The sequence below is a fragment of the Bacteroides propionicigenes genome (genome assembly GCF_018390535.1).
Lineage (GTDB): Bacteria > Bacteroidota > Bacteroidia > Bacteroidales > Bacteroidaceae > Bacteroides > Bacteroides propionicigenes.
In genome coordinates this window covers 57,672-115,342 of the sequence record NZ_JAHBBW010000006.1, presented here as the reverse complement: position 1 = coordinate 115,342, position 57,671 = coordinate 57,672, and the positions used below count along the sequence as shown (strand labels likewise).

The 57,671-nt window shown below is 45.0% G+C and carries 52 protein-coding genes and 2 tRNA genes (2 of these 54 cut by a window edge); 34 read left to right on the top strand and 20 right to left on the bottom strand.

Translation table 11 applies throughout. From position 1 onward, the window contains the following. The 17 genes from KG118_RS10195 to KG118_RS10115 all read left to right on the top strand — a co-directional run. Positions 1-159, top strand: the 3' portion of a protein-coding gene (locus KG118_RS10195; RefSeq protein ID WP_117711559.1) for a rhamnogalacturonan lyase family protein. It extends 1,785 nt beyond the left edge of the window; the window shows 159 of its 1,944 coding nt (coding positions 1,786-1,944); the start codon falls outside the window, past its left edge; it ends in the stop codon at positions 157-159. 25 nt (positions 160-184) lie between these two features. Beyond that, positions 185-3,334 (top strand): SusC/RagA family TonB-linked outer membrane protein, encoded by a 3,150-nt coding sequence (locus tag KG118_RS10190; RefSeq protein ID WP_233514885.1) that lies wholly within the window; start codon positions 185-187, stop codon positions 3,332-3,334. A gap of 13 nt (positions 3,335-3,347) precedes the next feature. Beyond that, positions 3,348-4,889 carry a RagB/SusD family nutrient uptake outer membrane protein gene (locus KG118_RS10185; protein WP_117711561.1) on the top strand — a complete coding sequence of 514 codons (1,542 nt, stop codon included), beginning with the start codon at positions 3,348-3,350 and terminating at the stop codon, positions 4,887-4,889. Positions 4,890-4,925: 36 nt separating this feature from the next. Further along, entirely contained in the window at positions 4,926-5,708 is a 783-nt protein-coding gene (locus KG118_RS10180; RefSeq protein WP_117711562.1) for a hypothetical protein, read from the top strand. 22 nt (positions 5,709-5,730) lie between these two features. After that, complete coding sequence (locus KG118_RS10175; protein ID WP_369834635.1) at positions 5,731-7,704, top strand: rhamnogalacturonan lyase; 1,974 nt, start codon at positions 5,731-5,733, stop codon at positions 7,702-7,704. A gap of 203 nt (positions 7,705-7,907) precedes the next feature. Then, complete coding sequence (locus KG118_RS10170; RefSeq protein WP_117711563.1) at positions 7,908-12,227, top strand: hybrid sensor histidine kinase/response regulator transcription factor; 4,320 nt, start codon at positions 7,908-7,910, stop codon at positions 12,225-12,227. A 133-nt stretch (positions 12,228-12,360) separates the two neighbouring features. Next, complete coding sequence (locus KG118_RS10165) at positions 12,361-12,834, top strand: arginine repressor (protein WP_117711564.1); 474 nt, start codon at positions 12,361-12,363, stop codon at positions 12,832-12,834. Positions 12,835-12,868: 34 nt separating this feature from the next. After that, complete coding sequence (locus KG118_RS10160; RefSeq protein ID WP_117711565.1) at positions 12,869-13,426, top strand: GNAT family N-acetyltransferase; 558 nt, start codon at positions 12,869-12,871, stop codon at positions 13,424-13,426. A 92-nt stretch (positions 13,427-13,518) separates the two neighbouring features. After that, positions 13,519-14,733 (top strand): argininosuccinate synthase, encoded by a 1,215-nt coding sequence (locus KG118_RS10155; RefSeq protein ID WP_117711566.1) that lies wholly within the window; start codon positions 13,519-13,521, stop codon positions 14,731-14,733. Between the two features lies 1 nt (position 14,734). After that, complete coding sequence (locus tag KG118_RS10150) at positions 14,735-14,932, top strand: PspC domain-containing protein (protein ID WP_009121883.1); 198 nt, start codon at positions 14,735-14,737, stop codon at positions 14,930-14,932. Continuing rightward, positions 14,929-15,897 carry an N-acetyl-gamma-glutamyl-phosphate reductase gene (gene argC, locus KG118_RS10145; RefSeq protein ID WP_117711567.1) on the top strand — a complete coding sequence of 323 codons (969 nt, stop codon included), beginning with the start codon at positions 14,929-14,931 and terminating at the stop codon, positions 15,895-15,897. Before KG118_RS10150 ends, argC begins: the two co-directional genes overlap by 4 nt. 20 nt (positions 15,898-15,917) lie before the next feature. After that, positions 15,918-16,298 carry a four helix bundle protein gene (locus KG118_RS10140; protein WP_117711568.1) on the top strand — a complete coding sequence of 127 codons (381 nt, stop codon included), beginning with the start codon at positions 15,918-15,920 and terminating at the stop codon, positions 16,296-16,298. 54 nt (positions 16,299-16,352) lie between these two features. After that, the gene (locus KG118_RS10135) at positions 16,353-17,474 is read left to right on the top strand and encodes an aspartate aminotransferase family protein (RefSeq protein ID WP_117711569.1); all 1,122 of its coding nucleotides are present in this window, start codon (positions 16,353-16,355) and stop codon (positions 17,472-17,474) included. A gap of 150 nt (positions 17,475-17,624) precedes the next feature. Continuing rightward, positions 17,625-18,398, top strand: a complete 774-nt coding sequence (proC, locus tag KG118_RS10130; RefSeq protein WP_117711570.1) for a pyrroline-5-carboxylate reductase — start codon at positions 17,625-17,627, stop codon at positions 18,396-18,398. Between the two features lie 28 nt (positions 18,399-18,426). Continuing rightward, positions 18,427-18,981 (top strand): helix-turn-helix domain-containing protein, encoded by a 555-nt coding sequence (locus KG118_RS10125; RefSeq protein WP_022218464.1) that lies wholly within the window; start codon positions 18,427-18,429, stop codon positions 18,979-18,981. A 15-nt stretch (positions 18,982-18,996) separates the two neighbouring features. After that, entirely contained in the window at positions 18,997-20,652 is a 1,656-nt protein-coding gene (locus KG118_RS10120; protein WP_117711571.1) for an AMP-binding protein, read from the top strand. Positions 20,653-20,690: 38 nt separating this feature from the next. Next, positions 20,691-21,932 (top strand): acyloxyacyl hydrolase, encoded by a 1,242-nt coding sequence (locus KG118_RS10115; protein ID WP_117711572.1) that lies wholly within the window; start codon positions 20,691-20,693, stop codon positions 21,930-21,932. Between the two features lie 658 nt (positions 21,933-22,590). Here the strand turns inward: KG118_RS10115 and KG118_RS10110 are convergent. The 7 genes from KG118_RS10110 to prmC all read right to left on the bottom strand — a co-directional run bounded on the left by KG118_RS10110 (position 22,591) and on the right by prmC (position 26,850). Continuing rightward, positions 22,591-22,674: transfer RNA gene (locus KG118_RS10110), tRNA-Leu, on the bottom strand. A 14-nt stretch (positions 22,675-22,688) separates the two neighbouring features. After that, positions 22,689-22,761 (bottom strand) — tRNA-Gly (locus KG118_RS10105). Between the two features lie 175 nt (positions 22,762-22,936). Beyond that, the gene (gene argH, locus KG118_RS10100) at positions 22,937-24,277 is read right to left on the bottom strand and encodes an argininosuccinate lyase (protein ID WP_117711573.1); all 1,341 of its coding nucleotides are present in this window, start codon (positions 24,275-24,277) and stop codon (positions 22,937-22,939) included. Positions 24,278-24,313: 36 nt separating this feature from the next. Next, positions 24,314-24,724 (bottom strand): SRPBCC family protein, encoded by a 411-nt coding sequence (locus tag KG118_RS10095; RefSeq protein ID WP_118323631.1) that lies wholly within the window; start codon positions 24,722-24,724, stop codon positions 24,314-24,316. Positions 24,725-24,818: 94 nt separating this feature from the next. Then, positions 24,819-25,457: an orotate phosphoribosyltransferase gene (pyrE, locus tag KG118_RS10090; RefSeq protein WP_213388432.1), complete on the bottom strand. Its 639-nt coding sequence runs from the start codon at positions 25,455-25,457 to the stop codon at positions 24,819-24,821. Positions 25,458-25,537: 80 nt separating this feature from the next. Beyond that, positions 25,538-26,017: a regulatory protein RecX gene (locus KG118_RS10085; RefSeq protein WP_117711576.1), complete on the bottom strand. Its 480-nt coding sequence runs from the start codon at positions 26,015-26,017 to the stop codon at positions 25,538-25,540. Next, complete coding sequence (gene prmC, locus KG118_RS10080; protein WP_117711698.1) at positions 26,014-26,850, bottom strand: peptide chain release factor N(5)-glutamine methyltransferase; 837 nt, start codon at positions 26,848-26,850, stop codon at positions 26,014-26,016. Before prmC ends, KG118_RS10085 begins: the two co-directional genes overlap by 4 nt. 55 nt (positions 26,851-26,905) lie before the next feature. Here prmC and ribD point away from each other — a divergent pair, with 55 nt between their 5' ends. The 11 genes from ribD (at position 26,906) to KG118_RS10025 (ending at position 38,783) form a co-directional block, all read left to right on the top strand. Further along, entirely contained in the window at positions 26,906-27,949 is a 1,044-nt protein-coding gene (ribD, locus tag KG118_RS10075; RefSeq protein WP_117711577.1) for a bifunctional diaminohydroxyphosphoribosylaminopyrimidine deaminase/5-amino-6-(5-phosphoribosylamino)uracil reductase RibD, read from the top strand. A gap of 137 nt (positions 27,950-28,086) precedes the next feature. Beyond that, on the top strand, positions 28,087-29,436 hold the full coding sequence (locus KG118_RS10070; protein ID WP_117711578.1) for a DUF6242 domain-containing protein: 1,350 nt from the start codon (positions 28,087-28,089) through the stop codon (positions 29,434-29,436). Between the two features lie 66 nt (positions 29,437-29,502). Beyond that, positions 29,503-30,237 carry an isoprenyl transferase gene (locus KG118_RS10065; protein ID WP_117711579.1) on the top strand — a complete coding sequence of 245 codons (735 nt, stop codon included), beginning with the start codon at positions 29,503-29,505 and terminating at the stop codon, positions 30,235-30,237. 51 nt (positions 30,238-30,288) lie between these two features. Then, positions 30,289-32,928 (top strand): outer membrane protein assembly factor BamA, encoded by a 2,640-nt coding sequence (gene bamA, locus KG118_RS10060; RefSeq protein WP_117711580.1) that lies wholly within the window; start codon positions 30,289-30,291, stop codon positions 32,926-32,928. Positions 32,929-32,953: 25 nt separating this feature from the next. Next, positions 32,954-33,469: an OmpH family outer membrane protein gene (locus KG118_RS10055; protein WP_117711581.1), complete on the top strand. Its 516-nt coding sequence runs from the start codon at positions 32,954-32,956 to the stop codon at positions 33,467-33,469. A gap of 56 nt (positions 33,470-33,525) precedes the next feature. Further along, positions 33,526-34,032 carry an OmpH family outer membrane protein gene (locus tag KG118_RS10050; RefSeq protein WP_005652863.1) on the top strand — a complete coding sequence of 169 codons (507 nt, stop codon included), beginning with the start codon at positions 33,526-33,528 and terminating at the stop codon, positions 34,030-34,032. 119 nt (positions 34,033-34,151) lie between these two features. Then, on the top strand, positions 34,152-34,991 hold the full coding sequence (gene murI / locus KG118_RS10045) for a glutamate racemase (RefSeq protein ID WP_117711582.1): 840 nt from the start codon (positions 34,152-34,154) through the stop codon (positions 34,989-34,991). 80 nt (positions 34,992-35,071) lie between these two features. Continuing rightward, positions 35,072-35,311 (top strand): DUF2007-related protein, encoded by a 240-nt coding sequence (locus KG118_RS10040; RefSeq protein ID WP_117711583.1) that lies wholly within the window; start codon positions 35,072-35,074, stop codon positions 35,309-35,311. Positions 35,312-35,340: 29 nt separating this feature from the next. Next, positions 35,341-36,498, top strand: a complete 1,158-nt coding sequence (proB, locus tag KG118_RS10035) for a glutamate 5-kinase (protein WP_117711584.1) — start codon at positions 35,341-35,343, stop codon at positions 36,496-36,498. A gap of 62 nt (positions 36,499-36,560) precedes the next feature. Next, positions 36,561-37,808: a glutamate-5-semialdehyde dehydrogenase gene (locus KG118_RS10030; protein ID WP_117711585.1), complete on the top strand. Its 1,248-nt coding sequence runs from the start codon at positions 36,561-36,563 to the stop codon at positions 37,806-37,808. Positions 37,809-37,829: 21 nt separating this feature from the next. Continuing rightward, positions 37,830-38,783, top strand: a complete 954-nt coding sequence (locus tag KG118_RS10025; RefSeq protein ID WP_117711586.1) for a Rossmann-fold NAD(P)-binding domain-containing protein — start codon at positions 37,830-37,832, stop codon at positions 38,781-38,783. An 83-nt stretch (positions 38,784-38,866) separates the two neighbouring features. Here the strand turns inward: KG118_RS10025 and KG118_RS10020 are convergent, their stop codons facing one another. The 7 genes from KG118_RS10020 to glpA form a co-directional block, all read right to left on the bottom strand. Next, complete coding sequence (locus KG118_RS10020; protein WP_117711587.1) at positions 38,867-39,253, bottom strand: rhodanese-like domain-containing protein; 387 nt, start codon at positions 39,251-39,253, stop codon at positions 38,867-38,869. Positions 39,254-39,452: 199 nt separating this feature from the next. Then, positions 39,453-40,796: a porin family protein gene (locus KG118_RS10015; RefSeq protein ID WP_117711588.1), complete on the bottom strand. Its 1,344-nt coding sequence runs from the start codon at positions 40,794-40,796 to the stop codon at positions 39,453-39,455. A 33-nt stretch (positions 40,797-40,829) separates the two neighbouring features. After that, positions 40,830-42,242 (bottom strand): glycerophosphodiester phosphodiesterase family protein, encoded by a 1,413-nt coding sequence (locus KG118_RS10010; protein ID WP_117711589.1) that lies wholly within the window; start codon positions 42,240-42,242, stop codon positions 40,830-40,832. Between the two features lie 57 nt (positions 42,243-42,299). Beyond that, positions 42,300-43,697, bottom strand: coding sequence for a phosphoglycerate transporter protein PgtP (gene pgtP, locus KG118_RS10005; RefSeq protein ID WP_117711590.1), 1,398 nt, complete (start codon positions 43,695-43,697; stop codon positions 42,300-42,302). 24 nt (positions 43,698-43,721) lie between these two features. Beyond that, a complete protein-coding gene (gene glpC, locus KG118_RS10000; RefSeq protein ID WP_117711699.1) occupies positions 43,722-44,975 on the bottom strand; it encodes an anaerobic glycerol-3-phosphate dehydrogenase subunit GlpC in 1,254 nt (417 codons plus the stop codon). A 4-nt stretch (positions 44,976-44,979) separates the two neighbouring features. Further along, positions 44,980-46,224 (bottom strand): glycerol-3-phosphate dehydrogenase subunit GlpB, encoded by a 1,245-nt coding sequence (glpB, locus tag KG118_RS09995; RefSeq protein WP_117711591.1) that lies wholly within the window; start codon positions 46,222-46,224, stop codon positions 44,980-44,982. A gap of 11 nt (positions 46,225-46,235) precedes the next feature. Beyond that, the gene (gene glpA / locus KG118_RS09990) at positions 46,236-47,840 is read right to left on the bottom strand and encodes an anaerobic glycerol-3-phosphate dehydrogenase subunit A (protein ID WP_117711592.1); all 1,605 of its coding nucleotides are present in this window, start codon (positions 47,838-47,840) and stop codon (positions 46,236-46,238) included. 326 nt (positions 47,841-48,166) lie between these two features. On the opposite strand from glpA, the gene KG118_RS09985 reads away from it, so the two are divergent. After that, positions 48,167-48,952, top strand: coding sequence for a DeoR/GlpR family DNA-binding transcription regulator (locus KG118_RS09985; protein ID WP_117711593.1), 786 nt, complete (start codon positions 48,167-48,169; stop codon positions 48,950-48,952). A 71-nt stretch (positions 48,953-49,023) separates the two neighbouring features. Here the strand turns inward: KG118_RS09985 and KG118_RS09980 are convergent, their stop codons facing one another. The 6 genes from KG118_RS09980 to rpmH all read right to left on the bottom strand — a co-directional run bounded on the left by KG118_RS09980 (position 49,024) and on the right by rpmH (position 54,051). After that, positions 49,024-49,710 (bottom strand): NigD1/NigD2 family lipoprotein, encoded by a 687-nt coding sequence (locus KG118_RS09980; protein WP_117711700.1) that lies wholly within the window; start codon positions 49,708-49,710, stop codon positions 49,024-49,026. A 52-nt stretch (positions 49,711-49,762) separates the two neighbouring features. Next, the gene (locus tag KG118_RS09975) at positions 49,763-50,902 is read right to left on the bottom strand and encodes a 1-acyl-sn-glycerol-3-phosphate acyltransferase (protein WP_117711594.1); all 1,140 of its coding nucleotides are present in this window, start codon (positions 50,900-50,902) and stop codon (positions 49,763-49,765) included. A 92-nt stretch (positions 50,903-50,994) separates the two neighbouring features. Further along, a complete protein-coding gene (locus KG118_RS09970; protein ID WP_117711595.1) occupies positions 50,995-51,969 on the bottom strand; it encodes a D-alanine--D-alanine ligase in 975 nt (324 codons plus the stop codon). Next, positions 51,966-53,036, bottom strand: coding sequence for an RluA family pseudouridine synthase (locus KG118_RS09965; RefSeq protein ID WP_117711596.1), 1,071 nt, complete (start codon positions 53,034-53,036; stop codon positions 51,966-51,968). Before KG118_RS09965 ends, KG118_RS09970 begins: the two co-directional genes overlap by 4 nt. A gap of 57 nt (positions 53,037-53,093) precedes the next feature. Continuing rightward, positions 53,094-53,747 carry a PASTA domain-containing protein gene (locus KG118_RS09960; protein WP_117711597.1) on the bottom strand — a complete coding sequence of 218 codons (654 nt, stop codon included), beginning with the start codon at positions 53,745-53,747 and terminating at the stop codon, positions 53,094-53,096. 142 nt (positions 53,748-53,889) lie between these two features. Beyond that, positions 53,890-54,051, bottom strand: coding sequence for a 50S ribosomal protein L34 (rpmH, locus tag KG118_RS09955; RefSeq protein ID WP_004292199.1), 162 nt, complete (start codon positions 54,049-54,051; stop codon positions 53,890-53,892). A gap of 192 nt (positions 54,052-54,243) precedes the next feature. On the opposite strand from rpmH, the gene efp reads away from it, so the two are divergent. The 5 genes from efp to KG118_RS09930 form a co-directional block, all read left to right on the top strand. Further along, positions 54,244-54,810, top strand: a complete 567-nt coding sequence (gene efp, locus KG118_RS09950; RefSeq protein ID WP_117711598.1) for an elongation factor P — start codon at positions 54,244-54,246, stop codon at positions 54,808-54,810. A 266-nt stretch (positions 54,811-55,076) separates the two neighbouring features. Next, entirely contained in the window at positions 55,077-56,066 is a 990-nt protein-coding gene (locus KG118_RS09945) for a glycosyltransferase (RefSeq protein ID WP_117711599.1), read from the top strand. Positions 56,067-56,097: 31 nt separating this feature from the next. Further along, positions 56,098-56,784 (top strand): RadC family protein, encoded by a 687-nt coding sequence (gene radC, locus KG118_RS09940; RefSeq protein ID WP_117711701.1) that lies wholly within the window; start codon positions 56,098-56,100, stop codon positions 56,782-56,784. Between the two features lie 75 nt (positions 56,785-56,859). Then, complete coding sequence (locus tag KG118_RS09935) at positions 56,860-57,171, top strand: metal-sulfur cluster assembly factor (protein ID WP_117711600.1); 312 nt, start codon at positions 56,860-56,862, stop codon at positions 57,169-57,171. A 14-nt stretch (positions 57,172-57,185) separates the two neighbouring features. Continuing rightward, on the top strand, positions 57,186-57,671 hold the 5' portion of the coding sequence (locus KG118_RS09930; protein ID WP_117711601.1) for a UDP-2,3-diacylglucosamine diphosphatase. The gene runs 279 nt beyond the window's last position; only the first 486 of its 765 coding nucleotides appear in the window; it begins with the start codon at positions 57,186-57,188; its stop codon lies off the right edge, out of view.

Sequence of the window (57,671 nt, the reverse complement as noted above, 5' to 3'; positions counted from 1 at the left end):
ATATTCAGCACTTGGTATCCTACGGAATATAGTTTCCCTTATCTGATGAGCGACCATATCTATTGCATGAGCCTGCTCAACCAAAATATCGGTTATAACCAGCCTACACAACTCAGTTACTATTTAGGTTCTGATTTAGCAATTACTCAAAATAATTAATAGCAATCTCATATATCTGAAAAACATGTTAAACAGATTTATACTTCCAGGCAGACAAATGTATTCCACCTTTTGGAGTATCGTGTTCCTCTTACTCTGTGCGGCCACGGCAACAGCACAAAATACCCGCAACATCTCCGGTGTAGTACTCGATGAAAACAATGAGCCTGCCATCGGTGCCAACATTGTGGTAAAAGACGCGACATCCGTCATGGCCATTACAGGGCTCGACGGTACTTTCAAACTAACCGTTCCCGCACAAGCGCAAACCATGACGGTATCTTATCTGGGATACAAACCGCAAACCATAAAGTTACAAGGTAGAAATACTTTTAAGATTCAACTGGAAGTGGATAACGTTGCGTTGGACGAAGTAGTAGTCATAGGTTACGGTACGGCCAAAAAAGGAAACCTGACCGGTTCTATCGCCAGTGTAAAATCGGATGATATAGAAGACCAGGCCTCAAGCAACATCGCCAGCTCTCTGCAAGGTATGCTGGCCGGTGTAGATGTCAGCGCCAACAGCGGTGCGCCCGGTGAGGAACTTTCTATCATCATCCGCGGTAATGCCTCTATTCATGCCGACGATACCCCACTTTACGTTGTCGACGGAATTCCGGTTGATGACTTGGGCGGATTGAGCAACAACGATATAGCCTCTATCGAGATTTTAAAAGATGCCTCTTCATCGGCCATTTACGGTAGCCGGGGAGCCAATGGCGTGGTACTCATCACTACCAAAAACGGTGGTGATAAGAATAAACTGTCCGTATCGGTAGCCGCATCGTTCGGTATGCAACAAATCAATAAAAAGATAGATGTGATGCGTGCCGAAGAATGGATTTCTTTCCGCACTAAGCTGAACAATATACGTTATGTAAATAAGTATGCCGCCAAAGGAGCTAAATGGACAGACGACTATGAAACCCGACTCTCCAAAATGGGTAGCGTCAATTATGAATATCTCAACGACCCTCGCTGGAGCGAAGAGAACTACGGTGGACTGGCAATGCTGGACTGGCAAGACGCGTTCTTTCAATTAGCTCCCGTACAAAACTACTCGGTAGCCGTAGCCAACAGTTCGGCCAAAGCCAAATTCCGTGCCTCGGTGGGGTACTTTGACCAAAAAGGAGTAGCCATCGGTACCGGCTACAGACGTGTAAGTCTGCGTACCAACTTCGAATCGAAAGTCGGTAAGCGAATTACCATCGGCGGTAATGTCACTCCTATCGTTTCATGGAATTATGGAGGAAATGTAAACGGCCGTTCGGGCGGAGCGGAAACAGCCTTGAGCATGTGTCCCGTAGCGGAAGCGGATGCCGGTTACCATACCAGCTCCGAGCCCTATCCGGCGTACGGTTGGGCTTCATCCAACATCAGTCCTGTAGCCCGTATGGAGCAAGTTACCAATGACAGTGAAACTTTACGTCTGCAAATGGCGGCCTATATCCGTGCCGAAATTATAGAAGACCTGAATTTCGAGGTTTTGGGTTCTTACAACTTCCGCAGCCAATACAGTCACTACTTCCGTCCCAGCTCAGTTATAAGCGGGTGGAGCAGCAATGATGAGGGGCAAGAAGCCGAGGGTACTCGTAATATCCGGCGTTATCACAGCTACATGGTACAAAGTACCCTTAACTATACCAAAGAGATAGGCGATCATGGATTCAACATAATGGCCGGCGCTTCGGCCGAGATGGGAACCTCTACCACTACCCGTCTGGCAGCTACCGATTTTGCAGATAACACCCAGCTGGGATTCTCCATGAGTTCGGAAGAGGTGACTTCCGCCAGTGCCGGTTTCGGCACTCCGGGACGTATGCTTTCCTTTTTCGGACGCGCGCAATACGAATACGATAACCGATATGTGGTAACCGCCAGCTTACGCCGCGACGGTTCCGCCAAATTCGGACGTAATAACCGCTGGGGACTGTTCCCTTCAGTAGGCACCACGTATCGCATTTCCAATGAAAGTTTTTGGCCGAAGAACTTTTTCATTAACTCCATGAAAATACGCGCCAGTTGGGGACTGAACGGTAACAACAGCATCCGGAGCAATGCCGCAGTAGGTTTGATGAGCGACGCGGGCTACTCACTGGACGGAAACACAGTGAGCGGTTATGCTCCCACCACGATAGACAATGTAGACCTGGGCTGGGAGAAAACCCGCAGTTGGAATTTAGGTCTGGACCTCGGTTTCTTAAAGAACCGCATTACCGTAGCTCTGGATATCTATCGTAAACTGACCGACGGCATGCTCTATGAAGTAACCGTACCCGCCTCCATGGGGTTAGAAGATAACAGGGCTTGGGATAATGTAGGAAGCATAGAAAACAAAGGTGTGGAGCTTGAAATATCTTCCAGAAATCTGACCGGTCCTTTAAAATGGACTACCTCTTTCAATATCGCTTACAATAAAAATGAGATTCTCAGCATGGGAGACAACAATACGGCTATCTACGGTGGCTGGAACAATTCAAACACCCACGTATTCATGGTAGGCGAACCCATGCGAAGTTACTATATGTACGATGCGATAGGAGTATACCAAACAGAGAAAGACTTACGACGCTATGCCACTATGGAAGGACAAAAAGTGGGAGACATAAGATATCGTGACGTAAATGGCGATGGCATCATCAACGACAGTGACCGGACATTGGTGGGTAAAGCCCGCCCGGACTTCACATGGGGACTGACAAATAAATTCAACTATAAAAGATTTGACCTGACGGTTACGCTAACCGGACAATGGGGCGGTCATCTGTACAGTTTGTTAGGACGTACCATAGACCGTAACAGCGCCGGACCGGGACGTGGAAATCTACTTGCCAAATGGTTACACTCGTGGTTTTCGGAAGAAGATCCCGGTGACGGTATTACACCGAGCTTTCTCTCAACCACCACCAGTGACTTATATGATACGCGCTGGCTTTACAAAAGCGATTTCGTCAAGATAAAGAATGTTATGTTAGGATACAACATCCCTATCAACAAGAAGTTCGCCAGTAAACTGCGTACCTATTTCTCCATACAAAACCTGTATACATGGGATAAATATGACGGGGGATTCTCCCCCGAAGCCAGCACCTACGGCAGTAAGAAAACCGGTTACGATTTCGGTTCTTATCCGATGGCACGAGTTTATACATTAGGAGTGAATATGGAATTTTAATTCAATGTAGAATATGAAACGACTCAATTATATTATAAGTGGGCTGTTAAGCATCAGTATCAGCCTTTCATCCTGTGATGAATTCTTGAATGTGGAACCTTCGGACGCACGTACCATTCAATATTTCTATACCAACCCTAAAGAAGCGCAACAAGCATTAATGGGCGTATATAATGGTTTACTGCCCATATCCAGTTATTATTTAATGCTGTCTGACGTACGTTCCGATGATGTATGGACCGGCATGCCGGATGATAACGAACAAAATTATATGGCCTTTAATGCTTTCAGGAAACAAATCTCGCAAATTTCCACACTGGAAGCCGCATGGACCGATTATTATGAAATAATAGCCCGCGCAAACGTCTTGCTTGAAAAAATAGAAAGCTTGGCGTTCAATGAAAAGATAGAGGGTTTCAGCGTAAAGGAATCTTTCATCGCTGAAGCGCGTTTCTTACGGGCATTCGCTTACTTTGACCTGATACGTTTCTTCGGACGCGTACCGGCAGTAACTTCCTCACAGACTGTTGATGAAGCAATGAAAACGCCACAATCCGAAGCCAAAGATATTTATGAAAATATCATCATTCCCGATTTGGAATACGCCATAAATCATATGGGCGATATAGCCTATGGTTACAATGGTAATGAATCAGCATCCGGACGTGCTACCAAACCGGCGGCTCAAGCGCTATTAGGACGTGTATATTGGACTATGGCAGGATTCCCGTTATGGGACAACAGTAAAAAAGCACCTGCCATGGAATTGTTGGAAACAGTAATAGATAATGCCAATGCCGGCAATAAATACTGGGCAAAAGACAGCAAAGAATGGAAAAAAATATGGGTTAGTGACAACGACAACAAATATCATATTTTTGAGATACAATATGCCATGCAATCCGGCTATGGAAATCCAATGATATTCAGTTCCCTGCCGAAAGTCTCATCCAGCCTGTCTCATGTCACTATGTCGGGAAATAAAATCAATTCCTCGAAAAGCTTGAGAAACTTATACCGAGAGAACTCCGGTGAAATCCGTTTTCTGCCCACAATCCGGAAAGGGGAATCTTACTTTGAGAAGCTGTTCGAAAATATTACGAAGCGAGACACATTGGGATTCAGCAAGATTGACGACCAGATTGTAGACAGAAATTCATTCCCTATCAATTACCCGTTGATTCGTTTAGAAGATGTTATGTTGATGTATGCAGACTTAACCGGACCTACTGACAAAGGAGTGGAAATGGTAAACAAAATACGCACACGTGCCGGACTAAAGGAACTCTCCGCTTCCCAGAAAACCGCAGAAGCTTTTAATAATTGCGTACTGGATGAGCGGCGTCGTGAATTGGCAGGTGAAGGCATACGTTGGCACGATATTGTACGTTCAGGAAATTTCACAGAATATATTAAGGCTGCATACATCTTGGAAGGAAACGAAGGGATAAGCGCTGCCGGAAACATACAAGAAGGTATGTACGTTTATCCTATACCCGACAAACAGTTATTGGTAAACGACGGCTTGTACACACAAAACGAAGCATACAAATAATCAATAAAGCATATTCATATTAAAAAATCAAACATCATGAAAAAAGTAGTATTATCACTGGCTTTAGCCTTTACAGCTATTTTGGGGAATGCCCAAGTCGTAAAAAATGATTTATTGAACGGGTATACAGAAGGGAATGCCCTGGAAAAAGGAGTATATACCGAACGAGGGAAGAAAGCTCCTCTACAAAAAGATACTTGGTGTGCCGCGGCTACTACATCCCCTGTCGAAGGAGCTACAAGCCCGCTTATCGGCACTCCGCTCAAGTATGAAGGATATAAGGAAAAGGGAGTGTCTATTGTGTTTGGCGGAATTCCTGAGGATGCAGGCGGTGAGCGCACCACAGTTTATTCAATGGAGAAAGGAAGAACTTATTCATCAGGAATCTATTATCTTGCCTATCTTGTAAATCTTCCACAGGCACTTCCCAATAAAAAGCAATTTGAGTTGCCAACACTCAGCTCCAGCTATAATTTTACCGGAGGCTTCGGACAAGTATTCGCATCCAATTCGGGACGCAAGTTGAAATTCACTTTGGGACAAGGCAAAGAGAATAAAAAATCTGTAGAGATGCTTTATGACTTCGGCAAGACTCACCTTGTCATATTTAAAATGGACTATGCTAACAACCAACTGTCACTGTTTATCGACCCGAAACTGACTAAAGAAGAACCGGCTCCCTCAGTCACCATAGAAGGAAATCCGGAGAAATTCAAAGCTTCCATAAAAGCAATTCAGTTGAAAAACCGGAATGGATTGACAGGTAATGTAGGAAACTTCCGCTTTACAGATAGCTGGACAGGTATCGTCAGTGAATAAGTATGCTAACATATTAAAATAGATGATGAAAACAATCTATAGAAAAAGCTGTCTATGCAGCATATTGCTTTTCACTGCTGTATCATGCTCTGAAGCAGCTCCTTTTCTCCTCTCCCCTGTAGCTGGAGAGGAAAAAGATACTTCCGAGAAAACGGAAACCACTGTCGTCAGTGACAGACGTGCCATGACCGCAAGTTATAACACCAAATTCCAAAGTGACAAAGTAAAGGAGATAGAGCGTAAAGGCGTATTAGTAAGCTGGCGTTTTTTGGATACGGATCCGGACGACATAGCTTTCGACATCTATCGCAGTACAGACGGAGGAAACTTTGAGAAACTGAATAATAACCCTATCGCCAACAGTAGCAATTATAAAGATTTGACTGCCGACGTTACTGTCAATAATGAATATAAAGTCTGTAAGACCGGGAGTACAGAAACATTATGTTCCTATATTTTCACATCGGCTATGGCACAAAACTTTTATCGCACTATCAAGCTGAATTCTAATGTGCCCGATCCCTCACTTGTATATCAAGCCAATGATGCCGCCGTGGGAGATTTGGATGGAGACGGAGAATATGAAATCGTATTAAAACGCTCGGTAGTCAACCATGACAATACGGCAAAAACAGTTGATCCCGGAAGTTGTTTGTTGGAAGCCTATAAATTGAACGGAGCTTTTCTTTGGCGGATAGACCTCGGGATCAACATCCGTCAAGGACCGCACTATACTCCATTCATCGTTTACGACTTAAATGGTGACGGACGGGCGGAGGTGGCTGTACGTACCTCAGAAGGAACAACTTTCGGCGATGGAACCACAATCGGCGACACCAACGGTGACAAGCGTATTGATTACCGAAACAAAACAAATGGCCGCATACTGGAAGGGCCGGAATTCCTGTCCGTTATAGACGGAAGTACCGGAACCGAACTTGCACGTACCAATTACATTCCCCGCGGTGAAGAAGACACCTGGATGTCCTATTGGGGAGATAACTGGGGAAACCGTATAGACCGTTTCCTCATGGCAGTGGGGCACTTCGGTTCAATGGATGGGCAGGCAAGTATCGTGATAAGTCGAGGATATTATCAAAACTGGCAGATGACCGCCTACGATTTATCCGGTAATGAGCTGAAAAAACGTTGGCATTTCAATACTTATCCCGATAATCAGCAATACAAAGGAGAAGGTAACCATAATTTAGCAGTAGGAGATGTAGATAATGACGGCAAAGACGAAATTATTTTCGGATCTTGCTGTATAGACCACAACGGAACCGGTTTGTACACAACCGGCCTTGGGCACGGTGACGCTCTTCATTTAGGTAAGTTTGACCCTACACGTGAAGGATTACAAGTCGTAGCCTGCAAGGAAGAGTGCAAACGAAACGGAAATATCGGTTTGGAATTCCGCGATGCCGGTACCGGCCAACTCATTTGGAGCCTGCAAGGTTCCGGTGGAGATGTAGGGCGCTGCATGGTAGCCGACATTGATCCGGATTCTCCCGGATGCGAGGTATGGGCATCTTATCCCAAAAACCAGATATTCTCCTGTAAAGGAGAGTTGCTCAACCGTTCACAACCTTCGGGCAAAGGTGGCGGACAAAGCTATAACATGGGAATCTGGTGGAGTGGCTCATTAAATCGTCAAGTCTTAGATGGAGTACTGATAAACGGCCGTGCCGGCGAACTGGAGACACGTCTCTTCACCGGAAGCAACTTTGGCGTGAAATCAATCAACAGTTCCAAAGCTAATCCCTGTTTTTATGGTGACATTTGGGGAGACTGGCGGGAAGAAATCATTTATGCAAGTAGTGACAACACTGAATTACGTATTTTTACCACAGACTTTGAAACAGAGCATCGTTTTCGCCCATTGATGAATGATCACATATATAAAATAAGTGCAACTTTGCAAAACATCGGCTATAACCAGCCTACTCATACCGGATTTTATTTAGGTTCGGACTTACAGAAGAAAACAAAATAGGACAATTATATTATAAATTGGTTAGAAGTTTCTCAACAGGCAGTAGTTTCAAAGGACAAAAGAATCTGGATAACAAATGTCCGAGAAAAAGAGAGAATCACTTTCGGTTCTCTCTTTTCTTTTCAAATACCTGACAAAGGCCTTTTATTATTCAATCAATCTCAGTATATTTGTTCAATATTGGAAAAATCCCATATTCTATCATGAGACACAAACTCTTTTTATTCTTAATTCTATTATTACCTTATACAACCCATGTATACAGTGGAATAAAGTTATACTCCGAACACATGAAAACCAGTGACGGGCTCCCCAGTAACACAATCCGCTATTTACATCAGGATTGTAAAGGCTTCTTATGGATAGGTACTTTAAACGGGTTAAGTCGGTATGACGGAAATTCATTCATCACTTTCCAGCCTCAAGACGAAATTAAACCGGCATTGAGCGATAACCGTATCTATAATATCACCGAAGATAAACACGGCTTTTTATGGATTGGCACCGCATCACGTATATATAGCTGTTACGATCTTCAAAAAGCCAGCTTTGTACATTACACGGAAAAAGATAAAAGAGGAGAGAATTATTCCAAACTCTACCTCGCTTCTAATGGAGATATATGGCTGTGGCATCCCACCAATGGATGTTTGAGAGTTACGCATCACTCCGACAGAAGTTTAGTTTCTACTGTATACAAAACGGAAGAAGGCAATATGCCTGACAATCAAATCAATTTTATAGAAGAAGATACTTCTGGGAGAATATGGATCGGTACCAGACGCGGTCTAGCCGTTATCATAAATGGAGAAACAGAAATTATAGATAGAGCACTTAATTGGGCTTCCGTTTTCTCACATAAGAATACGGTCTACCTTCTTACACAAGACGGTACTATTTACAAGCATAAAGAGCCTGATAACAGGCTGATTAAAATTGCGTCATTACCTGATAAACAAGAAAAGAGAACATCCTTCGACAATTTCTTTTTATTGGGTAAACAGATTATCCTTACCTCAACAGGAGTTTACAATTACGATTTTGAAGCGCAGCAAGTCACGGCTGACCAAGAACTACATTTGAAAAATGGCAAAATAATCCGTGACAATCATAAAAACTATTGGATATATAACCATACCGGATTTGTATGGTATATACAATCGGAAAGCGGTAATATTAAAGAATTCCAACTCATTCCAAAAGAGCAAATAAATCATATCGACTTTGAACGTTACCATATTGTACACGATTCAAGAGGCATTATTTGGATTTCGACATATGGAAATGGACTTTTCACATACAACACAAATGATGATACACTGCAACATTTTACAGCAGATACAGCGAGTACTAGCTGCATCGATACGGATTTTTTATTATATGTGACAGAAGACCGTAACGGTGTAATCTGGGTTGGTTCCGAATTTCTAGGTATAACCCGTATAACTGTACAGAATGAAAGTCCCGAGCGTATTTACCCTGAAAACAACCAATTGCTAGACCGCTCCAATAGTATCCGTATGATCGCTCAGATGCCTGATGGAAATATAGGAATAGGGACACGCAAGGGAGGGGTCTATATGTATAATCCCTCATTGGAGAAAATGGTGCAGAAAACAGACTTCAGTTCCAATATATATGCCATCGCATCGGACTCCAAAGAGCAAATATGGTTAGGAACACGAGGAGATGGAATTAAAATAGATTCCCAATGGTATCGCCACAGTGACTCCGAACCTTATAGTCTGTCCAATAATAATGTATTTACTTTTCATAAGGACAGAGACAATCGTATGTGGATAGGGACATTTGGCGGCGGATTAGACCTTGCCTTACCGGATTCTAACAATCGATATAAATTTAAGCATTTCTTTCAATACATACACGGAGTAAGTGAAATCCGAACATTGCTTGAAGATGAAAATGGAATGTTCTGGATGGGTACCAGCAATGGTATTTGCCTGTTTCATCCAGATTCCCTGATTAGCAATCCTAACAACTACCATTTATTCAGCCACACCAACGGCAAATTCTGCAGTAACAGTATCATCTATCTTTTTCAAGATAGTAAAAAACGAATTTGGGCAGGTACATCAGGGATGGGAATAGTATTATGTTCTCCCGAAAACAATTATGCCAACCTGAGATATGAATGTTTCGATACCGAAGACGGACTCGTAAACAATACCGTTCAATCAATACTTGAGGACGACAAAGGGCATCTATGGATTGCTACAGAATACGGATTATCGCAATTCAATGTTGAAAGCCATTCCTTTAACAATTACCTGTTCGCCTCGCAGACGTTAGGTAATGCATATAGTGAAAACTGTGCATATAAAAAAGAAGACGGAAAACTAATATTCGGTACCAACTATGGCCTTGTCATTATTGATCCACTAAAAATGCAAGGTAGTATTCCATCCGCACCGGTAGCTTTCACTGATCTGTACATAAATGGAATACAGGTACTTCCCAATGGAAAAGACTCCCCACTCATACAATCATTATCTTACTCCGAAGAAATCCGGCTCAAACATTTCCAAAACTCGTTCCAAATCTATTTCTCAACATTCGACTATTCAAGCAACGGACATCACCAATATATGTACCAGCTTGAAAATTATGATAAGGAATGGAGTACTCCCTCTTCCCTTAATTTCGCCTCTTACAAATACCTCAAACCGGGCAATTACATACTCCACGTAAAAGTACGGAATGAAACCGGTACTTGGGATGAACGGGAAACAACATTAAGAATAATTATTCGCCCACCCTTTTGGAAAACGGATTGGGCTTTCTCCTGTTATGCATTACTCGCATTGACTTTGCTTTATCTCAGTTACAGAGTCATGCGCAACATCAATACTCTGCGCAACCGTATCAATGTAGAAAAACAACTGACAGAGTACAAATTAGTATTTTTCACCAATATATCCCACGAATTCCGTACCCCCCTCACTTTAATACAGGGAGCGATGGAAAAAATGCAACATATCAGTCATTTACCCCAGGAAGCGGTACGTCCGTTACAAACAATGAACAAAAATACCAACCGAATGCTGAGACTAATCAATCAGTTACTGGAATTCAGAAAAATGCAAAATAATAAGTTAGGGCTTTCATTGGAAGAAACCGATGTGATGGCTTTTCTCTATGAAATCTTTCTCAGTTTTAGAGATGTGGCAGAACAAAAAAAGATTGACTTTCAGTTTAAGCCTTCAATCCCCTCTTACAAAATGTTCATAGATAAAGGTAATATAGATAAGGTAACCTATAATTTATTGTCCAATGCATTTAAGTACACACCCTCGGGCGGTCGTATTATATTATTCGCCACAATAGATAATACACAAAAAAAACTGCAAATCCAAGTATCGGATACGGGGGTAGGTATACCAAAAGAAAAACGAGGAGAACTATTCAAACGTTTCATGCAAAGTAACTTCTCACGCAACAGCATAGGAGTAGGACTTCACTTGTCTCAGGAATTAGTTCTTGTGCACAAAGGAAAAATTGAATATTCAGAAAATGAAGGCGGTGGCTCGATTTTTACAATATATCTGCCCACTGATAAAGCCGTTTATGAAGAAAAAGATTTTTTAATAACAGGAAATACCCTTTTAAAAGAGGAAGAAGACAGTCTTGTTTTTCATCCTCTCGACATATCTCCATCCGAACAGGATGAGATTCAACAGAATGCTTTAATCACAGAGGATAAACGCAAAATTTTAGTTATAGAAGACGATAATGATATCCGCAGTTTCCTGCAAGAAGAACTTTCTCCTTTTTTTGAGGTAGAAACAGAAGCAGACGGTAAATCCGGATTTAAGAAAGCATGTACCTATGATGCCGACCTGATAGTCTGTGATGTACTCATGCCGGGTATGACCGGATTTGAATTAACAAAAAAACTAAAATCGGATTTCACTACCAGCCATATACCTATTATTTTGCTGACAGCCTTAAGTTCATCCGAAAAGCATTTGGAAGGAATTGAAGCCGGAGCAGATGCTTATATAGCGAAACCTTTCAGCATAAAATTACTGTTGGCACGTATCTTCAAATTGATAGAACAGCGAGATAAACTACGTAGAAAATACTCCAATGAACCCGGTATCATATATCCGGAAACTTGCACAACAGACCGCGACAAAGAGTTTGTCGACCGTTTGAATCTTGTACTCGAGCAGAATCTCTCCCGTCCGGAACTCAGCATTGACGAGTTTGCCGCACTGATGCGATTAGGACGTACTGTTTTTTATAAAAAACTACGTGGGTTGACCGGTTGTTCTCCTAATGAATATTTACGGATGGTACGCATGAAAAAAGCCGCTGAATTATTACTTTCACCAGATAATCCCACTGTGGCGGAAGTAGCTTATCAAGTGGGCATCAGTGATCCTTTTTACTTCAGTAAATGTTTTAAAGCGCAATTTGGAGTAGCCCCCTCTCACTACCAAAAAGGTACAGCCAAAGATTCTTCAGTAGTGGAAGAAGGACCTTCTAATGAGAAACCCTGATAAATGGAAAGCGACACTTTATGCATTCCTGCATACCTATTTGTATAAAAAGCATAAAAAAACATTCTTTCCGTATATTCTTTCCAAAATATTCCCTATTTTTGCGCCGTTCTAAGAATAATTATACAGAAACATGAAAAAGAAAGCCAATCGGTTAGATGCCATCAAGATGATTATCTCAAGCAAAGACATCAGTTCTCAGGAAGAATTGTTGCAGGCTTTGGGAAAAGAGGGCTTTGAACTGACGCAAGCCACCTTGTCACGCGACTTAAAACAACTGAAAGTAGCCAAAGCCGCCAATATGAACGGGAAATATGTATATGTACTGCCTAACAACATCATGTACAAACGCAGCAACGACCAAAGCGCCAGCGAGATGCTGATGACCAGCGGGTTCGTTTCACTCCATTTCTCCAAGAATATTGCCGTCATCCGCACGCGTCCGGGCTATGCCAGCAGTATGGCCTACGACATCGACAACCGCGAATGCCCCGCCGTACTGGGCACTATTGCGGGAGACGATACGATTATGCTGGTTCTGCACGAGGCTGCATCCCATGAGGAAGTACGTGTTTTTCTGTCACAAATCATTCCTAACATGAAGTAAGGTAGTATAACTATAATATAACGAAATAAAAGAAATGGATTCGAAACAAATTGATGTGATGGTAGCTGATGCCTCACATGAAGTTTACGTGGATAAGATTTTGGATACCATCCGAGAAGCTGCCAAGGTACGCGGAACGGGCATCGCAGAACGCACACATGAATACGTAGCGACTAAAATGAAAGAAGGAAAAGCTATCATAGCTTTGTGCGGAGATGAATTTGCCGGTTTCACTTACATCGAGAGTTGGGGAAACAAGCAATATGTGGCTACATCGGGACTTATCGTACATCCCGACTACCGCGGCTTGGGGCTGGCAAAACGCATTAAGACGGCTTCTTTCCGCCTGGCACGCCTGCGATGGCCCAAAGCCAAGATTTTCAGTCTGACCAGCGGAGCGGCCGTCATGAAGATGAATACCGAACTGGGTTATGTACCGGTTACGTTCAATGAACTGACAGACGACGAGTCTTTTTGGAAAGGTTGCGAAGGCTGCATCAACCACGATATATTAGTAGCCAAAAACCGGAAGTTCTGCATTTGCACGGCGATGCTCTACGACCCGAAATTACACGAAGAAGATAAAATATAAATAAATGAAGAATTAAGAATGAAGAATTACTATGCAGCATAAAGCGCAACCAAATTCTTCATTCTTAATTCTTCACTCTTAATTTAAAACTTATGGAAGCAAAGAAGAAAAAAGTAGTGGTCGCATTCAGCGGCGGTCTGGACACTTCATTCACAGTTATGTATCTGGCCAAAGAGAGAGGATACGAAGTATATGCGGCTTGCGCCAACACCGGTGGTTTCAGCCCCGAGCAATTGAAGACTAACGAAGAGAATGCCTACAAACTGGGTGCTGTAAAATATATCACTTTGGACGTAACGCAGGAATATTACGAAAAGAGTTTGAAATACATGGTATTCGGCAACGTATTGCGTAACGGCACTTATCCCATATCCGTAAGTTCCGAACGTATCTTCCAGGCATTGGCCATTGCACGCTATGCCAACGAAATAGGTGCAGATGCCATTGCACATGGGTCTACCGGTGCAGGCAACGACCAAATACGCTTCGACATGACTTTCCTTGTAATGGCTCCGGGCGTGGAAATCATCACCCTGACACGCGACATGGCATTGAGCCGCCAGGAAGAGATAGACTATCTGAACAAACACGGTTTTGCAGCCGACTTCGCCAAACTGAAATATTCCTATAACGTAGGCTTGTGGGGTACTTCCATCTGCGGCGGTGAAATTCTGGACTCCGCACAGGGACTTCCTGAAAGCGCTTACCTGAAACATTGCACCAAAGAAGGCAGCGAGCAGTTGCGCCTGACCTTTGAGAAAGGTGAACTTAAAGCAATCAACGATGAAAAGTTTGACGACCCCATCAAAGCCATTCAGAAGGTAGAGGAAATCGGTGCGGCTTACGGCATCGGCCGTGATATGCACGTGGGCGATACGATTATCGGCATCAAAGGTCGTGTAGGTTTTGAAGCTGCCGCTCCCATGCTTATTATCGGTGCGCACAAGTTCCTTGAAAAATACACATTGAGCAAATGGCAGCAATACTGGAAAGACCAGGTAGCCAACTGGTACGGCATGTTCCTGCACGAAAGCCAATATCTGGAACCGGTAATGCGCGATATTGAAGCCATGCTGGAGTCTTCTCAGCGCAACGTAAACGGCACTGCCATTCTCGAACTCCGTCCGCTCAGCTTCTTTACCGTAGGTGTGGAGAGTGAAGACGACCTCGTAAAGAACAAATTCGGCGAATACGGCGAAATGCAGAAAGGCTGGACTGCGGAAGATGCCAAAGGCTTCATCAAAGTAACCTCTACCGCACTGCGCGCCTATTACTCAAACCACAAAGACGAAAAAGAAAACATCTGATATGGAAAAGAAACTGACACGTTCCGTCAACGACAAAATGCTTGGCGGTGTATGTAGCGGCCTCGCCAAATACTTCGGTCTGGACCCTACGCTGGTACGCTTGGGATATGCCTTTCTCTCGATATTCACTGCCGGGTTTCCCGGAATCGTGCTCTACATCTTGGCCTGTATCATCATACCTAAAGACACTGCAATATGATTAAAGTAGGAATCATCGGCGGAGCCGGATACACGGCAGGCGAACTGATACGCCTGTTGCTGAACCATCCCGAAGCGGAAATCGTATTCATCAACAGCTCAAGTAATGCCGGCAACAAAATTACCGACGTACACGAAGGACTGTACGGAGAAACGGATTTAGTATTCACCGACGAGCTTCCGTTGGACGAGATTGATGTGCTCTTCTTCTGCACGGCACATGGCGACACCAAGAAATTCATGGAAAGCCATAACCTGCCGGAGGACTTGAAGATAATCGACCTCTCCATGGACTATCGCATCAAAAGCGATGACCATGACTTTATTTACGGACTGCCCGAATTGAACCGCCGCGCCACCTGCACGGCAAAGCATGTTGCCAACCCCGGATGCTTCGCAACCTGCATCCAGCTGGGATTGCTTCCGCTTGCCAAGCATCTGATGCTGAACGATGATATTATGGTGAATGCCATCACCGGCAGTACTGGTGCGGGCGTCAAGCCGGGAGCGACAAGCCACTTCAGCTGGCGCAACAACAACATGAGTGTGTACAAAGCTTTCGAGCACCAGCACGTGCCCGAAATCAAGCAATCGCTCAAACAGCTTCAGAACAGCTTTGATTCGGATATTGATTTCATCCCCTACCGCGGCGATTTTCCCCGCGGCATCTTTACCACTATCGTGATAAAGACCAAAGTGGCGCTGGAAGAGATTGTCCGTATGTACGAAGAGTATTACGCCAAAGACTCCTTCACGCATATCGTCGAGAAGAACATAGATTTGAAGCAAGTTGTCAACACCAACAAATGCCTTATCCATTTGGAAAAGCATGGTGACAAGCTTCTTATCATCTCCTGCATAGACAACTTGCTGAAAGGGGCCAGCGGCCAAGCCGTACACAACATGAACCTGATGTTCAATTTGGAAGAAACGGTCGGACTCAAGCTGAAACCCAGCGCTTTTTAATGAAGAACGAAAAATGAAGAATGAAGAATTCACGTAACAGAACAGACTCACTGCTACATTCCAAAAGCTATATATTTGCATTAAGGATAATACGCATGACAAAATTCTTGCGAGAGAATAAACAAGAATTCATTTTGAGTAAGCAAATTCTTCGTTCAGGCACGGCAATAGGAGCGTTAGTTCGAGAGTCCGAGTTTCCCCAAAGCCGCCCCGATTTCATTAACAAGTTAAGTGTTGCACTGAAAGAAGCCAACGAAACGGATTATTGGCTGAATCTGCTAAAAGACTCAGATTACATCGCCAATAATTCGTTCGACAGTATAGATAGCGATTGCGGAGAACTGATAGCTTTGCTCATCTCCTCAATCAAAACAGTTAAAAATAACATGAATGCAGGATAGAAGGATTGTACTCTCCCCCAATTCTTCATTCCTCATTCTTAATTCTTCATTGAAATGAAACTATTCGATGTATATCCTCTTTTTGACATTAATGTTGTCAAAGGAAAGGGCTGCCATGTATGGGACGACAAAGGTACGGAATACCTCGACCTCTACGGCGGTCATGCAGTAATCTCTATCGGACATGCACATCCGCACTACGTAGAGACTATCAGCAAACAAGTAGCCACACTCGGATTCTATTCCAACTCCGTTATCAACAAACTGCAACAACAACTGGCAGAACGGTTGGGAAAGGCCTGCGGATACGACGATTACTCCCTGTTCCTTATCAACAGCGGAGCCGAAGCCAACGAGAATGCGTTGAAACTCGCTTCGTTCTATAACGGACGGACGCGCGTGGTATCTTTCTCAAAAGCTTTTCACGGACGGACTTCATTGGCAGTAGAAGTAACCAACAACCCCAAAATCATCGCTCCTATCAACGACTGCGGACACGTGACCTATCTCCCGCTGAATGATATAGAGGCAATGAAAGCCGAACTGGCAAAAGGCGATGTATGCGCTGTAATCATCGAAGGCATTCAGGGAGTGGGCGGCATACAGCTACCGACCGATGAGTTTATGCAAGCCCTGCGCGAAACCTGTACCAAACACAACACCATATTGGTTCTGGATGAAATTCAGAGCGGTTACGGACGTAGCGGCAAGTTCTTTGCCCACCAGCACAACGGCATCAAAGCCGACATCATCACCGTAGCCAAAGGTATAGGAAACGGCTTCCCGATGGCAGGCGTACTTATCAGTCCGATGTTCACCCCTGTCTACGGACAGCTTGGAACGACTTTCGGCGGTAACCACCTGGCTTGTAGCGCAGCGCTTGCCGTACTGGATGTCATCGAGCAGGAAGAACTCGTAGCCAATGCCGCCAAAACAGGCGCATACCTGTTGGAAGAACTGAAGAAATTCCCGCAAATCAAAGAAGTGCGCGGACGCGGGTTGATGATTGGTCTTGAATTTGAAGAACCTATCAAAGAACTGCGCCTGAAGCTACTGAAAGAGCAGCACGTGTTTACGGGGGTGAGCGGCACGAACGTACTCCGCCTATTGCCGCCTCTGTGCCTCAGTATGGACGAAGCGAACCTCTTCTTGGAACGTTTTAAAAAAGTACTTTGATAAGTAAATGTTGAGAATTAATTTACTTATTTGAAGAATAATCAGCCGACAAAAGAGACGACCGAAAGAAGAATACCTTCCTGTTTCGGTCGTTTTTTATAGAAAATCTATACCTTTGCCAGGAGACAACAATTTAAATTACAAGATAGTATGAAAACAGCAATTATCGGTGCAGGAAATATGGGCGGGTCTATCGCCCGCGGTTTGGCTAAAGGAACTATCATCCCGGCCAATGATATCATTGTTTCTAATCCTACGCAAAGTAAATTGGATGTACTGAAGGCAGAGTTCCCGGCGTTGCAAACCACACGCGACAATCAGGAAGCCGTGACCGGAGCCGAGCTTATCATACTCGCCGTTAAACCGTGGCTGATAAAGCCCGTAGTGAGCGAACTCAAGCTGAAAAGCAAGCAGATACTTATCTCCGTGGCAGCCGGCATACCTTTTGAGGAATTGGCACACTATGTGGCAGATAAGGAAATGACTATGTTCCGCCTCATCCCCAACACCGCTATCAGCGAAATGGAAAGTATGACGCTTATCTCGAGCCGGAATGCAAGCAAAGAACAGGAGCAACTGCTGCTCGACATCTTCAATCAGATGGGACTTGCCATGCTGATTCCCGAGGAGAAAATAGCCGCTGCCACCGCCATGACTTCCTGCGGCATTGCTTATGTATTGAAATATATCCAAGCAGCCATGCAAGCCGGAATAGAGATGGGCATTTACCCCAAAGACGGAATGCGTATGATAGCTCAATCGGTAAAAGGCGCTGCCGAATTGATACTGAACAACGACACGCATCCCGGTGTGGAGATTGACAAAGTATGCACTCCCGGCGGAATTACAATCAAGGGCATCAATGAACTGGAACATCAGGGGTTCTCTTCCGCCATTATCAACGCCATAAAAGCAAGCAAATAATAAAACTAATCCACTTAATAAGAACCACATGGACGAACAGATTAAACAAATCGCCGAGCGCCTGCGCGGATTGCGCGACGTATTGGAATTGACTACCGAAGACATCGCCCGCGATTGCGATATCTCGGCAGAAGAATACCGGCTTGCAGAAACAGGAGAATTTGACATCTCCGTAAGTATGCTGCAAAAGATAGCCCGCCGCTACGGTATTGCACTGGACGCATTGATGTTCGGCGAAGAACCGAAAATGAGCAGCTACTTCCTTACCCGTGCAGGGAAAGGAACCAGTATTGAGCGTACCAAAGCCTATAAATACCAATCACTGGCCGCCGGCTTCATGAACCGCAACGCCGACCCGTTCATCGTTACCGTAGAGCCCAAACCGGAGAACGAACCGATACACTACAACAGCCACTCGGGACAGGAATTCAATCTCGTTCTGGAAGGCCGCATGATGCTGAGCATCGACGGTAAAGATTTAATTTTAAACGAAGGAGACAGTTTATATTTCAACTCCAAACTGCCGCACGGCATGAAAGCACTGGACGGAAAGAAAGTACGTTTCCTTGCCGTAATCATGTAACAACATAAACGAAGAATGAAGGAAAGATTTTTATCGCAAACGTCCTTTACATCTCAAGAGGACTTTATCAAGAATTTAAAGATTAACGTACCGGAGAATTTCAACTTCGGCTATGATGTAGTGGATGCCTGGGCTGCCGAACAACCCGACAAGCCCGCATTGCTCTGGACCAACGACAAGGACGAACAAATCCAGTTCTCATTTGCCGACATGAAACGCTATACGGATATGACTGCTTCCTATTTCCGGAGTCTCGGCATAGGGCACGGGGATATGGTAATGCTGATTCTGAAACGCCGTTATGAATTCTGGTTCAGCATCATCGCACTGCACAAGCTGGGCGCTGTCGTTATTCCCGCCACACATTTGCTCACCAAGAAAGATATTGTATACCGCTGCAATGCCGCAGACATCAAAATGATTGTCTGTGCAGGCGAAAGCGTCATTACCGACCACATCACCGCCGCCATGCCGGACTCTCCGAGTGTGAAGAGACTGGTGAGCGTAGGCCCGGAGATAGCCGAAGGATTTGAAGACTTCCACAAAGGCATAGCCGATGCCGCTCCTTTCGTAAGACCGGAACACGCCAACAGCAACGACGACATCTCTTTGATGTACTTCACCAGCGGAACAACCGGCGAACCGAAAATGGTTGCCCACGATTTCACTTATCCTTTGGGACATATCGTCACCGGATGCTTCTGGCATAATCTGCACGAAAACAGCCTGCATCTCACCATTGCCGATACCGGTTGGGGAAAAGCCGTATGGGGCAAGCTATACGGACAATGGATAGCCGGAGCCAACATCTTTGTATACGACCACGAGAAATTCACTCCCGCCGATATTCTGACAAAGATACAGGACTACCACGTCACCTCGCTTTGTGCGCCGCCTACCATCTTCCGGTTCCTGATTCACGAAGACCTGACGAAGTACGACCTCTCTTCATTGCAGTATTGCACCATTGCCGGCGAAGCGTTGAACCCCGCCGTATTCGATACATTCAAGAAATTGACAGGCATCAAACTGATGGAGGGCTTCGGACAGACCGAGACCACCCTTACCGTAGCCACCATGCCGTGGATGCAGCCCAAACCGGGCAGCATGGGATTGCCGAACCCGCAATACGATGTAGACCTGATAGACTATGACGGCCGTTCGGTAGAAGCCGGCGAACAAGGACAGATTGTAATCCGTACCGACAAAGGCAAACCGCTCGGTCTGTTCAAAGAGTACTATCGCGACGCCAACCGCACCCACGAAGCATGGCACGACAACATCTACTATACCGGAGACGTTGCTTGGAAAGATGAGGACGGTTACCTCTGGTTTGTAGGACGTGCCGACGACGTTATCAAGAGTAGCGGTTACCGCATCGGCCCGTTCGAGGTGGAAAGCGCCCTGATGACGCATCCCGCAGTGATAGAATGTGCCATTACCGGAGTTCCCGATGAAATCCGGGGGCAAGTGGTGAAAGCTACCATTGTACTGTCTAAGGATTATAAGAACCGCGCCGGCGAAGAACTGATTAAGGAACTGCAGAACCACGTAAAGAAAGTGACTGCCCCTTACAAATACCCGCGCGTCATAGAGTTTGTAGACGAACTTCCCAAAACCATCAGCGGTAAGATACGCCGTGTGGAAATCCGGAAGAACGATGCGAAATAACCGCTTCGAAATAAGAAAAGGCATAACAGCATGACATCATGAGTAATGAAAAACGGACTGGAAGAGGCATACTTCTCTTAATGATTATCCTCTTCCTGTCCGACAATATATCTGCGCAAGACAATTATATCCACCGCCTCGGCATCGAAGGCCGACCGGGATATATATTTCCCACCAGTTCTTTCCTGCGGGGAGAAAACGATATGCGCAAAAGATTGAGTTCCGCCTACTCCGCCCATCTGAAATACTCATTCCAACTACAGCCGGGCACTGCTGCCGATCTTATATATGGAAGTTCTTACCAAGGGATAGGACTCGGTTATTTTGATTTCGGCAACCACAGAGAAACAGGAACACCGGTTGCCCTCTACGCATTTCAGGGAGCACGTATCGCCAGGTTCACTCCCCGCCTGTCGCTCAACTACGAATGGGGATTCGGGGCATCTTTCGGTTGGAAACCTTACGATTATTACAACAATCCCAATAATACCGTCATAGGAAGTAAAATCAATGCATATATCAGCGCCGGAATTCATCTGAACTGGATACTCTCTCCACAGTTCGACCTTAATATCGGTACAACGGCAGTACATTTCTCCAACGGTAACACCCGGTATCCCAATACGGGACTGAACACAATAGATTTTAAAATCGGAGTGGTGTATAATTTCAACCGGAACATAAACGAAGTGCTGCAACCGTCACAACAGATTCCTGTCCCGATATTTCACAAACACGTCAGCTACGACCTTACCTTATTCGGTTCATGGCGGCGGAAAGCCGTCGATGTTTCGGGCGGACAGATTCCTGCACCCGGCAAGTATGCCGTAGCGGGATTCAGTTTTGCCCCTATGTACAATCTTGGCTATAAATTCCGTGCAGGAGTATCTTTAGACGGTGTGTACGATGCCGGCGCCAATATTTATGCCAAAGATTACATTACTCCGCTCGACGGTGGCAATGAGGAAGAAGCATTCGGTACTCCGCCACTGCGCAAACAGCTCTCTTTAGGTGTTTCCGCACGTGGAGAATGGGTGATGCCCTATTTTACCGTCGGCATAGGTTTTGGAGCCAATGTTCTGCATGGCGGGGGCGATTTGCAATCTTTCTACCAGATATTGGCGCTCAAAATAGATATGCCACATGACACTTTTCTACATATCGGCTACAATCTCAAAGATTTCCATGAACCCAACTATCTGATGTTGGGCATAGGTTATCGGTTTAATAATAAACGCCCCCGCTTCCACCCTCTGCATATCCCTGCCCATGAGAGATAGAGGGTGGAACCCACTTTCCATATACTTTTCAAAACAGTATATTATAGCGTTTCAAATGACGCACGTTGTCTCCCCAAATGACGCATCTCAGTACCCGAAACCACGCATCTCAGTAAGGCAAACCACAGGCATTTGAGGAGGTAACGTACGTCATTTGGGGAGATGATGTGAGGCATCACCCCCTTCCACCCGCTATTCCCCATGAATAGGGACTTGTGGAGGGTGGAAGGGGGATAAGAGAAGAGATTCTTCGTCGCAAGCTCCTCTGAATGACAGGACGGATAATGTGTATTGATAAAACAGATAATGTATTTCAATGAAACAGATAATCTGTTTTAATGAAACAGACCATACGTTTTAATGAAACAAATAATCTGTTTTCCTACGATGATGAATCCGTTTGATATACTTGAAAAAAAAAATTGACGCGCTTGATAATTCTGTTTGATGTGCTTGATAAACAGTTTATTCCGGCTTGTAACCCTCGTAATAATATGATTGGGTGATTGTAAACAGCCTCACTTCGCCCTACTCTCCCAATATCCGACTTTAACTCTCGCCGTGTATTCAGCAAAAAAAAAGTTTCAGAAATGTTTCAGCAATAAAAAGAAAATCGCCCGCAAACATTGATTTGCAGGCGATTAAAGGATTACTCCTGTACTCGAAGCGGGACTTGAACCCGCACAGCCGCAATGGCCAAAGGATTTTAAGTCCTTCGTGTCTACCATTCCACCATTCGAGCATCCTTTCAAAGAGAGCGGAAAACGAGACTCGAACTCGCGACCCTAACCTTGGCAAGGTTATGCTCTACCAACTGAGCTATTTCCGCAGGTTTCCGGAGAACGGGTGCAAAGATAAACAGTTTCCCCGTTACAGCCAAACTTTTTACCGGAAAAAAGTTAACTAAGTAGCGCATACGATGTTAACTGAACTGTTATTAATCAGTTAACATCCTAAACAGAGGAAGTTAACATCGTACACCGCAGGAAGTTAATTTACTATGATTACCGACCGAGCAATGCTTTTTCAGCCTGCTCCATTGTTTCAAAATTAAAGCCATCCACGACTTTCTGCATCAAAGCGGAAATTTCATCATTACACAAATTACCAATACTGCCTTCGTGCGTATGGTGCACCTCCTTGCTATGGGAGAAATTGCCGGCTTCAATATCCAAGCCTACTTTCTTGTACGCATCACGGAAAGGCATACCTTCACGTGCCAAACGGTTTACCTCTTCTACACTAAAGATGAGCAGGTATTTATCATCGTCAAGAATATGTTCATTCACCTTAATTTCATTCATAATATAAGTTGTCATCCGCAAGCAGTCTTTCAACTCTTGGAAAGCAGGCAAGAAGACTTCCTTTATAATCTGCAAATCGCGGAAATAACCGGAAGGCAGGTTATTGGCTATCATCATTATCTGTTGAGGCAATGATTGCAGTTTATTGCATTTGGCGCGTGTCAGTTCAAACACGTCCGGGTTCTTCTTATGCGGCATGATACTCGAACCGGTAGTACAATCATCCGGCAACTTCACAAATCCGAAGTTCTGGCTATTGAACATACAGGCATCAAATGCAAGTTTGGAAATTGTCCCCGCAATGCTTGCCAAAGCAAAAGCTACATTACGCTCCATCTTGCCGCGACCCATCTGGGCATATACCACATTATAATTCAGCGAATCAAAACCCAGCAATCGGGTAGTCATAGTACGGTTCAACGGAAAAGATGAGCCATACCCGGCTGCAGACCCCAACGGGTTACGGTTGCACATCTTGAAAGCTGCCTGCAAGAACAGCATATCATCCACCAGACTCTCGGCATATGCACCAAACCACAGTCCGAAAGACGATGGCATCGCTATCTGCAAGTGGGTATATCCCGGCATCAATACATTTTTATAACGCTCGCTCTGCATAACAAGCACATGGAAAAGCTGTTCCACCGCTTCGGCTATTTCCTTTATCTCCGTACGAGTAAAAAGTTTCAAGTCCAATAATACCTGGTCATTACGTGAACGTCCGCTATGAATTTTCTTTCCTACATCTCCCAGTTTGCGAGTCAACATCAGTTCTACCTGGGAGTGTACATCTTCTACGCCCTCTTCTATCACAAACTCCCCTTTCTCGGCCGCCTCATAGATATTCTTCAGTTCTGCAAGCAGCAGAGACAGTTCTTCTCTTGTCAGCAGGCCGATGCTTTCCAGCATCGTGATATGTGCCATGGAACCCAACACATCATGCTTTGCCAGATAAAGATCCATCTCACGGTCGCGTCCTACCGTAAAACGTTCTATATCCTTATTCACCTGAACGGATTTTTCCCAAAGTTTCTGAGCCATAATAAAATAGTGATTAGTAATTAATGAGATACACCATTAATAATTAATGATTGCCAAAGTCTCCGCCATTTTCTCCAACCCCTCCTGCAAGGGTTTCTGCACCATCGTTTTCATAAACGGATTTAACTCCATTCCGATTGTGAGTTTCATTTTACATTCCGTTTCCGTAACAGGTACAATCTGTATCCACAGATTGAACGGCAGAGGTGAGGTTGTTGTTGCAAACTTGATACACTTACAAGGTTCTTTCTCCACAATCTGCAATACGATTTTCCCAACCGGCGGTACTTCTATCGACAGTGTTTCCGCATCAAAACTCAAATTCTTCACCTTGTCCTGCGGCAAACGATCCTTTACCTTATCTAAATTGCTAAGGTCTGAAAGTTTCTCATAAACAGCATTTTGCGAAGCAGGTATCACCTTCACCGCACTCTCAAATTTAGTCATAATCCAATGGTCTTTAAAAGACAAAAAGAACTATCCGGACAGTATCTATCCGAATGGCTCTTTCGTCATAATCTATCATTATATAAAATAATTCTTATTTTCCGGCTTCCCAATGCGCAGGGTCTTTACGCCACTCATTCAATGTAGCCACATCTTCCTCCTCAATGTAGCCGGTGCGAAGGGCAACTTCCATAACAGCTTCATAATTAGTCAATGTCACCAAAGGAACTTTAGCCTCTTTGAATGCCTTTTCTGCAATGGGGAATCCATAAGTGTAAGCGGCAACCATACCGATTACTTCGCATCCGTCACGACGGATAGCTTCAACGACTTTCAAGCTGCTTCCACCGGTAGAGATCAAGTCTTCCACCACTACCACTTTCATGCCCGGACGAAGTTCACCTTCTATCAAGTTCTCCAAACCGTGGTCTTTCGGAGTAGAGCGTACATATACAAACGGCAGATTCAATGCATCAGCCACCAATGCTCCCTGAGGAATAGCTCCCGTAGCAACACCGGCTATCGCATCAACCTGACCGAAACGTTCCAGAATCAGACGCGTAATTTCCAGCTTTACGAAATTACGGAGAGAAGGATATGAAAGAGTCTTACGGTTATCACAGTAAAACGGAGATTTCCATCCTGATGCCCAAGTAAACGGGTTAGCGGGTTGTAGTTTAATCGCTTTAATCTTCAGCAACTTCTCTGCAAACAATCTTTCTAAAGTTTTCATAGCTAAACTAACTATTATGATAAATATGCTGCAAAAATACAGAAAGCTAACGAGAATAAAAAAAAGAATACGGATATTTTTTACTCCAAATCGTCATTTTCATCAGAAAGCGTAATGCAATGACGAATATCTTTCATTTCGAATCCCCGGCTCAATGCAAAACGCACTAATTTGTTATTCAGCTCAAATTCATTCTCCGCATGAACACTCTTACGTTTCGCCGCCAACAAATCATTCAAAACGGCCAGATATTCATCTTTATCAATCTCATTCAAATACTGAGAGAAAACCCGTTGAGGGATTTTCTTTAACAGAAGCGCCTGACCTATCTTTATTTTTCCCCATTTGGCAAAGCGGTACTTATCATGGATAAAGGCACGGCAAAAGCGCTCTTCGTCAATGTATTTCTCCTGCTCCAAACGATGGATTATACGGTCTATGGCATCATAAGGAATACCCCAGCGCTGCATTTTCTCCGTGACTTCCGCCCGGCAATGCTCTGCTGTGGAACAATAAGCCGCCAAACGGCCTAAAGCATCTGTTTCTGTAATTTCTATCATCGTTCTGCGATTACAATTCTATCATTTCCGGAAATATCTTTTAGAACCCTCAGGCCGGCATACCCCTGTTCACGAAGCATGGCCGCCGTAGCTTCTCCGTAAGCCCGGTTGATTTCAAAATAGAGACGGCCGCCGGGCACAAGCATCGTCTTGCCCGATTCTGCAATCCGACGATAAAAAAGCAACGGATCATTATCCGGAACAAACAATGCCGAAAAAGGTTCCCAATCCAACACATTGCGTTCCATAGCCTGTTTCTCCGATTCCGTGACATATGGCGGATTACTGACAATCACGTCATAATGTTCCTTGCCATCCGGTGCATAAGTCAATATATTTTGCCGGAGAAAACGGACATTCCCCCCAAGCATATCATTATTCCGCCGGGCAATAGTCAAAGCTTCATCCGAAATATCCCATGCTTCCACTTCCGCATCCGGAAACGCTTTGGAAAGAGAAACGGCAATACACCCGCTTCCCGTCCCAATATCAAGAATGCGTGCGTCGGACGGGACTTCCTTTAGCATTACCTCCACTAACTCCTCCGTTTCAGGCCGGGGAATCAGTACGCCGGGAGCTACATGATAAGTGCGCTCCAAAAAGCGGGCGGTACCTTGTATATATTGTATCGGCTCAAAATTATGCAAACGGGTAAGAATGCTATCTAAATTCTGCATCTCTTTTGGGGATAAAATTATATCTTTGCCCAAATAATAATCAACCGCGGTCTGTCCCAGCATTTCACAACAGACGATGCGGGATAAGTTGGCAGCTTCTTGTGCAGAGTAACTCTCCTGCAAAGCACGGCGAATATGAGATACAGAGATATTCATAACATTCGGCATTTCGAGCTGCAAAAATAGTGGAAGTTTAAGAGTAATACAAAGTATGGAAGAAGAAAAATATATGCGCCGCTGCATTCAACTGGCACAAAACGGTTTATGCAACACAGCTCCCAATCCGATGGTAGGCGCGGTAATCGTATGTGATGGGAAAATTATCGGCGAAGGGTATCATATACGTTGTGGCGAAGCACATGCCGAAGTCAATGCCATCCGCTCCGTAAAAGACTCTTCTTTGCTGAAACGCTCCACAATCTACGTCAGTCTGGAACCTTGCTCCCATTATGGCAAGACACCGCCTTGCGCCGACCTTATCATAGAAAAACAAATTCCCCGCATTGTCATCGGTTGCCAAGACCCCTTTGCCAAAGTAGCCGGACGTGGCATTCAAAAGCTGAAAGACGCAGGGCGGGAAGTTATTGTAGGAGTTTTGGAAGAGGAGTGCAGAAATTTAATCCGGCGTTTTATCACATTCCACTCCCTGCACCGCCCGTACATCACACTGAAATGGGCTGAATCCGCCGATAAATACATCGACAAGCATCGGGAAAGCGGAAAGCCGGTCATCCTATCCGGCCCGTTGACTTCCATGCTTGTACACAAAAAGCGGGCAGAGTACAGCGCAATTATGGTAGGTACACGCACTGCCAAACTGGACAACCCCAGCCTGACCGTACGCAACTGGCAGGGGCGGCCTCCTGTGCGAATAGTTTTGGACAGACAACAGCTGCTCCCTCCTGAGTTACATCTGTTTGACGGCGATGTCCGTACGCTTGTATTTACAGAAAAGCCACATCCGGCACGCCCCAATGTAGAATACATCCCTATCGACTATCAACAGAACATACTGCCACAAATCACGGGCTACTTGTATGCACAAGGATTACAATCGCTTTTAGTAGAAGGCGGCAGCATCTTATTACAATCTTTCATTGATGCAGAGTTATGGGATGAAGCATTTATCGAAGAAAGTCCCGCGATGTTGTTTTCCGGTGTCCGGGCACCCGAAATGAGCCACGAAACGCCTTATGTCTGCGAGCGGCATTTCGGGCGAAGTTTTCGGCATTACACCGCTGCAAGATTAGGCTAACAGCCTTATTCAAGGGCATTTTAATCGAGAAAAACAGCCATATTATCTATAATTTTATATAAAACTTGCCGATAAAGCTGTTTATAGAAAAAAATGTTCCTATTTTTGCAACTTGTAAATAAACACTATCTTTTAAAATGAGAATAAAGTTTTTAGCAATAATCGCGAGTTTCATTTTTGTATCAATCGCAATAAGTTCGTGCCTTGACTCTGATGACAATACAATAGAACTCAGTTCTGACGCAACGGTACACGCTTTTGGCATTGACACAATATATGGCAAGTACTATAAATTCACGATAGACCAACTAAAGAGGGAAATTTATAACCAAGATTCATTGCCTGTCGGCTCTGATACAATCCTTGACCGTATATTAATTGATACTTTTCTTGTAAGCGGCTGGATTACTGCGGGAATCGACGATACAATATTTGTCAATACCGACTCGGTAGATTTGACCGGAGCAATCAATAGTAATGAGGGGATGAATTTTAAAGTACATGCGCCGGATGGTGTTAACGTGAATAAATATACCCTTAAAATTAGAATGCACAAACAAGATCCGGACTCTTTGGTTTGGAATCTTATGGAACCGGCTCTTCCTGCAGTTCCTTCTGCGCAAGGACAAAAAGCCGTACTTTTCAATAACGATTTATGGGTATTCACACAAAGCAAAGCTTATAAGACCTCTACAAAACCGGGCGAATACGGTTGGCAGGAAACCGAAGCCTATATTGACTTCCCAGCCAATGCCGAATTATCGACACTCGTCAGCTTTAAATACCAAGAGTCGTCTACAGCCGAAAACGCCAAGGAGCGGCTCTATATCGTGACGGAAGACAATAATGTCTATACTTCCGGCGATGGGGTTCAATGGGCAGCAACCGCTTGGAACGGAATAAGCAATATCCGCAGCGTAATACCAAGCTTCACCAATACGCTTACCATCATCACTACCGAAAACAAAATTTATTCCGCCGAATGGGATTCTAACAACAACGAATGGAACATTGCAGGAGGAACGGATACCTACACAGGCTTCCCTGCCGAACACATATACTTCACCAACTTTAAGAATAACAACCAAGAACGGGTAATGGTAGTAGGCGCTCCCAACAGCGAACTAAAGCAAACCATTCCGTGGGTGTCCGAAAACGGCAATTATTGGGTTGAGTTTGACAACACGTCGTATGAAGCTTTCTGTCCGGCGTTAAAGAATCCCGTTGTGACATACTATGGTGAAAAGTATTACATCTTCGGCAGTAAAGAAGACAACAAACTCAATGTTATCTACTCTTCACCGGACGGCATATCATGGCGTCAGACAAAAAGCAAATTCTTATTAAGCAAAGACATAACAGGCATAAACGCTCCCTACTCTATTGTTGTGAACACTCCTTATATATGGGTAATATTCGGTGGCGACGGAAAAGCCAATGAGGTTTGGCGCGGACATCAAAATAAGCTGTTGTTTGCAATACAATAGAACCGTTTCCTATATAATAAGGTATAAGAGAAGAAAAAAAGACAAGAGATGTAAGTATAAGTAAAGATGCTAAATACAGAAAAACTTGATTTAAGCCGAATTCCACAACACGTGGCAATTATCATGGACGGCAACGGACGTTGGGCTAAGCTGCGCGGACAAGAACGCAGTTACGGTCATCAAGCCGGTGCCGAGACTGTGCACATCATTGCAGAAGAAGCGTCTAATTTAGGCATCAAATATCTGACTTTATATACGTTCTCCACCGAAAACTGGAACCGTCCTTCCAATGAAGTCGCCGCATTAATGGCACTCCTTTTCGACTCTATCGAAGAAGAAACATTCATGAAGAACAACATCAGTTTCCGGATTATCGGGGACTTAGCCAAGTTACCCGCCAACGTACGGGAGCGCTTGGAAACCTGCGTAGCACATACTGCCAACAATACGGGCATGGCTTTGGTGCTGGCTATAAGCTACTCATCCCGTTGGGAGATAACGGAAGCCGCCCGCCGGATTGCGACTTTAGTGCAAAAAGGCGAACTAAATCCCGAAGAGATTGACAGCTGCCTGTTGTCCCGGCATCTTGCTACCAACTTTATGCCCGACCCGGATTTATTGATTCGTACGGGCGGTGAAATCCGTCTAAGCAATTACCTACTGTGGCAATGTGCTTATTCGGAACTTTATTTTTGCGACACCTATTGGCCCGACTTTCGTGAAGAGGAACTTCACAAAGCCATATATGACTACCAGCAGCGTGAGCGCAGGTTCGGAAAAACCAGTGAACAAATCAGCTGACCGGACAGACACAAATAGTAAATAGTAAATTGTAAAATAGTAAATAAAAAGATGTACTATCGTATTTTCTCCATACTCGTAACGTTTATCTGCCTCTTTAGCTGTGTACTGACCAGCGCGGCACAGGACACAAGCAACACCGATGAAGCCGAAAAACCGGTTATTCTTTATTCGGGAACGCCCAAAAAGTATGAAATTGCAGATATAAAAGTGGTAGGAGCCAAGAATTATGAAGATTATGTAATCATCGGTTTATCCGGATTATCAAAAGGCCAGACAATTACCGTACCCGGTGATGAAATAACGCAAGCTTGTAAACGTTACTGGCGTCACGGCCTGTTCTCCGACGTTCAAGTTACTGCAGACAAGATTGAAGGCGATAAGATTTGGCTTACAATCCATCTGACAATGCGCCCCCGCGTTTCCGACATCCGCTATCATGGCGTAAAGAAGTCAGAACGTGAGGACTTGGAGGCTAGAGTAGGTTTGATAAAAGGCAATCAGGTTACTCCCAACTTGATAGACCGCGCCAAAACCCTGATTAAACGTTACTTTGACGACAAAGGTTTCAAGAATGCCGATGTCATCATTACTCAGAAAGACGACCCCAACAATGCCAATCAAGTTTTGGTTGACATCAACATCGACAAAAAGGAGAAAGTAAAAGTACACAAGATTACCATTACCGGTAACCAAGCCATCACCACCAAGAAACTTAAACGTGTGATGAAGAAGACGAACGAAAAAGGCAAGCTCCTCAACCTTTTCCGTACCAAGAAATTCGTAGAAGAGAACTATGAAGCCGACAAGCAACTGATTATCGACAAATATAATGAATTGGGTTATCGTGATGCCATCATTGTAACGGACAGCATCAAGCCTTATGACGAACGTACGGTAGATATCTCAATGGAAATTGAAGAAGGCCAAAAGTACTACTTGCGTAATGTGACGTGGGTTGGTAACACTCTCTATCCTTCCGAACAGTTGAACTTCCTGCTACGTATGAAGAAAGGTGACGTTTACAATCAGAAGTTATTGGAAGAACGTACCAGCACAGATGAAGACGCAATCGGTAACCTCTATTACAACAACGGTTACCTGTTCTACTCACTTGACCCCGTGGAAGTAAACATCGTAGGTGACTCTATTGACTTGGAGATGCGCATTTTCGAGGGTCGCCAGGCTACTATCAACAAGATTAGCATCAATGGTAACGACCGCCTGTATGAAAATGTAGTCCGTCGCGAGTTGCGTACCCGTCCGGGACAATTGTTCAGCCGTGAAGACCTGATGCGTTCCATGCGTGAAATCCAGCAAATGGGACACTTCGACCCTGAACAAATCCAACCGGATATCCAGCCGAAACCGGAAGACGGTACGGTAGACATCGGTTATGACCTCATCTCCAAAGCAAATGACCAAGTTGAGTTCTCCGCCGGTTGGGGGCAGACAGGTATCATCGGTAAGCTGAGTTTGAAATTCACCAACTTCTCCGTTGCCAACCTCCTGCATCCGGGCGAAAACTATCGCGGTATCCTGCCGCAAGGTGACGGACAGACATTGACAATCAGCGGACAGACCAATGCCAAATATTACCAATCATACAGTGTGTCATTCTACGACCCGTGGTTTGGGGGCAAGCGTCCGAATGCATTCTCCGTATCTGCATTCTACTCCCGCCAGACGGACATCAGTAGCCGTTACTATAACGACGCATACATGAATAGCTACTACAACAGCTATTACAGCGGTATGTACGGTTATGGTATGTACAACTACGGTAACTACAACAATTACGAAAACTATTACGACCCTGACAAGTCCATCCAAATGTGGGGATTGGCAGTAATGTTCGGTAAACGTCTGAAATGGCCGGATGACTACTTCCAGTTCACGGCAGAGTTGTCCTATCAGCGCTATATCCTGAGCGACTGGCAGTATTTCCCCGTTACCAACGGTAAATGTAACAACTTGAGTATAAACCTGACTTTGTCACGTAGCTCTATCGACAATCCTATCTATCCGCGTCAAGGCTCCGAGTTCTCACTGTCGGCACAGTTGACACCGCCCTACTCTTTATTTGACGGCACAGACTACAGCAAGTACAGTACCAGCAACCAAGACGACATGAACAAAATGCATAAATGGATAGAGTACCACAAGTGGAAATTCAAATCCAAAGTATACATCCCGTTGATGGACCCCATAACCGTAAAACGTACTCCGGTATTAATGGGACGCGTAGAGTTCGGTTTGTTAGGGCACTATAACAAGTACAAGAAATCTCCGTTTGAAACCTTTGACGTGGGTGGTGACGGTATGACAGGATATTCCAGCTATGCAACCGAAAGCGTTGCCCTGCGCGGATATGAAAACAGTTCTCTTACTCCTTATGGATATGAAGGCTATGCATACGCACGCCTCGGCCTGGAATTAAGATATCCGCTGATGCTGGAAACAAGTACCAGTATTTATGCGTTAACTTTCGTTGAAGCCGGTAACGCTTGGCAAGATGTTAACAAGTTCAACCCGTTTGATTTGAAACGTTCTGCCGGTGTCGGTGTCCGCATCTTCCTTCCGATGATTGGTATGATGGGTATTGACTGGGCTTACGGTTTCGACAAAGTATTCGGAAGAAGTGACTACGGCGGCAGCCAGTTCCACTTCATCTTAGGACAAGAGTTCTAATTTGTTTAACTAAAACCAGAACGTTATGAGAAAGAGTTTATTAATCATGTTTCTGCTGTTTGCCGCAGGTATGACAGCCAATGCACAGAAGTTTGCCCTGATTGACATGGAATATATCTTAAAAAATATCCCGGCTTACCAGAGTGCAACCGATGAACTGAACCAAGCCTCTCAACAATGGCAAAGCGAAGTTGAAAAGCTGGGCAAGGAAGCCAAGAGTTTGTACGACAGCTACCAATCGTCCGTTAAAACCCTTTCCGAAGCACAAAAGTCCAAGAAAGAAGAAGAGATAGTCGCCAAAGAAAAGTCCGCGGCAGAATTACGCCGTAAATACTTCGGTCCGGAAGGCGAACTTTTCAAAAAGCGTGAAGCACTGATGCAACCCATCCAAGATGAAATCTACGAAGCCGTAAAGGAAATTTCCACACAGAAAGGTTATGCAGCAGTAGTAGACCGGGCATCTGCATCAAGCATTATCTTTGCTTCTCCAAGCATCGATATAAGTAATGAAGTGCTCACAAAATTAGGATATTCAAATTAATTTCATACATTTGCACCCTATACAACGAATAATCATTCAAATAAATAATAAACATTATGCTTAAAAAAATCGCACTGCTCGTAGTTATGTTTGCCCTCCCTCTGGGAGCCATGGCGCAAACTAAATTCGCTCACATGAACTCTCAAGAAGTCATTGTCACCATGCCGGAATACACAAAAGCTCAGGCCGACTTGGATGCTATGTCTAAAGAGTATCAAACAGAAATGCAACGCACTCAGGAAGAGTTCAATAAGAAGTATCAAGAATTCTTAGCACAAGCTGACTCACTGCCGAAAAACATCGCAGAAAGACGTCAGAAAGAATTGCAGGACATGGCACAACGCCAAGAGCAATTCCAACAGGAAGCTTACCAATCCATGCAAAAAGCACAGCAAGATGCCATGACTCCTATCTATAAGAAGCTGGACGAAGCTATTCAAGCTGTAGGTAAAGCTGAAGGTGTTGTATATATCTTCGACCTGGCCCGTACTCCGATACCTTATGTAGGTGCACAAAGTGTAGATGTAACAGCTAAAGTCAAGACACAACTCGGCATCAAATAATAGCAAGAGCCGATAGATAATAGAAATTTCGGGCACGAATTACACGAGGTTATACGGATATCCACTTTTTCATCCGTAATATTCGTGTAATTCGTGTTTTTTTATCATGATGCAGTCCTATGAAACAAAAACTACCATCCACTCCCGGTCCCATCGGTGTATTCGATTCCGGATACGGCGGACTTACCATCTTGAGTAAGATACGGGAAGCCCTACCTGAATACGATTATATCTATCTGGGCGACAACGCCCGTGCGCCTTACGGAACACGTTCGTTTGAAATTGTCTATGAATTCACATTACAGGCGGTCACCAAGCTGTTTGAGATGGGCTGCCACCTTGTAATCCTTGCCTGTAACACGGCATCCGCCAAAGCACTGCGCAGCATACAGATAAACGACCTGCCACACCTTGACCCGGCACGCCGCGTACTGGGTGTCATCCGCCCTACCGTAGAATGTATCGGCAATATCACCCGCAGCCGCCACGTGGGAGTGCTTGCCACAGGAGGCACCATCAAGTCCGACTCCTATCCGCTGGAAATCCGCAAGCTCTTTCCCGACATCAAAGTAAGCGGAGAAGCCTGCCCTCTATGGGTGTCACTTGTAGAGAACAACGAAGCGCAAGGCGATGGAACAGATTACTTCATTCGTAAATACATAAACGAACTCCTTGCCAAAGACCCTGAGATAGATACCGCCATATTGGGCTGTACACACTATCCGATACTGCTGCCTAAGATTCAACAATATATGCCCGCCGGTATCACCATAGTGGCACAAGGAAAATTAGTGGCGGACAGTTTGAAAGAGTATCTCCACCGCCATCCCGAAATAGATGCCAAGTGTACCCAAAGCGGTAAATGCGCCTACTACACCACAGAAGCGGAAGAAAAATTCATCGAATCGGCATCCATCTTCCTGAACGAAGCGGTAACGGTACAGCGTATTGAGTTATAGGCACAAATTGCCGGAGTTTAAACAATAAATCAAAAAAACTTGTTATATTTGTAGAACAGGAACTCTAAATTCATACCGCTATGAAAGAAGAAGATAAAAGCAAACTCATCGAAGTGTTTCAAGGATCACTTTGGGAAGCACAACTTGTAAAAAGTTTGCTGGAGAACAACGACATCGAATCAACCTTGAAAGACGGGATGGTAGTAAATATCGTCTTGCCCGAAACGGCAGTGGATATAGCTGTCCTCGTCAATGAAGCCAACTACGAGGCCGCCATGGAGGTTGTCCGCGAATACGAAAAGAATAAAGACGGAGATTAAAACCCTCCCGAAACGGGAGATTCACAAATATGGAACAACAACTAACGAGAATTGCTGTCAAAATAGGCAGCAATGTATTGACACGCCATGACGGCACATTGGACGTGACCCGTATGTCCGCCCTCGTAGACCAAGTAGCCGAACTGCACAAAGCAGGCGTAGAAATCATCCTCGTTTCTTCCGGAGCCGTTGCATCAGGACGAAGCGAGATACACCCCGCCAAGAAACTGGACAGTGTAGACCAGCGCCAGCTATTCTCCGCTGTGGGGCAAGCCAAGCTTATCAACCGCTATTACGAACTATTCCGCGAGCATGGCATCCCCGTGGGGCAAGTACTCACCATGAAAGAGAACTTCGCCACCCGCCGCCACTACCTCAACCAGAAGAACTGCATGACCGTGATGCTGGAAAACGGAGTAATCCCCATTGTCAACGAGAACGACACCATTTCAGTCAGCGAACTGATGTTTACCGACAATGACGAACTTTCCGGGCTGATAGCCTCCATGATGGACGCACAGGCCCTGATTATCCTCAGCAACATCGACGGCATCTACAACGGCCCCCCCTCCGACCCTGCATCAGAAGTCATTCGTGAAATAGAGCACGGCAAGGATTTGTCTTCTTACATCCAGACTTCCAAATCCAGCTTCGGACGCGGCGGAATGCTCACCAAGACCAACATCGCCCGTAAAGTAGCCGATGAAGGAATCACTGTTATCATAGCCAACGGCAAATGTGACAACATCCTTGTCAATATCCTGAGGAATGAAGAACTAAGAATGAAGAATGAAGAATCTTCATCCGATATGACAGCGCAGCCCAATTCTTCATTCTTAATTCTTAATTCTTCATTGAAATACACCCGCTTCATCCCCGCCCCCCAGCCCGTATCCAGCGTAAAAAAATGGATAGCCCACAGCGAAGGATTCGCCAAAGGAGAGTTGCACATCAACGATTGCGCCACAAAAGTACTTGCCTCGGACAAGGCAGTCAGTATCCTCCCCATAGGCATCACCGAGGTACGGGGTGAATTCGAGAAAGACGACATTATACGCATCATTGACTTCGAAGGAAACCCGATAGGTGTAGGCAAAGCCAATTGTAACTCGGAACAAGCGCGCGAAGCTATGGGAAAACATGGTAAAAAACCCGTAGTGCACTACGATTATCTTTATATAGAGTAAGCCCGATTAATGCCAATAATAATCACTACATTTGCGAAATAATCAATTAACGGAACCACAAAATGGATTTACAGAAGACTTTTTCCGCTGTACAGGACGCCAGCCGCAAGCTACTGGCGCTGAACGACGAAAAGATTAACCAAATATTGCTGGCTGTTGCAGATGCAGCTGAAGAAAAGACAGACTTCATTCTTGCCGAAAACCGGAAAGACTTGCAACGTATGGACATTTCCAATCCGAAGTACGACCGCTTGAAGCTCACCGCTGACCGTCTGAAAGGCATCGCAGACGACATCCGTAAAGTCGCCGAACTCCCCTCACCCGTGGGACGCATACAAAAACAAGATGTAATGCCCAACGGACTGAAAATAAAACGTGTGAGCGTACCTTTCGGAGTAATCGGCATCATCTACGAAGCACGCCCCAACGTCAGTTTTGATGTGTTTTCACTCTGCTTCAAGAGTGGCAATGCCTGCATACTGAAAGGCGGAAGTGACGCGGACTATTCCAACCGTGCCATCATCAGCGTAATACATGATGTACTAAAACAGTTTGAAGTAGACCTGCATATCGTGGAACTGCTTCCTGCCGACCGTGAAGCCACCGCACAATTATTGCATGCCAACGGCTATGTAGACCTGATTATCCCGCGCGGTAGCAGCAGTCTCATCAACTTTGTCCGACAGAATGCCACCATTCCGGTGATAGAAACCGGTGCAGGCATATGCCATACATTCTTCGACCGTTATGGAGACGTAGAAAAAGGAGCCGCCATAATCAACAACGCCAAAACACGCCGTGTCAGTGTGTGCAACGCTTTAGACTGCCTGCTTGTAGACGGCAACCGCACAAAAGACCTGCCCGCACTCTGCGCACCGCTGCAGAAAAGCAACGTTACTATCTACGCAGATACATCCGCATACACCTCTTTGCAGGGCCACTATCCCGCCGAACTGCTGAAGGAAGCTGCGGAAGAAGATTTCGGTACGGAATTCTTGGACTATAAGATAGCTGTGAAAGTTGTGGACAGTATAACCGATGCCATGGCGCACATACAACGATACGGTTCCAAACACAGTGAATGTATCGTAACCGAAGATAAAGAACACGCCGAATGGTTCTGCCGCGAAGTGGATGCGGCCTGCGTCTATGTCAACGCCCCCACTTCCTTTACGGACGGGGCACAGTTCGGACTGGGTGCGGAAATTGGTATCAGCACCCAGAAGCTGCATGCACGCGGTCCTATGGCTTTAGAGGAAATCACCACGTACAAGTGGATTGTCGAAGGAGAAGGACAGGTAAGAAAATAATCACTAATCACTAAAAAAAGTATGAAGAACTTTACATGCGTGCAGGACATCGGTGACCTGAAGACTGCACTGGACGAGGCATTCGAAATCAAAAAAGACCGTTTCAAATATGTGGAGCTGGGACGTAACAAGACACTAATGATGATATTCTTCAACTCAAGTCTGCGTACCCGCCTCAGCACTCAAAAAGCCGCCCTCAATCTGGGCATGAACGTCATTGTACTGGACATTAATCAGGGAGCATGGAAACTGGAAACTGAACGCGGTGTCATCATGGACGGTGACAAACCGGAACATTTGCTGGAGGCCATCCCCGTAATGGGATGCTATTGCGATGTAATCGGTGTACGTTCCTTTGCCCGTTTTGAAGACCGTGAATATGATTACAATGAAGTAATACTGAACCAGTTTATTAAATATTCCGGTCGTCCGGTATTCTCAATGGAAGCCGCTACGCGCCACCCGCTACAAAGCTTTGCAGACCTTATCACGATTGAAGAATACAAGAAAACAGCACGTCCCAAAGTCGTTATGACGTGGGCGCCGCATCCGCGTCCGTTGCCACAGGCTGTTCCCAACTCTTTTGCCGAATGGATGAATGCAACAGACTATGATTTCGTCATTACCCATCCCGAAGGCTATGAACTCGATTCTAAGTTTGTAGGTAATGCCCGCGTAGAGTACGACCAGATGAAAGCCTTTGAAGGCGCAGACTTCATATATGCCAAGAACTGGGCCGCCTACACCGGCGACAACTACGGGCAAATACTGAGCAAAGACCGGGAATGGACCGTAGGCGACCGCCAAATGGCTGTAACCAACAATGCCTATTTCATGCACTGCCTGCCGGTACGCCGCAACATGATTGTAACAGATGACGTCATTGAAAGTCCGCAGTCTATCGTGATACCGGAAGCTGCCAACCGTGAGATTTCTGCAACAGTCGTATTGAAACGACTGATAGAAAACTTATAAACAACACTTCACAACTATATACTTTCGAGCAAGTAGCTTTTATACACAAATACTTGACACACTAAAGTATATAGTTGTGATAATTATTTCTCCGTTTCCTTCCCGGCTTCTTTCCAACCGTTGAAGCCTTTATCAAGCTCATAAACCGTATATCCTTTCCGGCTCAGGATATCTGCGGCTTTCTTGCTGCGTTTTCCGCTCCGGCAATAAAGGGCTACCGGTTTGTCCCTCTGAAGCGTCGAATCGGCAATGGCAGCAAACTGTTCGTCCAAGACATTGACATTGATACTGCCCGGAATATGTTCTTCCGAATATTCGGCAACCGTACGTACATCCAACCGTTGAATTTCAGGGTCGGCTATCAATATTGCAAATTCATCGGTTGAAACTGATTTGAAGTCTCCCCCTTTTTGCTGGCAGGAAACAAACGCGGAGAAAAGCAAGCAAATACCTGCAAAGAATGCTTTCATTAATTTACTCATTTTAGTCAGAATTGAATATGTACCAAAGTTATAACTTTTTCGTTTTTGCGGCACTATATATATCTAGAAATATCAAAGAGACTTTACTGTACAACAAAAGAGAGGATGCAATAAGCAGCATCCTCTCTTCTTTTGTTACCTCTGCCACAGAGGCTCACTAACCATTATTATAAACAAATGCACACAATCAGAATTGGAACATCAAACGAGCTTGAAGCACGTGGAAATTCTTATCGTACTGGAATTTATCACGGTCAAGACGATTGTATGTGTAACTCAACATTACCTGAGCAAACTTGTTGAAAGAGTAGTTTACGCCCAAAGTAGCCGAATGCATATTACCGCCGCCGATGCTTAATGATGTTGCAGGATAGTCTGCCAATATACCGTTAGGATAGTATTGGTCACGTCCGGGAACATACTTTTCACCATCAACGAGGTCATTCAGCCCTGTATAGCTATAACGGGCAACTACTTCAAGTGCTCTGCCGTTCAAGCCTTTCAACAAGCCGTCCGAATTGCTGTATTGATACGGATCGCCGAAGATTTTGTAACCAGCCTCAATATAAGCGCCATGGAAAGAGTTTTCGCCAAGCGGGTTACCCTTCTGCCATGATTCAAGCGTTCCCCAAGAATCGATAGATCCCAAATTGGCCTCAAACAAAGCCTGATCATCGCGGTCTTTAGTAACATGCTTGTACATATACTCACCGCGAGTAAAGAAGTTATCTGTTTTGTACAAGAACTCAGCGCCAACATCAAACACATTTTTCGCCCATGGCAATTTAGCAGACAAGAAGTCTTGAGTAGGGTCTACGTAAGTCTCCAAGGAAGAACCAATATTCAACTCTGTTTTCAACACATTATTTTCTACTGTACCGGTAGCAATATTAGCATAACGGAAAGCGGCTCCTACATGGAATGTCCTGTCTTCATTATTGATAGGACGCCATAACCAACGGCCACCGAATGACATTCCTTGATAACCTGACGGCTGGTCATTGTACTTATTTTCGGCAAACACACCTTGATTAGCAAAGAAATGATCATTGTAGAAAATATAACTCAAACCGAGTTCGCGAGAGGGTGAGAAAGCATTGGCTGCAGCCGAACGGGAAATAAAGTGCAAACTTCCACGGCTGGTATTGTTTGCCATTGATGCCGGATTGTTGTAGTAACCGGCTTTGAAGCGATGGGTACCTTTTGCACCTTCCAGCGAGTATTGCAGGAATATGTTCTTCTGTGAGAATTTACCTTTAGAGAAGTCAAAATCTGCATAGAAATACCAATCTTCATAACTCATTGAAGTACGAATACGGGCATCAGTGATGGCAGCTCCCGATTTAACAGGAGTAAAATCAGAGTGATAGTATGCACCGTCCATCATAAAACGTGCACCAATCGTAAAGTTCAAATTTTCCTTGGCGTTGCTAACATTAACAACCGGCTTATTATCAAAGTCCTGAGCTTGGACTACCGATCCTGACAGTGACAATGCAGCCAATACCGGCATTAAAATATACTTTTTCATATAATATAATCTGTATTAGTGTTAATAAATTAATTAGTAACCAAGTCTTTCAAGCGTTTTAACTGCATCAGGAACTTCCTGAGGTGCCGGAGCCTTACGTAGACCATTGTCAATTAAGTACTTCAGACTCATTTCTGAGCGGTTAGTAAACAAACCGTCACCATAAATACCATGTAGCACTTCATCATATTGTACAGTATTTCCCCAGTTGTATTGACCGAAGTATTTTCCCATTTGCGCATAAGAGTCGAATGAGTACGGATGATTGAGCATACCGGATTTCTTAATAAGATAAGCCTGCCATGGAGCATTCATTTCCGGATAATTATTAGGAGCACCTGCAATACAAGGACCAATGATATGAGCCTTATATTCCAAACCGAGATTAATGAAAGAGGCATAACCCTGAGGAGTGTCATACTTCAAGTCGGTAGCCCCATTGCCTTCCCACAACAAGAAACACATAGGAATTTTACCCTTGAATTCTTCTGCAGTACGACGAAGACTTTCAAGAGAGAATGTTTGAAGGATAACTTTACCGTTAGTGTTACCTACATTTACTTTATTATTCTTGTAGAAAGGTTCTCCGTCACAAGGTTTAGTGATAATGTTCCAGCCAAGTTCATCAAGTTTATCATAAACACGTTTCTCAAAATCCGAAGGATTCAGCCAAGACTCCTTGAACTCAATGTAAACACCCGGACGATGACCGGTATCCTGCGGGTCGTCCACATACTCGAATTTATATGTCAGGCAATCACGGGGTTTATCAGGATTCCATGTACCGGTAACAGTATATACGCGTTCACCGTTACTATCACGTTTCAACATTTTACCTTCAGCGTAACGAATCTGGTCTTCCAGAGCTGATACATACTGATGTTGTTCTGAAAACTCCTCACGAGCTTGTTCAATACTTGTTTCGTTGAACCAACTACCGGCATCAAGCGCCAGTAATTCTTCGTACATATAGGACATTGCATAGTAAGGACGGAAACTGGCTTTATCAGCCGCAACAAGCTTCTCTGCATCTGCCTCACTCACTCCATGACGCATATAGAAAGCCTTACGAGTAGCCGGTACTAACTCACTATATACATTCTCAATATTAGTGGTACGTTTCAAGTTATCATCGTGATTGGCAAGGATAACACCATCCTTTGTACATTGCAAATCCGATTCCAGATAGTCTACACCCATTTCGCGTGCCCAACGCCATGCAGATTCTGTTTCTTCCGGAGCCCAGAAGGTAGAACCGCGATGCGCCATTACGGCATAATCGGGTACATAGTCGCGCACTTTCGCCATTTCTGGAGAGATTGTGTTTACTTCAACACGTGTTGCATCATTATTCACATCTGTAAAATCTTGGTCTTCACAGGAAGTGAAAGCTACTAATGCCATACCTAACAAGGTTGCACTTAATTTGATTGGATTCTTCAACATAGTTTAATTTTTAAGGTAAATACTGGTTTAAAATCATTCTATATTATCTTAAAAAGATTATTTTTTATTTCTTTCTGCAAGTAATGCCTTTTCGTCTTTATAAGTGAAAGACATCAGCAAGATGGACAAGGCGCACGCTATAAGCAACAGTATGAAAGTCCAGTCCCAACCTGCCATCTCAGCTACATAACCGAGAACCACGTTGGCAAGGATAGCTGTTCCGAAGAAATATCCGAAGAAACCGGTAAGTCCGGCAGCCGTACCTGCGGCATTCTTGGGAGCAAGGTCAAGCGCTTGGACACCAATCAGCATTACCGGTCCATAAATAAAGAAACCGATAGCTATCAGAGACAAGGTTACAACAACATAATTATCGGAATATTGCCAATAGAGGAAAATGAACAGTGCAACAATAGCCATAAAGATGATAGTGGTCATTGCACGTCCGCCCTTAAAAACTTTATCACTGAGCCAGCCGCAAACCAATGTTCCGGGTATTGCCGCAAACTCATAAGCAAAGTATGCCCAACCGGCTTGCTTGATGTCATATCCCTGCGCTTCCTTCAGGAAAGTAGGAGCCCAGTCCAGACATCCGTAACGTACCATGTACACAAATGCGTTGGCAATAGCGATGTACCAAAGCATCTTATTATTGAACACATGCTTAAAGAAAATTTCTTTTGCCGTAAGCACTTCTTCCTGCTTTTCACTATAATTCTTAGGATAGTCATTACGGTATTTCTCAATAGTGGGAAGACCGCAGGATTGTGGAGTATCGCGAATCAGGCAATATGCCACCAATGCCACAAGGATAGCCACTGCTGCCGGAAACACATACGTACCGATAAGGAAGTAACGGGATGCATCAGCGCCATAGAACCAAGAACCGAACCACAGTGCACCATAAACAGCCATCGGACCTACCAATGCACCGCCCACATTATGGGCACAGTTCCAGATGGACATCATTGTGCCGCGCTCGGTCACAGAGAACCAGTGGGTCATGACACGTCCGCAAGGAGGCCAACCCATACCGTTAAACCAACCCACAAGGAAGTTCAGGGCAGCCATTACGATGATAGCCAATGATTTCTGTTCCGGACCGAAGAACTGTACCGGCACAATCATAAACATCATGGAAACAGCAGCCAAAACTAAACCCAATGGAAGGAACACGCGTGCATTACTACGGTCGGACACACTTCCCATTAAGAACTTGGACAGAGCATAAGCCACAGCGTTCATAGAAAGGACGATACTTAACTCTCCTTTTTCAAAGCCAAACTGGGCAAGCTCCGGAATAGCCATTGAGAAGTTCTTACGCACGATATAAAAACCTGCGTAACCGATAAAGATACCTAAGAAAACTTGCCAACGATAACTCTTATACGTAGAGTCAATCTTCTCTGCCGGCAGTTCCTGCCTATGGGCAGGTGGTGCTAAAAAATTCCACATAGTACTAAGATTTTAAGAGTAATATTATTTGTTACTATTTAACTTCCCGGTTGCCTCCAAGTCCAACGCTTCTGCAAGTACCGATATAGGATGTTTTACCTTTGCCGAAGTGGACATTTCAATCTGCCATTTACAAGTTTCGCAATCTGTAGCGACAAAGTCGGCCGCCACTTCTTCAATCTGACGGAACAATGAAGCGCCTATTCCCTGTGATGTTTCGTAATTTTCCTTTTTAAAACCGTACGTACCTGCAATTCCGCAACATTGAGAGTTAAGTACGGTGAGATTCACGTTAGGAATACTGCGCAACAAAGCGATGGAATAATATGCCCAACCCAGCTTCTCCATATGACAAGGTGTGTGATAGGCTATCTTCATCTTCACATCGTCACGGAACTTCAGTTTCACATTTCCCTCTTCAAGCAAACGGAATATGAAACGGGTAGCCAATTCTATACTGTCACGTACATCCGCATTATCAATCCCAAGCAGATGAGGATATTCATCACGCATGGTAAAGATACAAGTAGACGAGGCTCCGATAACCGGACGCTTGTCCGCAAAAATCGACTTACGGACAGAGCGAAGGTTTTCTTCAGCCTGTTTGCGCGCTTGGTTTATCAAGCCGTTAGAAATCAAAGCCACTCCGCAGCACTTCTCTTTTTCAAGCAAATGTACCCCGTAGCCTATCGCATTAAGTACGCTCACCATATCCTTACCCAACTGAGGGAAGTTATAATTGATGTAACAGCCATGGAAGAAACTTACATGCTTCTTGTAGTTCTCCTGCGAAGCCATTGCATTCTTTTTGAACCAACTCTCAAACGTTTGGGAAGAATATTTCGGAAAAACACGATGGTGATCTATTTTCAGCACTCCGTCCATTACCATTTTCACCGGTTTCAAAGACAGCGTAGTGTTCACTACAGGAGCCAAAGCAGATGCCATAGTACCTACAAAATCCGTATTGGCAAGCATAATATCACGCAATGCCGGTTTCTTCTTGCTATATTTGATACGTGCCAGTTGGATAATGTCACCAATCTTCACATTCGACGGACAAGCCACCTCACAACGTTTGCAATTCAAACAATACTTCAGCGCCTCATCAAAGTATTCACCTCTTTTCAGACGAAGGCGTTCCTCGTCCGGACCTGCCTGTTTAGGACCGGGATATTTAGGATTCACCGGAATAACCGGACAATATACTGTACAAACCGTACACTTGATACATTGCTCAAAATTATTCTCGCTTATATTATTCTGCTGCATATTCATGACATCATCCATTTATTAAGTTATCCGCTACATATAATGCCGTAAGCATAGAAATACCTGCGCCACAACCTTCATGTATTGTATTGGAACCGCTTAGAACCGATCCAACAGCATACAGATTCTGTTGTATTTCACTCTTAATCTTCACCTGCAACTTGTCATTGGTAGCTACACCGAATGTCATATAGTTCTGTTTATTGAAGAAAGATTTGTCATACCAACCGTCACGCCCGGGAGTAAAATCAACATCACTGCCGAAAACCGGCTCAACAACACTGTCCTGTTGCGCCACCAAACCATTGCTGAAATAGCTGCCCGAAGCGAGGATAAAGTTTTCCGCCACAAAAGAAATATCTCCATGATTGACAGAGTACACAGCCTGCACTTTGTTATCTTTGAAGTCGGCTTTCACCACTGTATCACCCAACATATAGACACCTCCCAATTCTTCAAAAGAACGGCGGAGCTGTTGCTGCGCACGGATGCCGGGAACAGACGGCGGCATCGTAGGAATCAGCCATACCGGAATATCCAACGCCCCCTTCAACTTCCTTACCGGTTCTGCAGACGACAATCCGAACACAGCCGGCAAAACAACGATATCGAAACCGGATATTTGCCCGGTCAGTTCCTTAATCAGGGCCTCAAGAGTCTTTTCGTTATCCAATACTCTGGCAATATTAGTAGAGCGCATCTCCGTCGGACTAATCCGCAACCTTTCCAGTTCAGGGAGGTTGACAGAAGAAATCCGGCACTCGGCGCCATACTTCTCAAAGCTGTCGGCCACAAATTTTGTATTGAAATCAAGGAATCCCGCCATATTGACTATCAGGATTTTCTTGCCGACCATGTCACTTGCCGATGAAAGCGGTGTAAAATCAGAGAAGGTAAGCCAAGTAGGCTTCAACGTACCCATCGGGGTTATGCGCAGATGGTTATGTGCAGCATCACCATTCACTTCAATAGCACAATCCGCGAACAATTGTTTTGCTTCACCTGCGTAATAAGCGAACTTACTGCCTAACTTTGCATAAGGATGGTTCATGTTGATCTTTTCAACAGCAGCCACAGGATTATCCACCTTTGTCCCGTCGGAAAGTTCATTAAGCAAATCGAATGAACCGGAAGAAAAATGCAATGCACTTTGTCCGGTGGAAACGATAGCGCATTTCATACCGTTCTTCTGCAAACGGATTCCGCACGTCAAACCGGCAAGTCCCCCACCTATTATTAAAGTATCAAATTTCATCTCTATTCATTTTATTCCATTCCACAAACTCCACTATATATCCACTGGGTATATTCGCTTTCGCGCAATGCCTCACCCCATGCCACGGGATACAGTCCCTTCCAGCGTTCATTCAGGAACGAAGCCAAATCAGCCTTTGCCTTTTGCGAACAGTTATGCGCCTCACCAAGTAATCCTGCCGCACGGCAAGCACAGAGTTCTCCCTGGCATGTACCCATACCTACACGCGTACGGCGTCGCAAGTCTATCAGATTATGCACATCCAGCTCATTCACCGCATAGTTCACTTCGCCCACCGTCACATCTTCACACTCACACACCAAGCTGTTGTCATACTTGCTTTCCGATGCAATCTTGGCAGCCATCTCACCATGACGTCCTACCGAAGACCGCTTGGGATGCTCCGTCACCACTTGCTTGCCATTGCCCTGTCCCTCTTCCAGACGCGAACCGGGAAGAGGCTCGTTCATTGTAGTACAAGGTTTGTCTATACCAAGTTTCTTGCACGCCAAATCTGTAGCCCATTCCGCCATCAACCGGTAAGTCATTAACTTTCCACCGGTGATAGTAACAAAACCCGCCACACCATCACGCACCTCATGGTCCAGCAACACGATACCCCGGCTAATATTACGGCCGGAAGGGTCGTTATCTGCCGCCACCAGCGGACGAACGCCGGCATATGCACGCAAGATACGGGTTGTAGCCAGAGCGGGAGCCAACTTCTCACCTTCCGACAACAACAAATCAACCTCTTCCGATGTAACCCGTACATCATCCACTTCATCAAAGCCCACACGGCTTGACGTTGTTCCAATCAGACAGATTGTATCTCCGGGAACAAGAATATCCGCATTGGCAGGCTTGCGACAACGGTTAAGCACAACATTGTTGATTCGATGCCCAAAAATCAACAATGAGCCTTTTGCTGGGAACATATCCACCCTTACGCCTGCTTTTGCAGCAATGCCATGTCCCCAAATACCTCCCGCATTAATAGTCAGAGGTGCGTAATAATTATGTTCAGTTTTTGTTTTATGATCGAATACAGTAACTCCAACAACATTTCCCTGATCTTGAATCAGCGCCGTCACCTCATGGTAAACCAGCACTTTCGCTCCATGAGCCTTAGCATCAATAACATTAGCCAGAGTCAGCCTGAAAGGGTCTATCGAACCGTCAGGGACTTTCACCGCACCTGTTATTAAAGGATTTACAGAAGGTTCTATCAACCTTGCTTCCGCCGGGTCAATCACTTCTGCATTGATGCCCGCAGCTCGGCACGATTCTACAAATAAGTTTTGATACGAAAGGTCATCTTCCGGAAGGGAAATAAACAAGCCACCGTTTTCTTCTACGCAATGGCGCGCTATCTTTCGAAGAATCATATTCTCTTTGATACATTCGGCAGCCGATTCTCTATCAGTCACCGCATAACGGGCTCCGCTATGAAGCAATCCATGGTTTCGTCCGGTGGCGCCGGCAGCAAAATCAAAACGTTCTACAAGTAAAACACGCATACCACGCAAAGAACAATCCCTTGCTGTACCTGCTCCGGTCGCACCTCCACCAACAATAATGATGTCAAATTCGTTAATTCCGTCATTAAGTACCATGTTTCTATAATATTAGTTAACGCCGTTAGTTTTAAAATGTATATCAAGTAACATCTACACTTTCTTACCAAAACAGCTTAGGTTTCATTTCGCAACAAATATAAGTTCTATTTTTATAATAGCGAAACATTTTCCTTGTTTTTTCACTGAAAAGCAGAAAAAAAATTGTAAACGGGAAGTTTTGCATGGAAAAAGCCCTTAGAATGCTTACGTTTCACAAGGGAATGCTTTCGGCAGATTGTTTTACCATTTCTTAGCATTTAGAGTTTTTCTATGCTATTTTTTTCAAGTATATTAGCGCATTAAATACAATTTCCAAGCTTATTATGACAAAAGAAGAGAGACAGTCCATCATCTTAGAGTTACTGATGCAACACAATTCTATGTTAGTAACAGATTTAGCTACGCATCTCAACGTTTCGTCAGTTACGATACGAAAGGATTTAACCGATCTCGAAAGAGAAAAGAAACTGTATCGTAATCACGGCAAAGCAATCTTGATAGATCCCTATATCGACAATCGGAATGTCAGCGAGAAAGAGAAGCTATATGTCGAAGAAAAACGCATCATAGGGATGAAAGCCGCCAGCCTCATCACCCCTAAAGATTCTATATTAATAGCATCGGGCACTACTATGCACGCATTGGCTCGCTGCATAGTTCCGGTAGATGAGCTAACGGTTATCACCGCCTCCATGGAAGTCTCTAATATTCTGGCGTGCGAGAAAAACATATATATCATTCAGCTTGGAGGAGTGTTGCGGCACAGCAGTCTCTCTGTGGTAGGGAAATACGCAGAAAACATTCTGGCGGACTTTTCATGCAGCAAGTTATTCATTGGCGTAGACGGTATTGACCTTGATTTCGGCATCACCACCACCAACATGATGGAAGCGAGCCTCAACCGCGTTATGATGCAGACGGCGCAAAAAACAATCGTACTGGCGGACTCTTCCAAATTCGGACGGCGCGGTTTCAGCAAAATTGCCGATATGGAAGACATCGACCATATTATCACCGACTCCCGGATACCTCCTTCCACAGCTTTACGTATCGAAGAAATGGGTATCGAACTTACCATTGCCGATGCAGTCCATCACAACAATATCTAAGCAAAAAAGAACAGGTGCCATAAGATTTTTATGACACCTGTTTTGCATATTATATATTATAATGTATAAAATCAATCCTCCTCCACATGAAGTCCCGTTGTATCCAAAATATAAGTTTTAAAACAGTCGGAGTAAGTATAAATCCTAAAACAGACATCCACACCCCGCACACCTTCAGTCATATATTGTTTTAAAGGAACAGACAAATAAGCGCGTTTACCATAATCCAGTACGGTACCGGTCACATCGTGATACAAAGTCAGCCGCACTTTGGCACGCCCGCTACCTTCATCCACAGACACCCCCTCCTCCACAAAGTGAAACAGATGCTTTCCTTGTTGCTTCACCTTCACAATAACATTCAGAAAATCATGCCCCAACCAAATACTTTGCATTTCCGAAGGTTCTGTTTTCACACCCTCCTTAAATTCATCGGCAGCCAGAGGAACCGGAGATATTGTCTGTAATAAAGCATACAATTTTACATCCGCAACTTCGTTGTCAGTCACCATCGTTTCATAATTGGCTACCACTCGGATGGCAGTATCCGCATTCACCTGCTGCAAGCCCGACAGATTCTCAACAATCCGGAAAGCCTCGCCCCCATCAGCCAAAGCCGACTCCAGCCGCCCTTCCGCATTGGAAAACACAGTCAGAAAATCCTGCTTCACGGAAGGATAATGATAGTCATCGTCACCGCAAGACGACAACAGGCAAGACATAACGACTACAAACAGTCCACGGCAGTACTTCTTCATACTCACTTGCTCCACACAATTATGATTCCTCACTACTGCAAACCGGCAAAGTCTATTTGGTTGCAGCCAGATAGTTTGTCAACGGATTGGCGTACATCAGCAACAACTTCTCGCGCAAGAAATCCACGTCCTTGTTAGGAATGGCAACACGCTCCAGCTGACCGTCAATATAACTCGTAAAACGTTTCTTGTCCTCTGCCGTATAGTGCTCTACAAACTCTTCCTCATTGTATAACAGGTCATGAGCCACATAGTTATTGGCAAAAATACGATAGTTGGCATGAATACGCTTGTCAATCAAAGCGGATATAGCTACGAACAACTCAGGTTTAGGCAATGTCCTATCTAATTCGCCCAAATCTTCATTAATACAAGATGCCATACGGAAGCATACACGGCCTTTATATCCCAAAAGTCCGGTCTGCATATTCAGCAGGTCATCATCCGTAGTTTTCTTAAAGTCAGGTATATCACGTTTCAACTGGAACTCCTGCGCTTTCAGATAGTCGCAAGGGTCATACTCGTACGAAATGGAAAGCGGAACGATATTCAATTCCTGAAGATTGCTAATGATATCTCCGTCTCCACCCATTGCCAGCATCTTCAGAACGCTGTCCTGCGTAATGTCATTGGAGTCTTTGGCGCGTCCCTCACGTTGGGCAATCCAAATGGATTGCTTCTTTTCCGCAATGGTGTAATGCATATAGCGCGACATACGAATGGACGACTCCAACATCTGGCGCATGGTAAGCGCACGCTGTACGGTGAAACATTTATTGATACGGACCAATTTCTTAATCCAAGGGTAAATCAACAGATTGTCACCGATAGCGATTTCCACAGTATCCAGCCCCTGTTCCACCAGAAGAACAGACAAGAAACCGGAGTCGAGAATAATATCCCTGTGATTGGAAACATAGGTATAGGCAGACTGTTTGTTCAACACAGCCATACTTTCCAGTATCAGTCCGTCTGTAGTATCTTTGGCCAATTTATGCAAGATGCCGTAGCAAAGGTTTTCCTGGAACTCCTGCTTGGTCTTGCTTGCACGCATCTTCTGCGCGATAGCCTCAAAAGGAACACCCGGCATAACGGCGCAAGCCACTTGTTGGAATGCCGGGTCAGCAATTAATTCCTCAAAAATCTGAGGTAGTTCTTCGTCATGATAAGGGCGGATTTCTTCAAATTCCATGATATGCAATTTTAAATTTTAAACAATAAGCATTTGGTTTCAAGACTAATAAACGGGCATCTAATAGTCGGTTGATACCTAATAGTTAATATCTAAAATTGGTTTTCTATTATATCTGTCATTACATCTTTAATATCCAAGTTCGCTGCGCGTACCTGCTGCGGAATGAAACTGGTAGCAGTCATACCCGGCGTGGTATTTACCTCCAGCAGATTTATCTTCTCTCCTTCGGTGATGATATAATCCACGCGGATAATTCCGGAGGCACCGAGGATGTCATAAATGGCGGAAGTAAGTTTTTGCACACGATCACGCACTCCGTCGGAGATACGCGCCGGGGTTATTTCATCCGACTCGCCGTCATACTTGGCTTTATAGTCAAAATATTCATTATGCGACACAACTTCCGTAATAGGAAATACCACTGACTTTTCTTTGGTTTTATAACATCCGCAGGTAATTTCCGTACCTTCCATGAAAGCCTCCACCAGTACTTCCCGGGCTTCTTCAAATGCTTTCATAATGGCAGGTTGTATCTGTTCCTTCGTCTTGACCTTTGTCACACCGAAACTGGAACCGCCCAGGCTGGGCTTGATAAAGCAGGGCAAGCCAATCTTTTCAATCACATCTTCATTGGAAACAGACTGTCCTTGGCGAAGCAACAGAGAATCGGCAATACGCACACCGAATGTTTTCAGATATTGGTTGCAGGCGAACTTATCATAAGTCAGCGCAGCCGCAAGTACTCCGCAACAGGAATAAGGAATATGGAGCATATCGAAATATCCCTGCAAACGTCCGTCCTCCCCCGGAGTTCCGTGAATGGTGATATATGCGAAGTCAAACACCACCTTCCCGCCATTCAGCCTGAAACTGAAATCATTACGGTCCACCGGAGCTTTCGTTCCGTCAGGAAGCTGCACGTGCCAATCCAGTCCATGCATCTCTACAATATATAATGTGTATCTCTCCTTGTCGATGAAGGAGTAGATTCCTTGTGCACTGCGCAGGGAAACCTCAAACTCAGAAGTATCACCTCCGCATACAATAGCAATTGTGCGTTTCATTCTAAATCTCTATTACTAATATAGCCTCTCCACCTGTCAATCAGCCGACTCATATCGTCCGGTAGCTCCGAGGTGAAGTACATCTCTTTTCCGGTGACGGGATGTACGAACCCCAGCGTCATGGCGTGCAGCGCCTGCCGCGGACAAGTATCAAAGCAATTGTTTACAAACTGTTTGTATTTGGTAAAATGAGTTCCTTTCAGAATCTCATGGCCTCCATAGCGCTCATCATTAAAGAGGATATGCCCGATGTGCTTCATGTGCACACGGATTTGGTGGGTACGGCCCGTTTCGAGAACACATTCCACAAGCGTCACATAACCCAGACGTTCCAGTACCCGATAATGAGTAACGGCATACTTGCCCTGGTCATCGGGAAGAACGGTCATTTGCATACGGTCTTTAGGATTACGGCCCACGTTACCGACAATTGTACCTTCGTCTTGTTCTACATTTCCCCAGACGAGGGCGCGGTAACGGCGTTTGGTAGTCTTATTGAAAAATTGAAGACCGAGATTGGTCTTGGCGTCCGGCGTCTTGGCAATCACCAGCAAGCCGGATGTATCTTTGTCGATACGGTGCACAAGCCCCACATGAGGGTCGTTGGCATCATAATCGGGAATATCTTTCATATGCCAGGCGATGGCATTGACAAGCGTGCCGTGATAGTTCCCGTGTCCGGGGTGCACCACCAGCCCTGCCGGTTTGTTGACAACCATCAGGTACTTGTCTTCATACACGATATCAAGGGGAATATCTTCGGGGATAACCTCATTTTCATAGCGGGGGCGGTCCATCATGACCGTTATCACATCCAGAGGCTTCACTTTGTAGCTGCTTTTGACCGGCTTGTCATTGGCCATTACAAATCCGGCATCGGCAGCTTTCTGTATACGGTTACGCGAGGCATTGGTCAGACGATCAAACAGATATTTGTCCACACGCATCATTTCCTGCCCTTTGTCCACCACCACGCGGAAGTGTTCATAAAGCTGCGACTCATCACCAACGGGTTCTATATCGTCCAGTACATCATTCTCTATGTCGTCCGGTAACTCTTCGATCATCGTTTGTCCTTTTTAATAATTAAAGACACCTTCATTCCCGTACACCTACACTCCATATCAAAACCAAGACTCATCAGCCGCAGAATTTTCGGAACTGACAGGCTCCTGAGTCTCCGTTCCTTCATTCACTGACAAAGAATCGCCTTCCAGCAGTTCTTTGCTGCCATTACCCGCCATCAAGGTCAGCGTTGCGCCCATAGGTACTTTTTCACCGATGGCAAGCATACGTCCCTGATACTTCACGCCGTACACCCAGTCCTTTTCACCCGCCACATATTCAATATCATTCAATTTAAAGCCGGAAGCCAAGATACGCGCTTCCGCCTGACGCAGCGAACTGTTATCCGCCACATCGGGAACTACTTGCAAAGGTATATTAATGGCATTGATTGTCAGATAAATGATACGGCCTTCCTTCACTTTTTGTCCGGCAGCCGGGTTATAGTCCAAGATACAGCCCGCGGGTTTGTCTTTGACATACGCAGAATCGGAAACGACACAGGCAAGTCCCCTGTTTCCAAACACCGTTCCGGCCTCGCCCACGGTCATGCCTTTCACATCAGGTACTACCACAGCTTCGCCGTGGTGAGTATATATATCTATTCCTTTTAATGTTCCGAACAGCAACAACGCCACCACAACAATCATTGCCATGATGTTTATCCAAAAGTATTTGTTCTGCCGAAAAGAAAAAAATTCCTTTATAGTCATAATCACTACAATTTGGGGACAAAGATAATGTAATTTAGGCGCATTGCAATGATGTTTTCTTGAAAGTTTCACAAAAGAAAAGCCGCAAAACACTGTCACCAGTACTTTGCGGCTTTCTTTTTTCTATTAATCAAGGAATGACTTATGCTTTCACTCCGTTGTATTCGTCAGAAACAGTCAGTTTCTTTCTGCCTTTGGCACGACGTGCGGCTAATACTCTACGACCATTAGCTGTAGCCATTCTCTCACGGAATCCGTGTTTGTTTTTTCTCTTTCTGTTAGAAGGTTGAAATGTTCTTTTCATTACTGTATCTTGTTTTATGTTATTATTCTACGTAATCGGGCTGCAAAAATAGAGACTTTTTCTAAAATAACCAAGAGATAACTCATTTTATCTCAAAACTTTTTGTGTTTTTTACCGATTTCCATTACTTTTGCACTCGCAAATCAAGGGAAACATCTTAATAACATAATAATAATAAAGACTATAAAGATTATGATTAATGCCCAAGACATTAAAATCGGAACTTGCATCCGCATGGACGGCAAGCTGTATTTCTGCATTGACTTCCTGCATGTAAAACCGGGAAAAGGTAATACTTTCATGCGTACCAAGCTGAAAGATGTAGTCAACGGCTATGTTCTTGAACGTCGCTTCAACATCGGTGAAAAACTGGAAGACGTACGCGTAGAACGTCGTCCTCACCAATACCTCTATCACGATGGTGACAACTACCAGTTTATGAACCAGGAAACTTTCGACCAAATTCCTATCGCACACGACTTGATTAACGGCGTGGACTTCCTGTTGGAAGGAATGGTTGTGGACGTAGTATCCGACGCTTCTACCGAAACAGTTCTGTACGCTGACGTACCTGTGAAAGTTCAACAGAAGATTACGTACACCGAACCGGGACTGAAAGGCGATACAGCTACCAACACACTGAAGCCTGCAACTGTGGAATCGGGCGCAACCGTACGTGTACCGTTATTCATCAATGAAGGCGAGACTATCGAAATCGACACTCGTGACGGTTCTTACGTAGGCCGCGTAAAAGCATAAGAAAGTTATTCTTCAAAACATACGGAAAGGGTATCAAAGTTGTTTGATACCCTTTTTTTATTCCCATACGCTCCTCCTTTTTTCTCTTCACTATGAAAGAATTACCGGTTGTACAACCGGAGCACGACCAGTTGTACAACTCATACACGACCGGTTGTACAACCGGTAAGTTTTTCGTAGCAACCGAAACAGAAATATCCCGAATTAAAGCCATATTGCATAAATAGCTGTATCTTTGTCATAGGAAACGAACTAAAAGAACAGATATGCGATACTCCGTTATCATCCCCGTGTACAACCGTCCCGACGAAGTGTACGAGCTTTTACAGAGCCTCACCCGGCAGAGCTTCAAGGACTTTGAAGTCATCGTTGTAGAAGACGGTTCCTCAGTTCCCTGCAAAGACATCACCGACAAGTACCGGAACAGTCTGGACATACATTATTATACAAAGCCCAACTCCGGACCGGGGCAGACACGCAACTACGGTGCCGAACGCAGCCGGGGGGAATACCTCATCATACTGGACTCCGACTGCATTCTTCCCGAAAGCTATTTTGCGGCAGTGGAAGAGGAGTTGCAAAAAACTCCTGCCGACGCCTTTGGCGGACCGGACCGGGCACACGCATCTTTCACCGACATACAGAAAGCCATCAACTACTCCATGACTTCCTTCTTCACCACCGGCGGCATCCGTGGCGGAAAAAAGAAAATGGACAAATTCTACCCGCGGAGCTTCAATATGGGAGTACGCCGCGAAGCGTATGAAGCGCTCGGCGGATTCTCACGGATGCGTTTTGGGGAGGACATTGATTTCAGCATCCGCATCTTCAAAGACGGATATAGATGCAGGCTGTTTCCCGAGGCATGGGTATATCACAAGCGGCGGACGGACCTGAAGAAATTCTTCAAGCAAGTACACAACTCCGGCATCGCCCGCATCAACCTCTACAAGAAATATCCCGAATCCTTGAAGATAGTGCATCTGCTGCCTGCCGTATTCACAGTAGGAGTAGCTATGCTATTGGCAGGCGCACCTTTCTGCCCGTACAGCCTGCTTCCCATTGCGCTGTATGCACTGCTCGTCTGCACGGACTCTGCCATTCAGAACAAAAGCCTGCGTATCGGCATCTTTTCCATTGCCGCATCCTTCATCCAGCTTATCGGATACGGAACAGGTTTCTGGCGTGCTTGGTGGAACCGCTGCATACTTGGCAAAGATGAGTTCGAGGCTTTCAAGAAGAACTTTTATAAGTGATCAGGAGTTGGCGGGACAAACAAAAGAAAAAATGGAGAAATTGACTATCAATCAGTGGGCAGCAGAAGACCGCCCGCGGGAGAAAATGATGCTGAAAGGCGCAGAAGCCCTAAGCGACGCGGAACTGCTGGCAATACTGATAGGCTCCGGAAACACGGAAGAGAGTGCCGTGACACTGATGCAACGGACACTTGCCTGCTGCAACAACGACCTGAACCAGTTGGGTAAATGGGAAGTGCGTGACTTTTCCCGTTTCAAAGGCCTCGGACCTGCCAAAAGCATCGCCATCATGGCTGCCCTCGAACTGGGGAAACGCAGAAAGCGGCAAGAGTATCCGGAACGTATCGTCGTACGCTCGTCCAACGACATATATGAAATTTTCCATCCGCTACTGTGCGACCTCACCATAGAAGAATTCTGGGTGCTCCTCCTCAACCAAGCCTCCCGCGTCATAGACAAAGTACGCATCAGCCGGGGCGGCATCGACCAAACCAGCGCCGACGTAAGAAGCATCCTGCGCGAAGCGTTGCTGCAACGCGCCACACAGATTGCACTGATACACAACCACCCCTCCGGAAACCCGCACCCCAGTACGAACGACCGCCAACTGACGCAACTCATACAGAAAGGCGCACTGACCATGAACATCCGCCTGATTGACCATGTTATAATCACGGACGGCAAATATTATAGTTTTAATGATGAAGGCATACTGTAATGTAGTACACACATTCTTTGTAGTTTCAATTAAAATCTTTAGATTTGCTTCGCTAAACCAACAAACCTTACGTATATGACCAAATTTGAAATAGAAGAGAAAATAGTTGCCATGCTGAAAACCGTATTCGATCCGGAAATTCCGGTAAACGTGTACGATTTGGGACTAATCTACAAGATAGATGTTTCTGACAACGGCGAGGCCACAATCGATATGACCCTGACAGCTCCCAACTGCCCTGCCGCAGACTTCATTATGGAAGATGTCCGCCAGAAAATAGAATCGATAGACGGAGTAAGTTCCGCCATCATCAATCTGGTATTCGAGCCCGAATGGGACAAGGATATGATGAGTGAAGAAGCCAAACTGGAACTGGGATTTCTTTAAACAATCAACCGGTTATGAAGAACGTATATTTCCTATCAGACGCACATCTGGGCTCACGTGCCATTGAACATGGACGGACGCAAGAACGACGGTTAGTCAACTTTCTGGACAGTATCAAACATAAGGCATCCGCCGTATATTTACTGGGAGATATGTTCGACTTCTGGTACGAGTTCCGTACGGTTGTGCCCAAGGGCTACACCCGTTTTCTCGGCAAGCTGTCCGAACTGACGGACATAGGCGTGGAAGTACACTTCTTCACCGGCAACCACGACATTTGGTGCGGAGACTACCTGACTAAAGAATGCGGAGTCATCATCCACCGCAAACCTCTCACTACGGAAATCTACGGCAAAGAGTTCTACCTTGCCCATGGTGACGGACTGGGCGACCCGGACAAGAAATTCAAGCTACTACGTACCATGTTTCACAGCCGTACGCTCCAAACCCTGTTTTCCGCCCTTCATCCCCGCTGGAGCGTAGAACTCGGACTGACGTGG

Excerpts from the sequence above, each read along its gene's own strand:
- KG118_RS10190 (WP_233514885.1), top strand. The coding sequence starts at position 185 with ATGTTAAACAGATTTATACTTCCAGGCAGACAAATGTATTCCACCTTT.
- KG118_RS10185 (WP_117711561.1), top strand. The coding sequence starts at position 3,348 with ATGAAACGACTCAATTATATTATAAGTGGGCTGTTAAGCATCAGTATC.
- KG118_RS10180 (WP_117711562.1), top strand. The coding sequence starts at position 4,926 with ATGAAAAAAGTAGTATTATCACTGGCTTTAGCCTTTACAGCTATTTTG.
- KG118_RS10175 (WP_369834635.1), top strand. The coding sequence starts at position 5,731 with ATGATGAAAACAATCTATAGAAAAAGCTGTCTATGCAGCATATTGCTT.
- KG118_RS10170 (WP_117711563.1), top strand. The coding sequence starts at position 7,908 with ATGAGACACAAACTCTTTTTATTCTTAATTCTATTATTACCTTATACA.
- KG118_RS10165 (WP_117711564.1), top strand. The coding sequence starts at position 12,361 with ATGAAAAAGAAAGCCAATCGGTTAGATGCCATCAAGATGATTATCTCA.
- KG118_RS10160 (WP_117711565.1), top strand. The coding sequence starts at position 12,869 with ATGGATTCGAAACAAATTGATGTGATGGTAGCTGATGCCTCACATGAA.
- KG118_RS10155 (WP_117711566.1), top strand. The coding sequence starts at position 13,519 with ATGGAAGCAAAGAAGAAAAAAGTAGTGGTCGCATTCAGCGGCGGTCTG.
- KG118_RS10150 (WP_009121883.1), top strand. The coding sequence starts at position 14,735 with ATGGAAAAGAAACTGACACGTTCCGTCAACGACAAAATGCTTGGCGGT.
- argC (WP_117711567.1), top strand. The coding sequence starts at position 14,929 with ATGATTAAAGTAGGAATCATCGGCGGAGCCGGATACACGGCAGGCGAA.
- KG118_RS10140 (WP_117711568.1), top strand. The coding sequence starts at position 15,918 with ATGAAGAATTCACGTAACAGAACAGACTCACTGCTACATTCCAAAAGC.
- KG118_RS10135 (WP_117711569.1), top strand. The coding sequence starts at position 16,353 with ATGAAACTATTCGATGTATATCCTCTTTTTGACATTAATGTTGTCAAA.
- proC (WP_117711570.1), top strand. The coding sequence starts at position 17,625 with ATGAAAACAGCAATTATCGGTGCAGGAAATATGGGCGGGTCTATCGCC.
- KG118_RS10125 (WP_022218464.1), top strand. The coding sequence starts at position 18,427 with ATGGACGAACAGATTAAACAAATCGCCGAGCGCCTGCGCGGATTGCGC.
- KG118_RS10120 (WP_117711571.1), top strand. The coding sequence starts at position 18,997 with ATGAAGGAAAGATTTTTATCGCAAACGTCCTTTACATCTCAAGAGGAC.
- KG118_RS10115 (WP_117711572.1), top strand. The coding sequence starts at position 20,691 with ATGAGTAATGAAAAACGGACTGGAAGAGGCATACTTCTCTTAATGATT.
- argH (WP_117711573.1), bottom strand. The coding sequence starts at position 24,277 with ATGGCTCAGAAACTTTGGGAAAAATCCGTTCAGGTGAATAAGGATATA.
- KG118_RS10095 (WP_118323631.1), bottom strand. The coding sequence starts at position 24,724 with ATGACTAAATTTGAGAGTGCGGTGAAGGTGATACCTGCTTCGCAAAAT.
- pyrE (WP_213388432.1), bottom strand. The coding sequence starts at position 25,457 with ATGAAAACTTTAGAAAGATTGTTTGCAGAGAAGTTGCTGAAGATTAAA.
- KG118_RS10085 (WP_117711576.1), bottom strand. The coding sequence starts at position 26,017 with ATGATAGAAATTACAGAAACAGATGCTTTAGGCCGTTTGGCGGCTTAT.
- prmC (WP_117711698.1), bottom strand. The coding sequence starts at position 26,850 with ATGAATATCTCTGTATCTCATATTCGCCGTGCTTTGCAGGAGAGTTAC.
- ribD (WP_117711577.1), top strand. The coding sequence starts at position 26,906 with ATGGAAGAAGAAAAATATATGCGCCGCTGCATTCAACTGGCACAAAAC.
- KG118_RS10070 (WP_117711578.1), top strand. The coding sequence starts at position 28,087 with ATGAGAATAAAGTTTTTAGCAATAATCGCGAGTTTCATTTTTGTATCA.
- KG118_RS10065 (WP_117711579.1), top strand. The coding sequence starts at position 29,503 with ATGCTAAATACAGAAAAACTTGATTTAAGCCGAATTCCACAACACGTG.
- bamA (WP_117711580.1), top strand. The coding sequence starts at position 30,289 with ATGTACTATCGTATTTTCTCCATACTCGTAACGTTTATCTGCCTCTTT.
- KG118_RS10055 (WP_117711581.1), top strand. The coding sequence starts at position 32,954 with ATGAGAAAGAGTTTATTAATCATGTTTCTGCTGTTTGCCGCAGGTATG.
- KG118_RS10050 (WP_005652863.1), top strand. The coding sequence starts at position 33,526 with ATGCTTAAAAAAATCGCACTGCTCGTAGTTATGTTTGCCCTCCCTCTG.
- murI (WP_117711582.1), top strand. The coding sequence starts at position 34,152 with ATGAAACAAAAACTACCATCCACTCCCGGTCCCATCGGTGTATTCGAT.
- KG118_RS10040 (WP_117711583.1), top strand. The coding sequence starts at position 35,072 with ATGAAAGAAGAAGATAAAAGCAAACTCATCGAAGTGTTTCAAGGATCA.
- proB (WP_117711584.1), top strand. The coding sequence starts at position 35,341 with ATGGAACAACAACTAACGAGAATTGCTGTCAAAATAGGCAGCAATGTA.
- KG118_RS10030 (WP_117711585.1), top strand. The coding sequence starts at position 36,561 with ATGGATTTACAGAAGACTTTTTCCGCTGTACAGGACGCCAGCCGCAAG.
- KG118_RS10025 (WP_117711586.1), top strand. The coding sequence starts at position 37,830 with ATGAAGAACTTTACATGCGTGCAGGACATCGGTGACCTGAAGACTGCA.
- KG118_RS10020 (WP_117711587.1), bottom strand. The coding sequence starts at position 39,253 with ATGAAAGCATTCTTTGCAGGTATTTGCTTGCTTTTCTCCGCGTTTGTT.
- KG118_RS10015 (WP_117711588.1), bottom strand. The coding sequence starts at position 40,796 with ATGAAAAAGTATATTTTAATGCCGGTATTGGCTGCATTGTCACTGTCA.
- KG118_RS10010 (WP_117711589.1), bottom strand. The coding sequence starts at position 42,242 with ATGTTGAAGAATCCAATCAAATTAAGTGCAACCTTGTTAGGTATGGCA.
- pgtP (WP_117711590.1), bottom strand. The coding sequence starts at position 43,697 with ATGTGGAATTTTTTAGCACCACCTGCCCATAGGCAGGAACTGCCGGCA.
- glpC (WP_117711699.1), bottom strand. The coding sequence starts at position 44,975 with ATGAATATGCAGCAGAATAATATAAGCGAGAATAATTTTGAGCAATGT.
- glpB (WP_117711591.1), bottom strand. The coding sequence starts at position 46,224 with ATGAAATTTGATACTTTAATAATAGGTGGGGGACTTGCCGGTTTGACG.
- glpA (WP_117711592.1), bottom strand. The coding sequence starts at position 47,840 with ATGGTACTTAATGACGGAATTAACGAATTTGACATCATTATTGTTGGT.
- KG118_RS09985 (WP_117711593.1), top strand. The coding sequence starts at position 48,167 with ATGACAAAAGAAGAGAGACAGTCCATCATCTTAGAGTTACTGATGCAA.
- KG118_RS09980 (WP_117711700.1), bottom strand. The coding sequence starts at position 49,710 with ATGAAGAAGTACTGCCGTGGACTGTTTGTAGTCGTTATGTCTTGCCTG.
- KG118_RS09975 (WP_117711594.1), bottom strand. The coding sequence starts at position 50,902 with ATGGAATTTGAAGAAATCCGCCCTTATCATGACGAAGAACTACCTCAG.
- KG118_RS09970 (WP_117711595.1), bottom strand. The coding sequence starts at position 51,969 with ATGAAACGCACAATTGCTATTGTATGCGGAGGTGATACTTCTGAGTTT.
- KG118_RS09965 (WP_117711596.1), bottom strand. The coding sequence starts at position 53,036 with ATGATCGAAGAGTTACCGGACGACATAGAGAATGATGTACTGGACGAT.
- KG118_RS09960 (WP_117711597.1), bottom strand. The coding sequence starts at position 53,747 with ATGACTATAAAGGAATTTTTTTCTTTTCGGCAGAACAAATACTTTTGG.
- rpmH (WP_004292199.1), bottom strand. The coding sequence starts at position 54,051 with ATGAAAAGAACATTTCAACCTTCTAACAGAAAGAGAAAAAACAAACAC.
- efp (WP_117711598.1), top strand. The coding sequence starts at position 54,244 with ATGATTAATGCCCAAGACATTAAAATCGGAACTTGCATCCGCATGGAC.
- KG118_RS09945 (WP_117711599.1), top strand. The coding sequence starts at position 55,077 with ATGCGATACTCCGTTATCATCCCCGTGTACAACCGTCCCGACGAAGTG.
- radC (WP_117711701.1), top strand. The coding sequence starts at position 56,098 with ATGGAGAAATTGACTATCAATCAGTGGGCAGCAGAAGACCGCCCGCGG.
- KG118_RS09935 (WP_117711600.1), top strand. The coding sequence starts at position 56,860 with ATGACCAAATTTGAAATAGAAGAGAAAATAGTTGCCATGCTGAAAACC.